This is a genomic window from Streptococcus sp. (assembly GCF_041802885.1).
In the GTDB taxonomy this organism is placed as follows: domain Bacteria; phylum Bacillota; class Bacilli; order Lactobacillales; family Streptococcaceae; genus Streptococcus.
Map to the genome: position 1 here is coordinate 1 of NZ_JBHCHN010000049.1, position 53,807 is coordinate 53,807.

General features: G+C 43.5%; 55 protein-coding genes and 1 pseudogene. 41 read left to right on the forward strand and 15 right to left on the reverse strand.

What is annotated here, in order from left to right; all coding sequences use genetic code 11:
- Positions 1 to 392 (forward strand): annotated as a pseudogene (locus ACEYCN_RS06330) (IS3 family transposase); the annotation flags it as partial.
- Positions 393 to 463: 71 nt separating this feature from the next.
- On the opposite strand, the gene ACEYCN_RS06335 reads toward ACEYCN_RS06330, so the two are convergent.
- From ACEYCN_RS06335 to ACEYCN_RS06345, 3 genes are all read right to left on the reverse strand, one after another.
- Positions 464 to 853 (reverse strand): DUF1761 domain-containing protein, encoded by a 390-nt coding sequence (locus ACEYCN_RS06335; RefSeq protein ID WP_373713454.1) that lies wholly within the window; start codon positions 851 to 853, stop codon positions 464 to 466.
- 86 nt (positions 854 to 939) lie between these two features.
- Entirely contained in the window at positions 940 to 1,575 is a 636-nt protein-coding gene (locus ACEYCN_RS06340) for a GyrI-like domain-containing protein (protein ID WP_373713455.1), read from the reverse strand.
- Positions 1,565 to 2,098 carry a PadR family transcriptional regulator gene (locus ACEYCN_RS06345; RefSeq protein ID WP_373713456.1) on the reverse strand — a complete coding sequence of 178 codons (534 nt, stop codon included), beginning with the start codon at positions 2,096 to 2,098 and terminating at the stop codon, positions 1,565 to 1,567. The genes ACEYCN_RS06340 and ACEYCN_RS06345 overlap by 11 nt, the downstream gene beginning before the upstream one ends.
- 209 nt (positions 2,099 to 2,307) lie before the next feature.
- On the opposite strand from ACEYCN_RS06345, the gene ACEYCN_RS06350 reads away from it, so the two are divergent.
- The 9 genes from ACEYCN_RS06350 (at position 2,308) to rpsI (ending at position 9,312) form a co-directional block, all read left to right on the forward strand.
- Positions 2,308 to 4,872: a Spy0128 family protein gene (locus ACEYCN_RS06350; protein WP_373713457.1), complete on the forward strand. Its 2,565-nt coding sequence runs from the start codon at positions 2,308 to 2,310 to the stop codon at positions 4,870 to 4,872.
- Between the two features lie 117 nt (positions 4,873 to 4,989).
- On the forward strand, positions 4,990 to 5,745 hold the full coding sequence (rlmB, locus tag ACEYCN_RS06355; protein WP_373713458.1) for a 23S rRNA (guanosine(2251)-2'-O)-methyltransferase RlmB: 756 nt from the start codon (positions 4,990 to 4,992) through the stop codon (positions 5,743 to 5,745).
- A complete protein-coding gene (locus ACEYCN_RS06360; RefSeq protein WP_373713459.1) occupies positions 5,746 to 6,258 on the forward strand; it encodes an NYN domain-containing protein in 513 nt (170 codons plus the stop codon).
- A gap of 72 nt (positions 6,259 to 6,330) precedes the next feature.
- Complete coding sequence (locus ACEYCN_RS06365) at positions 6,331 to 7,191, forward strand: DegV family protein (RefSeq protein ID WP_373713460.1); 861 nt, start codon at positions 6,331 to 6,333, stop codon at positions 7,189 to 7,191.
- Between the two features lie 133 nt (positions 7,192 to 7,324).
- Positions 7,325 to 7,843 (forward strand): hypothetical protein, encoded by a 519-nt coding sequence (locus ACEYCN_RS06370; protein ID WP_373713461.1) that lies wholly within the window; start codon positions 7,325 to 7,327, stop codon positions 7,841 to 7,843.
- Positions 7,840 to 8,034 carry a helix-turn-helix transcriptional regulator gene (locus ACEYCN_RS06375; RefSeq protein WP_373713462.1) on the forward strand — a complete coding sequence of 65 codons (195 nt, stop codon included), beginning with the start codon at positions 7,840 to 7,842 and terminating at the stop codon, positions 8,032 to 8,034. Before ACEYCN_RS06370 ends, ACEYCN_RS06375 begins: the two co-directional genes overlap by 4 nt.
- 24 nt (positions 8,035 to 8,058) lie before the next feature.
- On the forward strand, positions 8,059 to 8,208 hold the full coding sequence (locus tag ACEYCN_RS06380) for a hypothetical protein (protein WP_373713463.1): 150 nt from the start codon (positions 8,059 to 8,061) through the stop codon (positions 8,206 to 8,208).
- A 245-nt stretch (positions 8,209 to 8,453) separates the two neighbouring features.
- The gene (rplM, locus tag ACEYCN_RS06385; protein WP_088783520.1) at positions 8,454 to 8,900 is read left to right on the forward strand and encodes a 50S ribosomal protein L13; all 447 of its coding nucleotides are present in this window, start codon (positions 8,454 to 8,456) and stop codon (positions 8,898 to 8,900) included.
- A 19-nt stretch (positions 8,901 to 8,919) separates the two neighbouring features.
- Complete coding sequence (gene rpsI / locus ACEYCN_RS06390; RefSeq protein WP_018164140.1) at positions 8,920 to 9,312, forward strand: 30S ribosomal protein S9; 393 nt, start codon at positions 8,920 to 8,922, stop codon at positions 9,310 to 9,312.
- Between the two features lie 56 nt (positions 9,313 to 9,368).
- Here rpsI and ACEYCN_RS06395 read toward each other — a convergent pair whose 3' ends face one another.
- From ACEYCN_RS06395 to ACEYCN_RS06405, 3 genes are all read right to left on the reverse strand, one after another.
- A complete protein-coding gene (locus ACEYCN_RS06395; RefSeq protein ID WP_044670748.1) occupies positions 9,369 to 10,415 on the reverse strand; it encodes a site-specific integrase in 1,047 nt (348 codons plus the stop codon).
- Positions 10,416 to 10,505: 90 nt separating this feature from the next.
- The gene (locus tag ACEYCN_RS06400) at positions 10,506 to 10,694 is read right to left on the reverse strand and encodes a helix-turn-helix domain-containing protein (protein ID WP_024417107.1); all 189 of its coding nucleotides are present in this window, start codon (positions 10,692 to 10,694) and stop codon (positions 10,506 to 10,508) included.
- An 88-nt stretch (positions 10,695 to 10,782) separates the two neighbouring features.
- Positions 10,783 to 11,838, reverse strand: a complete 1,056-nt coding sequence (locus ACEYCN_RS06405; protein WP_238145984.1) for a hypothetical protein — start codon at positions 11,836 to 11,838, stop codon at positions 10,783 to 10,785.
- A 1,440-nt stretch (positions 11,839 to 13,278) separates the two neighbouring features.
- On the opposite strand from ACEYCN_RS06405, the gene ACEYCN_RS06410 reads away from it, so the two are divergent.
- The 8 genes from ACEYCN_RS06410 to ACEYCN_RS06445 all read left to right on the forward strand — a co-directional run bounded on the left by ACEYCN_RS06410 (position 13,279) and on the right by ACEYCN_RS06445 (position 19,315).
- Positions 13,279 to 13,455, forward strand: a complete 177-nt coding sequence (locus ACEYCN_RS06410) for a helix-turn-helix domain-containing protein (RefSeq protein WP_238145985.1) — start codon at positions 13,279 to 13,281, stop codon at positions 13,453 to 13,455.
- Positions 13,456 to 13,458: 3 nt separating this feature from the next.
- Positions 13,459 to 14,454, forward strand: a complete 996-nt coding sequence (locus ACEYCN_RS06415) for a YdcF family protein (RefSeq protein WP_373713464.1) — start codon at positions 13,459 to 13,461, stop codon at positions 14,452 to 14,454.
- A 19-nt stretch (positions 14,455 to 14,473) separates the two neighbouring features.
- A complete protein-coding gene (locus ACEYCN_RS06420; protein ID WP_373713465.1) occupies positions 14,474 to 15,004 on the forward strand; it encodes a response regulator transcription factor in 531 nt (176 codons plus the stop codon).
- The gene (locus ACEYCN_RS06425) at positions 14,970 to 15,173 is read left to right on the forward strand and encodes a winged helix-turn-helix domain-containing protein (protein ID WP_373713466.1); all 204 of its coding nucleotides are present in this window, start codon (positions 14,970 to 14,972) and stop codon (positions 15,171 to 15,173) included. Before ACEYCN_RS06420 ends, ACEYCN_RS06425 begins: the two co-directional genes overlap by 35 nt.
- Complete coding sequence (locus tag ACEYCN_RS06430) at positions 15,163 to 16,182, forward strand: HAMP domain-containing sensor histidine kinase (protein ID WP_044761539.1); 1,020 nt, start codon at positions 15,163 to 15,165, stop codon at positions 16,180 to 16,182. The genes ACEYCN_RS06425 and ACEYCN_RS06430 overlap by 11 nt, the downstream gene beginning before the upstream one ends.
- A 113-nt stretch (positions 16,183 to 16,295) precedes the next feature.
- Positions 16,296 to 17,048, forward strand: coding sequence for an ABC transporter ATP-binding protein (locus ACEYCN_RS06435; protein WP_314733854.1), 753 nt, complete (start codon positions 16,296 to 16,298; stop codon positions 17,046 to 17,048).
- Entirely contained in the window at positions 17,035 to 18,939 is a 1,905-nt protein-coding gene (locus tag ACEYCN_RS06440; RefSeq protein ID WP_373713467.1) for an FtsX-like permease family protein, read from the forward strand. The genes ACEYCN_RS06435 and ACEYCN_RS06440 overlap by 14 nt, the downstream gene beginning before the upstream one ends.
- Before the next feature lie 4 nt (positions 18,940 to 18,943).
- Positions 18,944 to 19,315, forward strand: a complete 372-nt coding sequence (locus ACEYCN_RS06445; protein ID WP_024390393.1) for a hypothetical protein — start codon at positions 18,944 to 18,946, stop codon at positions 19,313 to 19,315.
- A gap of 1,061 nt (positions 19,316 to 20,376) precedes the next feature.
- On the opposite strand, the gene ACEYCN_RS06450 is transcribed toward ACEYCN_RS06445, so the two are convergent.
- On the reverse strand, positions 20,377 to 21,093 hold the full coding sequence (locus ACEYCN_RS06450) for a DUF554 domain-containing protein (protein WP_373713497.1): 717 nt from the start codon (positions 21,091 to 21,093) through the stop codon (positions 20,377 to 20,379).
- A gap of 195 nt (positions 21,094 to 21,288) precedes the next feature.
- On the opposite strand from ACEYCN_RS06450, the gene ACEYCN_RS06455 reads away from it, so the two are divergent.
- Positions 21,289 to 21,738, forward strand: a complete 450-nt coding sequence (locus tag ACEYCN_RS06455; RefSeq protein WP_373713468.1) for a pyridoxamine 5'-phosphate oxidase family protein — start codon at positions 21,289 to 21,291, stop codon at positions 21,736 to 21,738.
- Positions 21,739 to 21,848: 110 nt separating this feature from the next.
- Complete coding sequence (locus ACEYCN_RS06460; RefSeq protein WP_373713469.1) at positions 21,849 to 22,190, forward strand: metal-sulfur cluster assembly factor; 342 nt, start codon at positions 21,849 to 21,851, stop codon at positions 22,188 to 22,190.
- Between the two features lie 37 nt (positions 22,191 to 22,227).
- Here the strand turns inward: ACEYCN_RS06460 and ilvD are convergent, their stop codons facing one another.
- The 4 genes from ilvD to ACEYCN_RS06480 form a co-directional block, all read right to left on the reverse strand.
- Complete coding sequence (ilvD, locus tag ACEYCN_RS06465; RefSeq protein ID WP_373713470.1) at positions 22,228 to 23,946, reverse strand: dihydroxy-acid dehydratase; 1,719 nt, start codon at positions 23,944 to 23,946, stop codon at positions 22,228 to 22,230.
- 137 nt (positions 23,947 to 24,083) lie between these two features.
- Complete coding sequence (locus ACEYCN_RS06470; RefSeq protein ID WP_373713471.1) at positions 24,084 to 24,371, reverse strand: hypothetical protein; 288 nt, start codon at positions 24,369 to 24,371, stop codon at positions 24,084 to 24,086.
- A 115-nt stretch (positions 24,372 to 24,486) separates the two neighbouring features.
- On the reverse strand, positions 24,487 to 25,404 hold the full coding sequence (locus ACEYCN_RS06475; protein ID WP_373713472.1) for a phosphodiester glycosidase family protein: 918 nt from the start codon (positions 25,402 to 25,404) through the stop codon (positions 24,487 to 24,489).
- Complete coding sequence (locus ACEYCN_RS06480; RefSeq protein WP_373713473.1) at positions 25,391 to 26,443, reverse strand: glycosyltransferase; 1,053 nt, start codon at positions 26,441 to 26,443, stop codon at positions 25,391 to 25,393. The genes ACEYCN_RS06475 and ACEYCN_RS06480 overlap by 14 nt, the downstream gene beginning before the upstream one ends.
- A gap of 240 nt (positions 26,444 to 26,683) precedes the next feature.
- Between ACEYCN_RS06480 and ACEYCN_RS06485 the strand changes: the two genes are divergently transcribed.
- From ACEYCN_RS06485 to ACEYCN_RS06510, 6 genes are all read left to right on the forward strand, one after another.
- On the forward strand, positions 26,684 to 28,387 hold the full coding sequence (locus tag ACEYCN_RS06485) for an acetolactate synthase large subunit (protein ID WP_373713474.1): 1,704 nt from the start codon (positions 26,684 to 26,686) through the stop codon (positions 28,385 to 28,387).
- Positions 28,380 to 28,856, forward strand: coding sequence for an acetolactate synthase small subunit (gene ilvN / locus ACEYCN_RS06490; protein ID WP_373713475.1), 477 nt, complete (start codon positions 28,380 to 28,382; stop codon positions 28,854 to 28,856). Before ACEYCN_RS06485 ends, ilvN begins: the two co-directional genes overlap by 8 nt.
- Before the next feature lie 139 nt (positions 28,857 to 28,995).
- Complete coding sequence (ilvC, locus tag ACEYCN_RS06495; RefSeq protein WP_373713476.1) at positions 28,996 to 30,018, forward strand: ketol-acid reductoisomerase; 1,023 nt, start codon at positions 28,996 to 28,998, stop codon at positions 30,016 to 30,018.
- A 246-nt stretch (positions 30,019 to 30,264) separates the two neighbouring features.
- Positions 30,265 to 31,515 (forward strand): threonine ammonia-lyase IlvA, encoded by a 1,251-nt coding sequence (gene ilvA, locus ACEYCN_RS06500; protein ID WP_373713477.1) that lies wholly within the window; start codon positions 30,265 to 30,267, stop codon positions 31,513 to 31,515.
- A gap of 24 nt (positions 31,516 to 31,539) precedes the next feature.
- Positions 31,540 to 32,427: an SPFH domain-containing protein gene (locus tag ACEYCN_RS06505; RefSeq protein ID WP_373713478.1), complete on the forward strand. Its 888-nt coding sequence runs from the start codon at positions 31,540 to 31,542 to the stop codon at positions 32,425 to 32,427.
- 118 nt (positions 32,428 to 32,545) lie between these two features.
- Entirely contained in the window at positions 32,546 to 32,755 is a 210-nt protein-coding gene (locus tag ACEYCN_RS06510) for a hypothetical protein (RefSeq protein WP_018166113.1), read from the forward strand.
- 463 nt (positions 32,756 to 33,218) lie between these two features.
- Here ACEYCN_RS06510 and ACEYCN_RS06515 read toward each other — a convergent pair whose 3' ends face one another.
- Positions 33,219 to 33,959, reverse strand: coding sequence for an amino acid ABC transporter ATP-binding protein (locus ACEYCN_RS06515; RefSeq protein ID WP_373713479.1), 741 nt, complete (start codon positions 33,957 to 33,959; stop codon positions 33,219 to 33,221).
- Positions 33,959 to 35,524: an ABC transporter substrate-binding protein/permease gene (locus tag ACEYCN_RS06520; RefSeq protein ID WP_373713480.1), complete on the reverse strand. Its 1,566-nt coding sequence runs from the start codon at positions 35,522 to 35,524 to the stop codon at positions 33,959 to 33,961. Before ACEYCN_RS06520 ends, ACEYCN_RS06515 begins: the two co-directional genes overlap by 1 nt.
- A gap of 127 nt (positions 35,525 to 35,651) precedes the next feature.
- Here ACEYCN_RS06520 and ACEYCN_RS06525 point away from each other — a divergent pair, with 127 nt between their 5' ends.
- From ACEYCN_RS06525 to ACEYCN_RS06565, 9 genes are all read left to right on the forward strand, one after another.
- Positions 35,652 to 36,491, forward strand: a complete 840-nt coding sequence (locus tag ACEYCN_RS06525; RefSeq protein WP_373713481.1) for an undecaprenyl-diphosphate phosphatase — start codon at positions 35,652 to 35,654, stop codon at positions 36,489 to 36,491.
- A gap of 88 nt (positions 36,492 to 36,579) precedes the next feature.
- A complete protein-coding gene (mecA, locus tag ACEYCN_RS06530) occupies positions 36,580 to 37,305 on the forward strand; it encodes an adaptor protein MecA (RefSeq protein ID WP_373713482.1) in 726 nt (241 codons plus the stop codon).
- Positions 37,302 to 38,462 carry a glycosyltransferase family 4 protein gene (locus ACEYCN_RS06535; protein WP_373713483.1) on the forward strand — a complete coding sequence of 387 codons (1,161 nt, stop codon included), beginning with the start codon at positions 37,302 to 37,304 and terminating at the stop codon, positions 38,460 to 38,462. Before mecA ends, ACEYCN_RS06535 begins: the two co-directional genes overlap by 4 nt.
- Before the next feature lie 160 nt (positions 38,463 to 38,622).
- Positions 38,623 to 39,399 carry a Fe-S cluster assembly ATPase SufC gene (gene sufC, locus ACEYCN_RS06540; RefSeq protein ID WP_373713484.1) on the forward strand — a complete coding sequence of 259 codons (777 nt, stop codon included), beginning with the start codon at positions 38,623 to 38,625 and terminating at the stop codon, positions 39,397 to 39,399.
- Between the two features lie 44 nt (positions 39,400 to 39,443).
- Positions 39,444 to 40,721, forward strand: a complete 1,278-nt coding sequence (sufD, locus tag ACEYCN_RS06545; protein ID WP_373713485.1) for a Fe-S cluster assembly protein SufD — start codon at positions 39,444 to 39,446, stop codon at positions 40,719 to 40,721.
- The gene (locus ACEYCN_RS06550) at positions 40,708 to 41,940 is read left to right on the forward strand and encodes a cysteine desulfurase (protein WP_373713486.1); all 1,233 of its coding nucleotides are present in this window, start codon (positions 40,708 to 40,710) and stop codon (positions 41,938 to 41,940) included. The genes sufD and ACEYCN_RS06550 overlap by 14 nt, the downstream gene beginning before the upstream one ends.
- Positions 41,927 to 42,379 (forward strand): Fe-S cluster assembly sulfur transfer protein SufU, encoded by a 453-nt coding sequence (gene sufU / locus ACEYCN_RS06555; protein WP_373713487.1) that lies wholly within the window; start codon positions 41,927 to 41,929, stop codon positions 42,377 to 42,379. The genes ACEYCN_RS06550 and sufU overlap by 14 nt, the downstream gene beginning before the upstream one ends.
- Before the next feature lie 53 nt (positions 42,380 to 42,432).
- On the forward strand, positions 42,433 to 43,845 hold the full coding sequence (gene sufB, locus ACEYCN_RS06560) for a Fe-S cluster assembly protein SufB (RefSeq protein WP_373713488.1): 1,413 nt from the start codon (positions 42,433 to 42,435) through the stop codon (positions 43,843 to 43,845).
- Positions 43,846 to 44,288: 443 nt separating this feature from the next.
- Positions 44,289 to 45,077: a DUF6612 family protein gene (locus ACEYCN_RS06565; protein WP_373713489.1), complete on the forward strand. Its 789-nt coding sequence runs from the start codon at positions 44,289 to 44,291 to the stop codon at positions 45,075 to 45,077.
- Positions 45,078 to 45,120: 43 nt separating this feature from the next.
- Here the strand turns inward: ACEYCN_RS06565 and pbp3 are convergent, their stop codons facing one another.
- The gene (gene pbp3, locus ACEYCN_RS06570) at positions 45,121 to 46,362 is read right to left on the reverse strand and encodes a D-alanyl-D-alanine carboxypeptidase PBP3 (RefSeq protein WP_373713490.1); all 1,242 of its coding nucleotides are present in this window, start codon (positions 46,360 to 46,362) and stop codon (positions 45,121 to 45,123) included.
- 207 nt (positions 46,363 to 46,569) lie between these two features.
- Here pbp3 and ACEYCN_RS06575 point away from each other — a divergent pair, with 207 nt between their 5' ends.
- From ACEYCN_RS06575 to ACEYCN_RS06600, 6 genes are all read left to right on the forward strand, one after another.
- On the forward strand, positions 46,570 to 48,549 hold the full coding sequence (locus ACEYCN_RS06575) for a peptide ABC transporter substrate-binding protein (protein WP_373713491.1): 1,980 nt from the start codon (positions 46,570 to 46,572) through the stop codon (positions 48,547 to 48,549).
- Between the two features lie 85 nt (positions 48,550 to 48,634).
- Complete coding sequence (locus ACEYCN_RS06580) at positions 48,635 to 50,137, forward strand: ABC transporter permease (RefSeq protein WP_373713492.1); 1,503 nt, start codon at positions 48,635 to 48,637, stop codon at positions 50,135 to 50,137.
- Positions 50,137 to 51,063, forward strand: a complete 927-nt coding sequence (oppC, locus tag ACEYCN_RS06585; protein ID WP_373713493.1) for an oligopeptide ABC transporter permease OppC — start codon at positions 50,137 to 50,139, stop codon at positions 51,061 to 51,063. The genes ACEYCN_RS06580 and oppC overlap by 1 nt, the downstream gene beginning before the upstream one ends.
- Before the next feature lie 9 nt (positions 51,064 to 51,072).
- A complete protein-coding gene (locus tag ACEYCN_RS06590) occupies positions 51,073 to 52,137 on the forward strand; it encodes an ABC transporter ATP-binding protein (RefSeq protein WP_373713494.1) in 1,065 nt (354 codons plus the stop codon).
- Positions 52,138 to 52,146: 9 nt separating this feature from the next.
- The gene (locus ACEYCN_RS06595) at positions 52,147 to 53,073 is read left to right on the forward strand and encodes an ATP-binding cassette domain-containing protein (protein ID WP_373713495.1); all 927 of its coding nucleotides are present in this window, start codon (positions 52,147 to 52,149) and stop codon (positions 53,071 to 53,073) included.
- Between the two features lie 105 nt (positions 53,074 to 53,178).
- Positions 53,179 to 53,652, forward strand: coding sequence for a sigma-70 family RNA polymerase sigma factor (locus ACEYCN_RS06600; RefSeq protein ID WP_373713496.1), 474 nt, complete (start codon positions 53,179 to 53,181; stop codon positions 53,650 to 53,652).
- Positions 53,653 to 53,699: 47 nt separating this feature from the next.
- Here ACEYCN_RS06600 and ACEYCN_RS06605 read toward each other — a convergent pair.
- On the reverse strand, positions 53,700 to 53,807 hold a 108-nt coding region (locus tag ACEYCN_RS06605; protein ID WP_373713498.1), incomplete at its 5' end, for an IS3 family transposase.

Here is a 53,807-nt window from a genome sequence, read left to right on the forward strand (position 1 = left end):
CTTGAGTACGCTCTACCAAATCAAGGAACTCTTCCAAACTGGATAGCACAATACAAGAAAAACGGGTATACTATTCTTGAGAAAACAAGAGGGAGGCCACCAAAAATGGGGCGTAAACCAAAGAAGACCTGGGAAGAGATGACGGAGTTGGAGCGACTCCAGGAAGAAAATGAACGGCTTAGAACGGAGAATGCCTATCTAAAAAAGTTGAGGGAATTGCGCCTGAGGGACGAAGCCTTAGCGCGCGAAAGGCAGAGACAGTTAGAGAAATGGTCAATGGAGGCTTCCGACTAGACCTTCTTCTTACAACAGCTCAGTTAGCTCGTGCCACCTACTATTACCAGCTCAAACAGCTGGCGAAAGAGGACAAAGACAAAGCACTGAAAGCGGATAAATAGAAGCTGCCAAAGTCTTTTCTCTATTGTAACAAAAAACCTTCTCATTGACTGAGAAGGAAAATCCATTATGCAAAGAGGGCCAAGATTCCTACCACCAAGTAGCAAATCAACTTGTAACTTTCATTGATGACTATGAGTTGAACTGGACGTTGCTCAAAGATATAATTTTTAAGAGAAGACAAGACAGCAAATACTCCCATGCCACCTGCCGCATGAAGGGGTGAAACTCCCAGGGTCTGGATAAAAATCATCAGGGCAATGGCAGTTACCACCTCAATCGCAAAAGAAAGCACCATTTCATTTTGCCCCTTTTGCCCTTCCTGACGGCCTGCTTCAACCTGCTCCATATCGATTCCGGAAGCCTGAATCCAAGCATCACGGAAAATCAAACCATACCACAAACCACCGATGGCAAAGGCAATCAAGCCTGCCACAATTCCTAAAATAATGGTCATTATTTCTCCTTTATTGATCCGATTTGTACGGACATTTTTATGTAGCAAGCATACCACAGATAGAGAAGACTGTCAAAAACAAGAATTTATTTTTTCACTTTAATAGGGTGGCGAAGGACTGTTTTTAAATTTTCTGGTGCTGTTTTTCGGACGTCGCTCAAGTAGATTTCGTGGTGCATACGCTCATCGGTGATATCCAGTTCATAGCCCTCTTCCTCCAAAAATTGGTGCATGAGGGCTACTGTTTTGGGTTCCTCATCATAGGGTCCGATATGGAGACATTGAACACAGAGACCTTCGTCATAAGTCATCCATTCCACCTTGGAAAAATCGCGCTTTTTCTTTCTTCCAGCTGTTTTGATGGCCCAGTCAACATCCGTTTTAGTTACAAAATCAGGGAGACGGATGATGGAGATAAAAGAGAAATGCTCCTTATGACCATAGTCGACCCCTCTTAGGCCCTCCTGCCACCAAAAGCCTTCCAAAGGCGGAACGACATAATCATAGAAACCCTCTATCTTGTAGTCGGTTTTGTAGCTCATTTTTAGGGTATAGGCCACCCCGTAGAGTAATTCGATGGATTCTTTGTAGGCACTTTTTTCTTGGTTGGGGTCACCAGTGCCCCGAACGGCCAGATAGTTGGCCTTGGGAAGGGTGACAATGCTAGGTTTCGTCTTGGGTTGGTAAAATTCTTTCAACTCTTTTTTAACATCAAAGGCCATCGTTGCTACCTCCTTTTAAGTCTTTGATTTCCTGATTCAGCCAGGATAGCTCTGCTTCCAGCATGGTTTGGCCGAGGCGAAATAGTTTGTTGGCAACAGGGTTTTGGTCAGGAATCTGTTTTTCTTCCTCTAACATGGAGAGGAGGTCCAGTTCCAGTTGTTTTTTTCTAAGGGACAAGGTTTGCAGTAGCTCCTTTTGATCTAAAAGAAAGCTGGTTGCCAGCCCAGTCATCAATTGAGAGTGGGTAGGTTTTGGCTGGCTCAATCGTTCTAGACTTGCCTTCCTTAATTCTTCCAAGCCCAGCTGGCTGATTTGATATTCTTTTTTCTCCTTTCCTCGACTAGGCTTGCTAGCGACCAATCCCTTTTTCTCCAGTTTTTCCAGAATGTAGTAAATGGAAGAGAAGCCAAGCTCCGTCCACTTTCTCATTCCTCGTTCGTTGATGATTTGCTCAATCCGGTAGCCATGTTGGGGCCCTTCCGTCAGGATACCGAGAATGAGGTGTTCATTTGGGGAAATCATAGGACATCCCTCCTTTTATTTTTATTCTAGTACTAGGTTATTTATATTCTACCACTAGAATATAAAAATGTCCACTAAAAATAACATACGACAAGCCGATTTTATCCAAAAGCTCTGATTTGGTAGGAGCATAATTATCGGAGGAAATTCTTGACAAGACAGGAAGGATATGAGATTATTGGGTTGACAATTTTAGGAGACTATTTTGAATGAAGAAACATCTATCTTTTTTTATTGCTTTGTTGGGCTTTTTATTTGTCTCAGTCGCTACAACATCGGCTGTAAAAGCAAATGAATTAACAAATGTTATTACAAATATCAAGCTCTATGACGTGAATAATGGCCGTGAAGCCTCTAAAATCGGGGATACCTATGCCCTGAGAATAAACACCCCCTACCGATTTGAGACTAATTTCGATTTATCAAAATATGATGGACAGCTGAACGATGGAGATTTCTTTACTCTTACCATTCCTGCGCCAGCAACGGTTCAAAACGGAGCCACGATAAAACTCATCGATGGTGTTACCAATATTCAAGTAGGAACAGCAGTAGTGTCTTCCAATGGCCCTAGTCAAGGGGGTAAAGTTACCATCACGTTGCAAAATCTTTCTGCCTATCTAGCGGCAACGGGCGGTGACCAGGTGCAAGGAGTCAAAGGGACATTTTTTGTGGACTTCTTTGTGGCTCAGGAAGTAACAAATCAGACCTGGACATATCCATCTTCAGAAACTGCTACAACCATTACGCATAAATTTTCTGCAGCTGCCGCACCACCTGTCGACTATTCTGGTGTCATTGGTGTGGAGAATTATGCTAAAATTAGTGGTGTTTTGACGAAAAAGCCTTACAATTCTGTTGAACTTGGTAAATCAGGAACTTATGTTCATCCATGGCATGTCCGTCTAAATACGAGACAGGCTACTTACAGTACACCACTTGTCATGAATGATAAAATTTCCGAGACTGGCGGTCCAATGCAGTTTATCCCGTCAACTCTCAAAGTTAATGCTGGATATTACAGTCCAACTAGTTTTGCTTTTGTCGCTTCAGCCTCTTTAGTGGCAGGAAGGGATTATATTGTTGAATATAATTCAGCATATACAGAATACAAACTAACCATTCTTCAGCCGTCTTCCTTTATCGCAGGCAACGGGTTACCAGCAGCTTTTCAAGTTCTTTATGATACGACCTCACCTGCAGATGGCTCGATGGTTGGGAATATTATTTCTGCATCTAACAATGATATACCAATCACTTATCGAACAGATAACCAGCAGCTCTTTTATCAGGCCGATCGCTCTAGTCGGATATCTGAAGGAGGGACAATAGTACTAGACACAGCTAACCGTCTCGTTATTTATAAACAAGACGCGGAGACAGGAGCAACATTGGCAGGTGCTATCTTCAAGTTGACGACTCCTAGTGGAAGAGAGATTCTTTTACCACCGACAGATTCCAATGGCCGGACCTATTCAGAGGCATTTTCATCAGCTGAAATAGCCCAGGGAGAGTTTACAATCACAGAAATGACAGCGCCGTCTGGTTATAAGTTATTGACAGATCCTATTAAGGTTAGAATCGGATCAACAGGAACTTTTCGTGTAATTAAGAATACTAAAATTGACCCAGTCAAGGTCAATCTTCAAATTACCAAGTCCCTAGTAGGCCGTGCACTTCAGGATGGAGAGTTTAGCTTTGAATTGACAGATTCTAATGGCGCAGTCTTACAAACTAAGACGAATGATGCAACAGGAGTTGTTGCATTTGACGAAATCAGTTTTAATCAGCCAGGTACCTATACTTATCAAATTTCAGAAGTCAAGGGTAGTCTCCCACGGGTAACATACAGTGATAAAGTCATTACAGCCACCATCGAAGTGACAGAAAAGGACGGTGCCTATGTTGCATCAGTTTCCTATTCTCCAGATGCAACTATCGAAAATGAGTATGTAACGACCACTACCACTACCACTACCACCACAACTAGTACGACCACTACTACGGTGGCTCCGACGACAACTTCTACAACGACCACCGCTACAACAGTTGAGCCGCCGACAACTTCTACAACGACCACCACTACAACAGTTGAGCCGCCGACGACTTCTACAACGACCACTACTACAACAGTTGAGCCGCCGACGACTTCTACAACGACCACCACTACAACAGTTGAGCCGCCGACAACTTCTACAACGACAACTACTACAACAGTTGAGCCGACTACAAGCGTGACTACTGTTGCACCGACGTCCACTACAACAGTTGAGCCGACCACAAGTGTGACCACTGTTGCACCGACCACCACTACAGTTGTTGAGCCGACTACAAGTGTGACCACTGTAGCATCGACAACTACTACAACAGTTGAGCCGACTACAAGCGTGACTACTGTTGCACCGACGTCCACTACAACAGTTGAGCCGACCACAAGTGTGACCACTGTTGCACCGATGTCCACTACAGTTGTTGAGCCGACTACAAGTGTGACTACTGTTGCATCGACATCCACTACAGTAGTTGAGCCGACTACAAGTGTGACTACTGTAGCATCGACCACCACTACAGCAGTTGATCCAACCACAACTTCTACTAATGAACCACCAAAAACAACAAGTGCTAATCCAATATCTTCAACATCAGGGAATAAGAGAAATGTATTGCCGCGAACCGGTGAAAAAAATGGTCTAGCAACAATGCTGATAGGTTTTGCTCTGTTAGTAGTTTCTGGAGTAGCAAGTGTGCTTTATCGTCATTCTCAAAAAGCTTAAACTGAGCGACTAAGATAAGCATTATTTTGGAGAGGCCAAGGGGCTTCTCCTTTTTTATTTGGATGTAAGAAACAGGTAATTTGCTCAATTGCCCTTATTTCATGCTATAATAGCTCTATGAAAGAGAAGAAGTATTGTGAAAAAACAGAACAGATGGACATGGTTTACGGGGTCCATGCTGTAAAAGAAGCCCTTCAGGCCAACACCGGCAACAAACTCTACATCCAGAACGATTTGCGGGGAAAAAACGTCGAAAAAATCAAGGCCCTGGCGGCGGAGAAAAAGGTCTCCATTTCCTGGACGCCTAAGAAGACCTTGTCTGACATGACAGACGGTGCGGTCCACCAAGGCTTTGTCCTACGGGTGTCCGAGTTTGCTTATGCGGACCTGTCGGTCATTTTGGAAAAGGCGGAGGCAGAAGAGAATCCTCTCATCCTCATCTTGGACGGACTGACAGACCCCCACAACTTTGGCTCGATTTTACGGACCGCTGATGCCACTCAGGTGGCGGGCATTATTATTCCCAAGCACCGAGCAGTTGGCGTAACGCCCGTTGTGGCCAAGACCTCCACAGGTGCGGTGGCCCATGTGCCCATTGCCCGTGTGACCAATCTCAGCCAGACCCTGGACAAGCTCAAGGAGGCCGGTTTCTGGATATTTGGCACAGACATGAACGGTACCCCCAGCCACAAGTGGATTACAGCTGGCAAACTGGCCATCATTATCAGCAACGAAGATGAGGGCAGTTGCAGCAATATCAAAAAGCAGGTAGATGAGATGATTACCATCCCTATGAAGGGCCATGTCCAGTCCCTCAACGCCAGTGTGGCCGCAGCTGTCCTCATGTATGAAGTATTTCGGAAGAAGATCTAGATGAAGGAAAAAGTTCTCATCGTAGACGGCTACAACATGATTGCCTTCTGGCAGTCCACCAAACTGGCCTTTCGCCAAGGAAAGCTTGATGAGGCTCGCTCCATTTTACTGGATAAGCTGTCCAACTACGCCTCCTTTGAACAAATTCGGGTTATCTGTGTTTTTGATGCCCAGCATGTTCCAGGCCTGCGCCAGCGTTATGATGCCTACAATGTCACGGTTGTTTTTACCCAAGAAGAAGAGACCGCAGACAGCTATATCGAAGCCCTCAGTGCCCAGCTCAATCAGGGGACCAAGCTGGTCTATGTCGCCACCAGTGACCTCAATGAGCAGTGGGTGGTCTTTGCCCAAGGGGCCCTGCGCCTGTCGGCCAGAGAGCTGGAAAAAGAAGTCCTGGCCGTTAAAAAGAACTTGGATGGCTTCTTAGAAGAAACAGACCTCCTTACCCCTCGCCTGACACCCTGGACTCAAGGACAGTCCCAAGAGCTGAAAAAACTGATGGAAGATTTGTAGTCAAATTTGCTAAATTGAGATTTTTTGCTATACTAAGACAGATTAAGAAATCACCTATGAAAGAGAGAAAACATGACCTTTAAATTGATAACAGACTCCACTGCTGATTTGGATGAAAGCTGGGCTAAGGACCACGATCTTGAAATTCTTGGCCTCCACATCACCCTGGATGGTCAGGTCTATGAGACCGTTGGTGAAAACCGCCTGACCTCAGACCTTCTGCTGGAGCGGATGAAAAATGGCAGTAAGCCAACCACCAGCCAGATCAATGTGGGCCAATTTGAAGAGGCCTTTCGTCGCCATGCGGAAGCTGGAGAAGCAGTCCTCTATCTGGCCTTTTCTTCCGTCTTGTCAGGGACCTATCAGAGCGCGGTCATGGCGCGGGAGATGATTTTGGAGGAATTTCCAGAAGCCACCATCGAGATTGTCGATACTCTGGCAGCGGCAGGAGGAGAGGGCTACTTGTCCATCTTGGCCGTAGAGGCCCGAGACCAAGGGCAAAGTCTGGAAGAAACCAAGGTCGTGATTGAGGATATTTTGCCTCGCTTGCGGACCTACTTCTTGGTAGATGACCTCTACCATCTCATGCGGGGCGGCCGCCTATCCAAGGGCTCTGCCATCATCGGCAGTCTCGTGAACATCAAACCCCTGCTCTGGATTGAAGCAGATGGGAAGTTGGTTCCTATCGCCAAGGTTCGGGGCCGCAAAAAAGGGATGCGGGAAATGCTGCAATTAGCCAGCCAAGACCTGGCCCACTCCACTGCCATCGTGGCCTACTCGACTGACCTAGACGGTGCCCAAGCACTCAAGGACAGCCTCCTAGAAGATCCGGCCATTGACCAGGTCCTCATCATGCCCCTCGGCCCAGTCATTTCTACCCACGTCGGCCCTGGAACCCTTGCGGTCTTCGTCATCGGCAATCAAGCTCGATAACAATCATGCCATCCTGTAAAGGGTGGTTTTTGTTTGTTATAAGTGACTTTATGTTAAATATACTTGACAAAATGCCATCTAAAGAGTATACTAAAGGTGAAAAAAGTAACTCTCATTATCAGAGGAGAAGAACATGTTACATTCACTCCCTAAATTAGTATCATTTTCAGCTGTTGTCATTGCTCTTATTATTTTAAAACGCTTTGCAGATCGACATAGCGGTGAACAATTTGATGAACGGCAGATTCTCTATCGTCAAAAAGCCTATGCGAATGCCGCTTGGATGGCTATCGTTTTCAATATCTTCATTTTTATCGAGGGTGACAGTTTGGCAAAATATCTGTCTCTATCCTTTGTCGGAGTGGCAACTCTCTTTCTATTGGTTGGGGTATTTGCCGTCTCAAGTATCTACTACGATGCCTATTTTGCACCCAGAAAAAAGAAATCCTTTGTGGTGCTTTACGGTCTCACCTTCTTTTTACAGCTTGTAGTTGCGATTCTTCAGTGGAGGGATGGTGATTTTCTTCGTCATGGTCAGCTTTATCTGACAGCTCAAAATGCCACTTGCGCCCTGTTTGCCTTTACTTTTGGTATTATCTTATTGATGACAGCCTATATGACCTGGAAAGAGAAGCACGAGGTTGAAGAATGAAAAATCTCAAGTTGAAGGCTGCGCGTGCAGGCAAGGATCTGTCCCAGCAGGCCTTGGCTGACTTGGTGGGTGTCTCCAGGCAGACCATCGCAGCAGTGGAAAAGGGGGATTACAATCCGACCATCAACCTCTGCATCGCTATTTGTAAGGCCCTGGATAAGACCCTGGATGATTTGTTCTGGGAAGACTAATTCCATCATAAAGGAGGAATTTATATGTCTAGAAAACTCTTTCGTGGAGCTGTCGGTGCCTGTTCTATCATAGGTGCTGCCGTCTCCGCCATGCAAGAAGAATGGCTTTGGGCAGGTATATTCTTAATTGCTGGACTGGCTTTTCTCTACAAAGCCTTTTTGAATGCGGACTAAAGGGCTCAAGATAGGCTGGCCATCCCCTATCAGCGAAAAGAAAGCGAATACCCAACCAGCTCTGCCTTTCCCCAAGAAAATAAAAAGAAAAAACAGGCTCAAATCGCTTGACGATGGGCTTGTTTTTTTGGTATGATAGAAGACGGTATTGTTTACCCCATTTGAAAGGCCCCGGAACCCTTCAAATAACTCGTGGACCGGAACATCCACACTGTAAACATCAACGAATTCGTATAGGAGAAATCATGAACAAAACAACTTTTATGGCTAAACCTGGCCAAGTTGAACGCAAATGGTACGTAGTGGACGCTACTGATGTACCTCTTGGACGTCTTTCTGCAGTAGTTGCTAGCGTACTTCGCGGAAAAAACAAACCAACTTTCACACCGCACACTGATACAGGTGACTTCGTGATTGTTATCAATGCTGAAAAAGTGAAATTGACTGGTAAAAAAGCAACTGATAAGATCTACTACACTCACTCAAACCACCCAGGCGGATTGAAACAAATCTCTGCAGGTGAATTGCGTTCTAAGAACGCAGTGCGTTTGATCGAAAAATCAGTTAAGGGTATGCTTCCACACAACACTCTTGGACGCGCACAAGGCATGAAATTGAAGGTATTTGTCGGTAGCGAGCACACACACGCTGCACAACAACCAGAAGTACTGGACATTTCAGGATTGATCTAAGAGAAAGGAGCATTCAATAATGGCACAAGCACAATATGCAGGTACTGGCCGTCGTAAGAACGCTGTTGCACGCGTTCGTTTGGTTCCAGGTACTGGTAAAATCACTGTAAACAAAAAAGATGTAGAAGAGTACATCCCACACGCTGACCTCCGTTTGGTCATCAACCAACCTTTCGCAGTTACTTCAACTCAAGGTTCATACGACGTTTTCGTTAACGTTGTCGGTGGTGGTTACGCTGGTCAATCAGGCGCTATCCGTCACGGTATCGCACGCGCCCTTCTTCAAGTAGACCCAGACTTCCGCGACTCCCTCAAACGCGCAGGTCTCCTCACACGTGACGCCCGTATGGTTGAACGTAAGAAACCAGGTCTTAAGAAAGCACGTAAAGCTAGCCAGTTCTCAAAACGTTAATCAAAACCTTATTATACCAACGATTGTGGCACCTTTTTGGTGTCAGTTGGTGTTAATTATAGTGATAAGTCGTTTAAGAGACTTAAAGCATCGGCATCTTGCTGGTGCTTTTTTTCTGGCATCAATTCTAGATAATACTGTTGTGTTGTTAAGATTGAGTTATGACCTAGACGACGAGAAATATAGTCTAGGCTAATATCTTTTGAAAAGAGAAATGAGGCATGCGTGTCACGAAGTCCATGAAATGTCGTTTTTGTTAATCCCAACTGTTTTAACAGCTTTTGAAGTTGACCAGCTTGCTTGAATCCATTCCAATCAAAGATATAGCCTTCTTTTGTTTGTGCAAGTTTTGTCACAGCTTGATAAACATCTTCGTTGATGGAAATATCACGCTTTGAATGTTTGGTTTTAAGCTGGGTATCGTCATTAGTTGGACTAATTGATCGAAGAATTTTGATACCATATTCAAAAATATCTTCTTTTTTAATTCCTAAAAGTTCTCCACGCCTTGCTCCTGTCTCAAGGGCGAGAGCAACAAGAACATTAAATTCATCCTCAGTATGACTTAGGCAGTATTGTCTGAGTTTTTTAAATTCTGTGATAGATAGTGGAATATTTCGTTTAGCTTGTTCTTGCCCTTTTGCTTTTAAAAGATGACCAAAGTCATTGCTAATCAAACCACGAGCATACGCATATTTCAATGAACCACGGATTTTAAGAACAAGTTCTTTTACTGTTTTTTTAGAGTGGGTTTCAGCATATTGGTCGATTTTCTTTTGCATGACGAGATCGTCAAGGTGTTTAAGTTGAATACCATCAAAAAGGTCATCAACTACTACGAGAGTTCGTTTATAGTTTATAAAGGTGGCTTCGCGAACATCATTTTTCTTGACCGTATGGACCCAATTTCTATAAAAATCAGGAAATAAGGTGGATCGTTCGGCAATGTTCTTGCCACGACCTTTTTCAAGTTCCATTTCTAATGTCCAAAGCTCAGCATCTTTTCTGTTGCTAAAGGTTTTGGTTTCTCGTTTATATTGTCCTTTCTTATAAAGTGATACAGTTGCACGGTAAGAGTTACCACGTTTTGTTATTGTTGCCATTTTATCAGCCTTTCTATAAAAAATGATTGATAAAATAGACTAGTCACATATAGGATATATGAAAAATCTAATTTTATCAATCATTATCCGTCAATCGCAGTGGCTTTCAATAAATTTAATCAGTTTTGACTTCAAATAGCGCTCTTGTTTTCCTACCATAAAGCATTGAAAGTCTGGGTGACTTCTGATGTACTTATCAAATGATTTAGGATCTATTCCAAGTAGTTCCGCTGCTTGTTGTCGATTTAACAGAAGAGGAGAATTATTTTGAGGTAACATATAGAATTCCTTTCATTTTCTAGATACAAGTATTATGCCACATGTGTAATGAATTGAGGCTAGATTTTTGAAAAATGTGCAATGTTACCTAGCGTTTCAATAATATATAAGCATAGGAACGAGGAAATTCCTCTGGTCTATTGTGTCCCAGAGCCTTTGTCACAATTTTACAAGCTTTTCTGTCGAGTGAGATGCCAACTAACTCTTTACGCAGATGGATAACTTCTTTACGATTTCTAATCTTGGAAATTTCGCGTGCTACACTGCGATAAACACGCTCTGCATACTCAGCACGATACTTATGTGGCTTTAATGCAGTGGGAACTTTCTTTCCATCAAAATCGTCGAGAATTAAATCTTTGGGAACATGAAAGACTCTCTTTTCTCCTGCTCGTTGGAAAATAGCGACTAACCACTCTTCCTCCTCTTGACTAGTGGCCATGATTGGAGACCAGCGATCTCTGCGTCCTTTTGTGTGATGCTTATGGCCGTCTAAATTTAAATACCAACGGCCATCACGGCCACGTTGCATAGCGTCACCAGTGACGTGGATCAGTTCACTTTTACGTAAGCCTGTTGAGGCAACTACTTTATGCCAGTAGTCGTTATTTTTGTTAGATAAACGATAGTCTGTATGTAATACACGATTGTTCATGCGATTTGCACGTGTACGTGGTTGTGTAGCGATAAAATTAGTTGAGGAAACTCCGAGAACTTTGGCCAATGCTGCTTTGTAGGTTGCTTGTGTATATGGACTTAAACCAATCTCTATACAATATTGTAAGTATTGATTGATAAGTTCTATCCAACCTTCCGTATCTTTTTCAACATTACCTAATACCATTAACTGTTCTGGTGAAATGTGAATTGAAACCCATTTTGCAAAACAATGCCATGAACCCGAATAGTTATGGAGTGTACGATGAGTGTGGATTAACTCAATGTCATCTCCTGTTTCTTTGGCCTCTTTACGCTTAATGCCTTTTCCTTTTTTGAATCGTTTCTTTAAACTTGAAACTCCTTGAGAATTGACAAACTGAAGTCGGCCTTCTGGTGTTTTTAGCGCTTTGTTTTGTTTTTCTATCGCATGTTTTTTCATTTTTCTACGATCTGAACGTGATCGTCTTTTTTTATTTTTAGTCATAACTGACTCCTTTCTTTTTTGTACCAATGGTTGAGGTGTTTTCGATTAACGCGATACTTCCGAAAACAGTGTCTTCCTGCTGCGGCAGGTGTTCTTTATGTTTTTTTGATTGGAGAAGACTACTCCAATGCTCAATTTGGATTCTAGAGCTTGAATAATTGAAACGCTTTATAACGTTTATTTTTTGTATTTTTTCGATTTGAACGATTTCTTGCTTTGGTTTCGCTATTCGTAAAACTGGATTATAACTATGGACTCAGTAATATTTCCTCCTTTATGATGCAGAATTTATTTAATAATATTTCAATTTGATTGTGACTATATCTTTGTTACTTTATCTGGACCTACGGCCTAAAAACTCCTTTCTATATTTTGTTAGTTGAATAACTGAGTCATTATTTTTGAAATAATTGAACCTTACGAATATGAAATCGCACTATTTCCTCCTGTCTATCTGATGTTGAAAAAACACCAGATAGTGTTTAGCTCTAGTCATTCAATTTTTACGATATTACTATGCCACATTTTCAAAATCAAAAAAACACAGAAATATTTTTCTGTGAATAGATAAGAAGCTGAAAAGTATTCGACATGCCAATTCTGTAGAAAGGAAATAGTATAACTTAAAAAGGTAAAAGATGACTTTTCAAAAATCCATTACCTTAACGAATCAATTGATAGTGAAACTAGTCCATTACTAGCTAAAAGATGGTTAAGTAGAGTTTCCCATTTTATCGCTAAATGTGGAATAGTAAAGAAGTCTAAGTTTTCTTAAAAAGTGGATTTGAATAGAGGTCCATTATGATAGAAATAATGGTGTATTAGAGTAGCCCACTTTGATTTGCGATATGGACTTTTAGAATAATCCATATTTTCAGTAATGTTGGAATACTAAAGAAAACCATGAAAACTTGACTTGTTGGTTCATAGAGAAATCCATTTTTCTATGAAAGATGAGCCAGTAAAGTAACCGATTCAGTCGTAAAAGATGGCTAACTTAAAACTGCCGCTTAGTTTATGTTTATGGACGAATATAACCATCCATTTTTTCTCAAAAAGTGGAATAGTAAAGAAGTCAGTGGAATAAGTAAAGGGCAGGAGATTTCGATATTTTCTGCCTATTTTTATTTATTCTACTGATGTTATTATTGAGATAATCTCATTTTTGATGAGATACGTGTTTAGCGTGAGTAACGATAGTTTACTCACGCTAAACACGTAGGCTTGCAGCCCAAAAAGAAAGCTCGATGCTTTCTTTTTTCCTTGCAGTCGGTTCTAACGAACCGATGTTTTGCGAACCGCGCAAAACCTGCTCGCGAAGATTGCTCGCATAATAAAGTTGCTTGCCGGTATTGTATCTTACTAAAAAACTTGATATTATTCGGCTAACCGTCTATAATATAAGTAGATGGATTAAGGAGGACGGCAATGTTCGAGTATATGACTGTACAAGACGCAGCAAAACTATGGGGCTTGTCAGAACGACGAGTGCAGAAACTTTGTAAAGAAAACCGTATCAAAGGTGTAGTGCATTTAAATCGTATTTGGCTAATACCCAAACAAACACAGAAGCCCCTTGATCAGCGATATAAATGTAATTGGCATTCGGAGGAATAGAAAATGATATATTGGATTATATTTGGGGCTTTTACGGCTATATTTATAGGTTCATTTTTGAGGGAAAAACGTGCTTTCAGAAATTCAATCTTTCTTGCATTGAGCTTAGCATCGCTATTTGTTGCAGTGGCTTATGCTACAAATGGGACAATAGTTAATACTTTACTTAATATAGTTCTGTATACAGTCATCCCGTTGATTTTACTGTTTATTTCCTTTGTCTTTATCTATGCAGGAGTGATTGCAATAAAAAGAGAACGTTTCAGTTTGGCACACAGTTTATCTATTGCGTTTGGAGTTGGAATTTGGGGCGCATTCGTTGCTGTGGCAGTAACGATTTCAGCTAAAAATTTATCGACTATTACGATGTCAATGGTTGTATTGATTGCCCTCATCGCGATGTATGTTATTTTTACTTTTTCAGCACTCTTCATTTACTCACAGCTCTACCACCTTTTGCCGAAAAACAAAAACTGTGATTTTATTATCGTACATGGTGCTGGGCTGCTTAACGGCGAAAGGGTCTCCCCTCTGCTGGCTGGAAGATTGAATAAGGGAATTGAGGTATTTGAGAGTTCCGGGAGAAAAGCAAAAATTATAGTTTCAGGCGGCCAGGGCAGTGATGAAAATATATCTGAAGCCGAAGCCATGAAAAATTATCTTCTGGAAAAAGGAATCTCTGAGCATAACATTATCATGGAAGATCAGTCCACCACAACTCTTGAGAACATGATGTTCTCAAAAAAAATTATGGATCAGATGATGTCCCAGTACCGTGTGATTTTTGTAACAAATGATTATCATGTTTTTCGAACTGGGACATATGCAAAACAGGTTGGATTAAAAGCGGATGGTGTTGGGTGCAAAACAGCTTTTTATTATTGGCCGAATGCGTTTATCAGAGAGTATATCGCAATTATTCTCAAATATAAAGCAGTGCCTATCGTGTTATTTCTTCTTTGGTTGGCGGGTACGGTTATTTCGTTGTTAAATTTTTAGACGGGAAAAGGAGATAAATATGGATTATAAAATTATGATTATAGAAGATGACCATGATATTGCCGGACTTCTCTCAGACCATTTACAACGGTTCGGTTTTTTAGTCTATTGCTGTAAAGATTTAAAAAATGTAATTGAGGAATTCAAGCTGGAAAATCCCCATCTGGTTTTGCTGGACATCAATCTTCCTGTCTATAACGGTTTCTATTGGTGTAATAAGATCAGAAGTATCAGTCCTTGTCCGATTATATTTCTTTCTGCCAGAAATACAGACTCCGATCAAGTTCATGCCATTATGAACGGAGGGGATGATTATATTACAAAGCCATTTTCTTTTGAAGTGGTCACAGCAAAAATTTCCGCCGTCCTCCGCCGCACATATGGAGAGTATTCAAGTTTCAACGCAGATGAATTACAATGTGAAGATTGTATTTTTTTCAAAAAGCAAATTAACATTGTCTTGTCATGGACATATGACGGAACTATCCAAAACAGAAGCAGGTGTGATCCGGGTGATGTTTCAGAATTATCCGAATATTGTAAGCCGTGAGGAACTGCTGAATGAAATTTGGGATGATGAGAGTTTTGTAGAAGAAAACACCTTGAATGTGACAATCAGCCGGATTCGCAAACGATTAGAGCGCATTGGCTCCACCCTTGCTGTTAAAACCGTCAGAGGCGTTGGTTATCGCATAGGAGATTCACGTCATGAAAAATAAAAAACTTGCAAAACATTTAAAATGTTTTGTTTTGGATCACCTATGGGTAATTCTTCTTTTTTTAGCAGCGCCGGTTTCCATTATGATTGTTTATTTGACTTTAATTAGTGGAAATCCCGGAGGAACATGGTGGTATTATGTATTTTTATCTCTGTTTATTTTATTGTGCTTCTTGCTTTACCGGCTATATTCCACATGGGATTTTTATGAAATCCTTTGTAATGAAAACAAGACCTTGGAGGATTTTCTAATCAGCGAACCCAAAGGCCGCGAGGAACAGCACTATCGGAAGTTAGTTGAGGAACAGCACAGGTTATATTTAAACCGGTTAGCTCGTATGGAGGACAAGCAAAAGCAGAGTAAGATCATGATTTATCGCTGGGTGCATCAATTAAAAATGCCTTTATCCGTGATCCGTCTGGTTTCAGAAAACAAAAAAGGCGATTCGGATTTTCGTAAAATAACACAATCAGCGGCGCAAATACAATATGATTTGGATCAGGTTTTGAATATGTATAAACTTGATGCAATAAAAAATGATTTTCATTCCGAAAAAGTGAATTTGCACAGTATGTGTAAAGATTGTATCAACGAGTTAAAAAGCTCATTTATTACAAAAGGAATTTTTCCAAAACTTGAGATTGCAGATGATTTGGTGGTGTACAGCGATTCCAAATGGCTTCGTTTCGTGTTGTACCAACTCTTAACCAATGCTATCAAATATAGTGATGAAGGAAAGAAAATTACCGTCCGTGCTGACAGATCAGAAGAATGTACTTCATTGAGTATCCAAGATGAAGGATGTGGCATTGATCCTCGTGACTTCAATCGAATTTTTGATTTGTTTTTTACGGGACAGAATGGACGCCTGCGCGGAGAATCAAGCGGATTGGGCTTGTATATGGTAAAACAAAGCCTGGATTATCTGGGACATACCATAATGGTGCAGTCAGAATTAGGAAAAGGAAGTACATTTACTATTTATTTTCATGCAAAAAGTGAAATATAGCATTTCGAGAAAGATTACAAAACTGTCATGTTCCGTAATCTTTCTCGATTTTTATTTTTTGAGATATCAGCTATACTAAATGCAGAACAATGAAGGAGGTTGTAAAGATGTCAATTTTAACAACAAAACATCTTGGTAAAGTATATGAGGGAAAAGTTCCATATACCGCTTTGAATGATATTAACTTTAGTATTGAAAAAGGAGAATTTGTCGCCATTATGGGACCATCCGGTAGTGGTAAAAGCACTCTTTTAAATGTGATTTCTACCATCGATCACCCTACCAGCGGCAGTGTCTGCATTGATAGTGAAGATCCCCACGAAATGAATGACGACCAACTGGCACATTTTAGACGGAATACCTTGGGCTTTGTATTTCAGGACTTCAATTTGGTGCATACTTTGACAGTGGGCGAAAATATCATGCTGCCGTTGACATTGGAAGGTGTTCCTGTTCCTGAGATTAAAAAGCGCACCGCGGAGGTTGCTGCACTTTTAGGAATTGAGCCTCTCCTTTCCAAACGCACTTTTGAAATATCCGGAGGGCAGGCACAGCGTACCGCGGTTGCCCGTGCCGTTGTAACCAATCCGTCTTTGCTTCTGGCAGACGAACCTACCGGAAATCTCGATTCCAAGGCTACGAAAGATGTTATGGAATTATTCCGGATGCTCAACGAAACGAAAAATGCCACTATCCTGATGGTAACGCACGATTCTTTTGTGGCGAGCTATTGCAAGCGCGTCCTGATTATCAAAGACGGACAGTTATACCAGGAAATTGTCTCCGATGGAAATCGAAGGACTTTTCAACAGGAGATTGTGGATGCTATGAGTCTTTTGGGAGGTGAACCGCATGACCTTATTTGACTTTGCCCGCAACAATATCAGCCGTGACAGAAGAAACTATATTTATTACTTCGTGAACTGCGTGTTTTCTGTATTTGTATTTTTCCTGTTCACAGTGCTGTTGTTTCACCCGGCCATGAGTATCATTGACCGAGACAGCACCATGGGGTTGATCCTTATAGTAGGCGAGCTTATTTCCATTGGATTTTCCGTTTGCTTTATTTCATACTCTGTGGGATGTTTTCTGAAGGCTCGAAGTCGCCAGTTCGGTTTGATCACTATTTTGGGCGCATCAAAAAAGCAGGTTAACAAACTTGTGTTTCTGGAAAACATGATTGTTGGATTTGCATCTATCGTAACGGGGATTTTGCTGGGATTTGTGTTTTCAAAATTCTTTTTGGACATTGCAAATAAAGTTATCGGCGTATCCGACTTTACTTTCTATTTCCCTGTTCAGGCAATCATTACTACTGTTATTGTCTTGGGAATTGTCTTTTTAGCGATTGCTTTTTTTACGCCAAGGCTGATTCGCAAGAAAGAGGTGGTACGTTTATTAAAAACCGAAGTAACCGGTGAAAAGCCACAGAAACTGTTACCCCTTCTTATTGTATTTTTAGTTTTATTTGGTTTTATGGTTTGGCTTTTTACAAGCGGGACACAGATGGCTAAACAGATTCAGGACAACAGTGTGACTGCTTTGGTGTTGGTTTTTACCATTATCACTGGAACTTATTTGATGTTTGCCTATGGAATGCGTATGGCCCTTGCCCTTTCAAAAAAAAGTCATGCAAGAGGACGTTTGCTTTATAGCAGCGATAAAAAAGCAAAACTGAGAGCAAATGCGCAGACAATGACAATTTCCGCTGTATTGTATGCCATTTCATTCTTTTCCATCATCCTCCTGTTTTCCATGTCGACAAATGTGAAAACAGAAACGGAGAAGATCATGCCCTATGCTATAAGTTATAATGCCTGGACAGAAAATGCAGATGTTGCCGGCGACGTGGCTGTGATTGAAAAGGAACTGCAAGACTTGCCCGGTTATCAAAAAGCTGTATTTAACCTTTGGTACAATAAGGCTAACCCAACCCGTTCTGCGATGATGTCTGCAAGTGATTACAACATCATAATGAAGTTTCTCGGTAGAGAAACAGTGACAGTTTCAGAAGACGGCGTTTTTCTCGTTGCTGGAAATGCAGGAGAAACCGTCAAAAAGATTCCGTCAGATATTCAGTCCTTTATGGATGAAAATCGTTTTGATCTGTCTGTAGAAGGATATACAGAAGCAACCATTATGCTGTCCGGTTTCACAACCAATGTTTGCATTGTAAATGATTCAGTTTTTGATGCTTTGAAGCCACAGATGGACAGCAAGACTATCACAGCATTTGTTTATGATAACTGGGAAATGAATAGTCATAGTCCCGAAGCGGTTGAAAACTCATTGAAAACCAGTATTGAAAACAGAGATGCAAATGTGATAACTGCGTACAGCTACTATCGCACCAGCCAGCTGCAGAACAATCTGACGTTATATATCGGCAGTATGCTGTGCTTCACGTTTATTCTTGCAGTTGCAAGCTTTATATACTCCAGACTATATTCGGAGTTGGATGCAGAATGCAAAAAGTACAAAGGAATTGTAAAAATCGGGTTGTCCAAGAAAGAGTTATCTTCTGCATTGCGCAAGGTAACATCCTTGATTTTGTTGGTTCCTTTCCTTGTTGCTCTGATTTACCTTTGGATTGGAATTTTTATTAGCGAACGATTTGCGATTGTTTCAAATATTCCGGTAGCTTTCTGGTGTACAGTTGTGCTGCTTGTATTGCAGACGGGAATTTACTTTGGGATCGATGCTTCCTATCGAAAAGCTGTTTTCCGTAAAGTGTATCAGGATTATGAAAGGAGTTAAAAGAATGAAGAGAATATTTAGCGTATTGTTTGCCGCAGTTGTGGTCTTATGTATGCTATCAGGATGTTCAATGAAAAATGAAACTTATTCTGACGAGGAAAAGCAAGTGATTAAAGCAGCAAATCAAATTATTTCCAGCGAGTACGATGTAACGTTTGATGAAGGCGATTTTTCCTATAGTGTAGGTAAACAAATCAAGGAAAATGAATTTGTATCACTTGATTCCGAAGAAAAACAGCAGGAAACTTTTGAAAATATTGTAAGTGTTTCTGCACTTAAAACCAGTCTCCATGAAAAAGGCGAAGTATATGCCTATTCTGTGATTTTCAACTCTCAGACAAAGGAGATTGTGAGTATTAGCGTGAATGTTGAGTAACAGTGATAAGATATGGTGATTCATGATGCCATCCCTTTGGCCACGGAATCAGCAAACAACAACTGCTCGGAACTCAAAAGTGAGTTTAGCTTTTATAAATTGTAACGTATGGATACCTGACATGCAAATAAAATAAATTTAGAATCCGTAAAAAAGTGACTTTGTAAAAGAATACTTTTCTGATGTTAATAAACTTCTAGATGCTATAAAGAAAGTACATAGTATTAAAAAATCATCAATTCCAAATGATTTTCGAACACTTTATGATTTATTAAAAGATAAATTTAAACAATAGTTAACAACTCTAAATTGCTGGTGACTGGAAAAGCTGTTAATGAGAGTTTACCTATTCTATATATTAGAGGAAAGTTTGGTGATAGGCGTAACATGTTTTTATTGCAGGCGGGACATAAAATTTCTGATTTTTCCGAATTTGAGGATTCTTCAAATTATATGAGGCCTAGGTTAGTATTAGGCCAATCTCTAATCCAATATAAAGAAGATGACTACTTTTACAGAAGTTAGCATGATTAGAGTTAACTAGTATAAAAAGAAAGAGGTCAATCAAATTGAAAGTTGGTGACAATTTTGAATTAAAGATTTTGCATTTTCTTTTGTAAAATCAAAGTAAAAACCACCTCAAATGAAGTGGTTGACTAGTCTATTTTATGGTGTTAATTGGTGTCAATTTTATCCAAATCAGTGGATTTTAGTCCATTTTCATGGAAGTTTCATTTTTGTAAATGTTGATATAACGGGATTTGTAAGGGTTAAGAATTCTTTGTTTTCAATAGCGAAATTCTCAAAACGTTAATCAATACGATTATATCAACGTTTCAAAGCACTCAAGAGTTTCCCTCATGGGTGCTTTTTTCGTGATTATTAAAGAAAAAATTTTGCTAAGTTGAAATACGGCATTGCTCTACATCCTTCCGCAAATCACCAACTATCCTTCCCATCATTATCCATCCTTCCGAGTGTGCAACATTAAATAGGATTTCAATCTTCTGCCTTCTCCCTACCAAAAACTCCCCCACTTTCATTGGTAGGGGAGTTTGTTCTTACAGCAGGGGCAGGATGATATTGGCCCAGAGCCAGCTGAGGGGCATGACCAGGACCATGGCTGGGATCATGTCGGCGGTGGGGAACATCTTGAGCTGGAGCATGCGAAAGCCGGTTGCCAGCATGATGAAGCCGCCACAGGCCTTGAAGTCTGCGATCATTTCAGGGCTGGTCAGGGGAACGATAAAGCCTGCCAAATAAAAGAGGGCGGAAAAGATGATGAATTGGGGCAGGGCGATAGCGGAGACCACATAGCCGAGATTGCAGGCAAAGATGGCCGCGGTGAAAAAGTCGAGGATAGACTTTGAAATGAGGATGGTGGCATCACCGGTCATCCCTGCATCCAAACTCCCATAGATACCGGTACCGCTGGCACAAAAGAGGACGATGACGGTTAGGAGGCTGGACAAAAAATCTTCCTGAGATGGACCAGTATTGGGGACTGGAAACCTTTTTGCCAAATGACTGGCAGCCTGATTGACCCAATCGCCAAAGTGGAGACCTAGACCGACCAGGGTTCCTACAATCAGTGAAAAAATAACGGCCGGCAGATAGGTCATCAGCCCGATAGCCGCAATCCCCATCCCCATGGCACAAAGGCCAAAGATGAGATTGAGCTGTTGCTTGACTTGTTCTGACAAAGTATGGCCAAAGAGTCCTCCGGCCAGCCCGCCCAAAAGAATAGAAAGTGAGTTGATGATGACCCCTGTTGGCATACGCGCCTCCTGTTTCTTGTCTTTGCTCCCTATTTTACCACAGAGAATGGGGGAAAGAAAGGATGACTTGACCCCTCGGCTAAAAATGAGGGGAAAAATCAGCAGGCCAGTCATGGTCCTCTTCTTTTCCTCTTAACATCCTCGCATATTTTTGTTATACTAGAGGAAAGAGAAAACCCTTTCAGGAGGTGGCTTATGGAAATCAAAGATGTAATGAAATTATTGGAGGAAATGAAGGTTGGTGTCTTTGCGACGGTGGACTCGGATGGCAATCCCCATGCCCGTCATGCCCACATTACGGCGGCAAATGAAGAAGGGATTTTCTTCATGACTAGTCCAGATACCCATTTTTATGGGCAGCTGATGAGGGATAAACGAATTGCCTTGACGGCCATGTCAGAGGAGGCTTATTTGATTCAGGTTGTTCGAATCGAAGGCTTGGCTCGGCCGGTGGAGAGGGATTATTTGAAAAAGGTTTTTGCGGATAATCCCTACTATGAACATATCTATCAGTCTGTGGACAGCGACAGCATGCAGGTTTTCCAGATTTATGAAGGAAGAGGCTTTTACCACAGCCTAACCCAGGGCCACAAATATGTTTTCCCTATCGGGGCGGGCCAAGAGGCGACTGTCAGAAGTATTTAGCTATGATGGCCTTGAAAAGCTGAGGAAAGTCAGGTAGATTTTTCATTTTTGTGGTACAATATTCTCCATAGGATTGACCCAAAACAAATCGTAACTGGAGAAGAGAGCAAATGAGAGAAGACATCAAAATCAATGACCGGGCCGCAGCCTTATCAGATCAGCTGGTTGCTGTCTTGGAATCGGTCTATGACCCAGAGATTGAGCTAGATATTTATAATTTAGGTTTGGTCTATGAGATTAACCTGGACGACCAAGGGTTCTGTACGGTGGTCATGACCTTTACCGATGCTGGCTGTTCCTGCGCGGACACGCTTCCGGTGGACTTGGTCGCAGCCCTTAAGACCATCGAAGGTATTTCGGATGCCAAGGTCGAAGTGGTCTGGTCTCCCGTTTGGAAGATGACTCGTATCAGCCGTGTCGGTCGGATTACATTGGGTATTAGCCCTAGATAAAAAGGTAGCAATCGGGGATTGCTACCTTTTTTGGTGATTATTTTTTCTTTCCGCTTCGGTCCATGTTCCAGAAGTCGGTCACGGCACCCTTGGATGCTGAGGATACGGTGTGGGCATATTTACCTAGGACTCCACGGTTGTATAGCGGTGGAATCACTGTTTCAGCCTTACGGCGTTCGATTTCCTCATCCGAAACATGCATGGTGATTTCCTTGGTATCTTGGTCAACAGTGACCTGATCGCCAGTGCGCAGGTAGGCGATTGGTCCGCCATCCTGGGCTTCAGGGGCGATATGGCCAACGACCAGACCATAGGTTCCGCCTGAGAAGCGGCCGTCTGTCAGGAGGGCTACCTTGTCGCCCTGGCCCTTACCGACAATCATAGAGGAGAGGGAGAGCATTTCAGGCATACCTGGACCACCCTTTGGTCCGACATAGCGAACTACGACCACATCGCCATCCACGATTTCATCGGTCAAGACAGCTTCGATGGCTTCTTCTTCAGAATCAAAGACCTTAGCTGGTCCAGTATGGTTGCGGACCTTCACACCTGAAACCTTGGCCACGGCACCTTCGGGAGCCAAATTCCCTTTGAGGATAATGAGGGGACCATCTGCCCGTTTTGGATTTTCCAGGGGCATGATGACCTTTTGGCCAGGGGTCAAATCAGCAAAGGCTTCCAAGTTTTCAGCCACGGTTTTTCCTGTACAGGTCATGCGGTCACCGTGCAGGAAGCCGTTTGCCAGAAGGTATTTCATAACAGCTGGCACGCCGCCGACCTCGTAAAGGTCCTGGAAGACATATTGGCCGGATGGTTTTAAGTCCGCCAAGTGGGGAACCCGTTCTTGGAAGTCATTGAAGTCTTCCAGAGTCAGATCCACATTAGCTGCATGGGCAATGGCTAGAAGGTGGAGAGTAGCATTGGTAGAACCACCAAGTACCATAGTGACGGTAATGGCATCTTCAAAAGCTTCACGGGTCAAAATATCAGATGGTTTAAGTCCCATTTTCAACATATTGACAACAGCGCGCCCAGCTTCCTCGATATCTGCTCTTTTCTCAGGAGATTCAGCAGGATGAGAGGAAGAACCTGGCAAACTCATACCAAGCACCTCGATAGCAGTAGCCATGGTGTTGGCTGTATACATACCGCCGCATCCGCCAGGTCCAGGGCAGGCATTGCATTCGATGGCACGAACTTCTTCTTCTGTCAAATCGCCATTATTCCACTTACCGATACCCTCAAAGACAGAGACCAAGTCGATATTTTTTCCATTCAAGTTGCCTGGGGCAATGGTTCCACCATAAGCAAAAATGGCTGGAATATCCATATTGGCGATAGCAATCATGGAGCCGGGCATATTTTTATCACAGCCCCCGATGGCCACGAAGGCATCGACATTGTGGCCGCCCATGGCTGCTTCAATGGAGTCTGCGATGATATCACGAGAGGTCAGAGAGAAGCGCATCCCTTGGGTTCCCATGGCAATACCGTCCGCAACCGTGATGGTTCCATACTGGACAGGCCAAGCTCCAGCCTCCTTGACTCCTTCTTTTGCAATTTTTCCAAAATCATGGAGGTGCATATTACAGGGAGTATTTTCAGCCCAAGTCGAAATAACACCGACAATGGGTTGTTCGAAATGTTCATCTTTCATGCCTGTGGCACGGAGCATAGCGCGGTTGGGGGATTTGACCATGCTGTCGTAGACATTAGAGCGGTGTCTGAGGCTCTTGAGTGTTTCTTGTTCCGTCATGTCTGAGTTCCTTTCTGAGTATAAAAGTCTAGTTCTTCCTATATTATAGCACAAATCGACAGGAGGGAAAGGGATTGAATTAAATAATTAGTAACTTCTGAATTTTCTGTCAAAAAAAGACAGTAAAAAAGTCAGGATTAAACCCTGACCATTTTATCTGTTGGCTTTTTTGAGCGAAAGAGGGAGAGGCCGATGCTGACTAAGGCTAGGCCTAGGAAACCTGCTCCAATCACCCAGTAGGGCCAATCTAATGTAGTAGAGCGACCAGAGAGGTTGATGATGCCTCGAAGGAGGAAGCCAGCTGTCAGGACAGCCACCCCTGAGTTCCAGAGGTTAAAGCTGAGTCTGGAAAGAGTGGGCTGGAGGTAGAGGAGACCGACTAGGAGACCACCTCCGATGAGGGGTACTAGCGAGAGTGTGTTCATGAAAATGGAGACTTCTCCGTAGCTGAGGCTGACATAGACCCGAGAGAAGATGAAGAGAAAAATGGAAAGTATGAGATAAACCGTAGCTGTTTTTCCAAGACGACTGAATCTTTTTTTAGTAACCGATGTAGACAATATCGCTCACCGCCCTTTCTGAGATAGTGTTTCCGTTTGTTGTTGGATTGTTAATGACTTGACCGTTGAAGTAGAGGGTTGAAGAACCACCGCCATCCAGGTTGTAGGCTGTTGTTGCCCCGTATTGCTGCATGACTTCGGCCAGTTGATAGAGGGTCAGGCCTTCACTTTCATCTGTCCGACCGTCTGATACGACGATAATATAGTGGTTTTCGTCAATAATACCGATGGCAGTTCGTGGGTTGGAGGACATGGCCCGGCCAACTTCGGTGCTGGTATCGACAACGATTTCCCCATTTTCAACCAGAGTAGGACCGAAGGCCAGCAGGTTGACAACGCCCTGGTCAATCAATTCTTGGGCGGTCACTTCATTTTCGTAGATGACCTCGAAAGATCCATCTGAATAGATGGCTAAGTCACCATAAGATGCATTGTCCCGTACGGTATCACGGTAGAGGACTCCGTTTTTGATGACATAACCGGTGGAGTTAGCCCCATAGTAGTCCCCGTTGACAGCTAGGATGGCATTGTTGGCAGCAGCTGTTTCAGATGTTTTTGCCGTTACGTTGGTACCATAGGTGTTTTGAGCAAGAGCCGTTTTCAGATATTCTGCCGAGCTAACCTGCACATCTGCCACATAGACGGTGGTATTGTTGGTAGTGATGGTTTCGATGGACACCTGAATGTTTTCATCTGAGTAGGAGGTCTCTGTTTGAACGGCAGACGCTGCGGCAGCAGCTTCTGATTCAGTGACTTCAGAAGTCGTCGTTTCGGTGGCTGCCACTGTAGTGATGGCTTCCGATAAGACGAATGTTTTAAGCATGGAGTAGCTAAAGCCACCCGCCAGTAAGCAGCCGAAGGTCACGGCATAAACATAGGGTTTTTTAATAAATTTCATGGGAAAATGTTTTCCTTTCTTGGAAGATGAAGTGTTTTTGGATAAACCAGGATACGAAGAAGAGGAGGGTTCCAACCAGAATCTTGACCAGATAGAAGTTGATTCCTAATAAACTGTGAAGGAAGTATTGAAGGGCTGTATCGCCAATAAAGAGGAGGACCACTAGACTGAAATAGCCCGTTCCTGTTCGGGTGACAGAATCGTGGTTGTCAAAGACCAGGCTCTTGTTCATCTTAAAGTTGCAGACAGAGCTGGTGATTCGTCCCAAGCAATTGGCCAAGAGGAGGCGGATGGTGGTTGGAGCCCAGGAGAAGGACAAGAGCACCATGGCATAGACCAGATAGTCAATAACAAATCCGCCGAAGGAAGCAAGGGCAAATTTGAAGAGATTTTTATAAATCATCAAACTATCTCGGATGGGACGAAAATGGGAACTAGCATTGTCATCTATATAGATAGTTTCGATAGGAACTTCTGTAATCAGGTATTTTTGGCTGGCCTGGGTCAGCATGTTCATTTCATACTCATAGCGATCCCCTTCGACTCCTAGCATAAAGGGAATCATCTGAGTTTGAAAGGCTCGTAGCCCCGTCTGAGTATCGCTGACAGCCACCCCAGTTTGGAGTTTAAAGAGAAGACGGGTTAATTTATTGCCAAAACGACTTCGAAGTGGGATATCCTTGGTAAACTGACGGACTCCTAATATCAGGCGGTTAGGGAGATGGGCAGCCGCATGGGCGACACGGTCGATGTCACGAGCAGAGTGTTGGCCATCCGCATCCGCCGTGACGATGACGGCATCTCTGTCCAAGGATTGAACATAGCGGAAGGCAGTACGGAGGGCCTGCCCCTTCCCCATGTTTTTAGGATGGTTTAAAATAGTGGCTAGCTGGCTGGCTTCTTTAAAAATAGGCTTGGTGTGAAGGGAGCTACCATCATTGACAAGGATGACCTGACAATGCAACTGTTGCCGAACATCTTCCAAAAGGGCAAGTAACTTTTGGTCGGGTTCAAAGGCTGGAATAATTAAATAGTACATAGATAAACCTCTTTCTCTTTTGATGATACATCCACTATAGCGGGCTTTTCTAAAAGGAAACTAAAAAAATTAGGATCAAATCTTTCCTTTAAGGAGCGTTTAAGTTTTGCAAAAGTAGGAATTTTCTGAAAATTCGGTTGACTTTCTTTGGTTTTATGATATGATAGTAGGTACATACAAAAAATCTGTGACTTCTTATATTTGTGTGATAAGATAGTAGGAAAGAGAGGAGGAATCTCGTTGCAACAGATACAACTAGACACAGCTCGTTCAGGGTCCTATTTGATTCTGGATACCCTCGCCCAGCTGGGTGTTGAAACCATTTTTGGTTATCCTGGTGGCGCCGTCTTGCCACTTTATGAAGCCATTTACCATTATAAAGATATCCGCCATATCTTGGCTCGCCATGAACAAGGTGCTATCCATGGTGCTGAAGGCTATGCTAAGTCAACTGGCCGTATCGGCGTCGCAGTTGTCACCAGCGGTCCAGGAGCCACCAATGCCATTACTGGTATAGCAGATGCCATGGGTGATAGTGTGCCCCTGTTGGTATTCTCAGGTCAGGTAGCAACTCCTGGTATCGGAAAAGATGCCTTCCAGGAAGCGGATATCATCGGGATTACAACTCCAATCACTAAATACAACTATCAAATCCGCCATACCGAGGACATTCCTCGCATCATCACAGAAGCCATTCATATCGCGACTACTGGTCGCCCGGGACCAGTGGTGATTGATGTGCCTAAGGATGTTCAGGAAAAAATCATCGAAGCATACAATGACCCTGCTGTTCATCTTCCGAGCTATCAGCCGACCATTGAACCAAATGGCATGCAGGTCAAGAAGATTTTGAAGCAGCTGAGTCAGTCTAAGAGGCCAGTCCTTCTGACAGGGGGAGGGGTCAATTATGCGGATGCTACTAAGGAATTGGTGGCTTTTGCCGAACGTTACCAGCTTCCAGTAGTCTCCACTCTGCTGGGTCTGGGAACCATCCCGATTCACCACGAGCTTTCACTGGGTATGGGCGGAATGCATGGCTCTTATGCTTCTAATATGGCCTTGACCGAAGCTGACTTTATCCTCAATATTGGGGCCCGCTTTGATGACCGTCTAACAGGTCGGGTCAATAGTTTTGCGATCAATGCAACTGTTGCCCACATTGATGTCGATCCTGCTGAGATTGGCAAGGTGGTCAAAACAGCAATCCCAGTTGTAGGAGATGCCAAGAAGACTCTGGAAATGTTGCTTCGCTATGATAAGGTCGAAACAGACTATGCAGATTGGACAGCTCAGGTCTTGGAAAACAAACGACGGGCACCCTTTGGTTACGATCCAGATGAGACATTTGTTAAACCACAGGAAGTCATCGAAATTATCGGGGAATTGACAGAAGGTGAAGCCATCGTCATTACAGATGTCGGCCAGCACCAGATGTGGACAGCCCAGTACTATCCCTTCAAAAATGGCCGCCAGTTGATTACTTCAGGCGGCATGGGGACCATGGGCTTTGGGATCCCAGCAGCGATTGGTGCCAAGCTGGCCAATCCTGATAAGGAGGTTGTCCTCTTCGTTGGGGATGGCGGCTTCCAGATGACCAACCAAGAGTTGGCTATCCTCAATGGTTATGGGGTACCAATCAAGGTTGTCCTCCTCAATAACCACTCGCTGGGTATGGTTCGCCAATGGCAGGAATCCTTCTATGATGAGCATCGAAGTCATTCTACCTTTGATGACGAGCCAAACTTCCAGCTCCTGGCAGAAGCCTATGCTATCGATCATTACTACTTTGACAAACCTGCCACCATTAAGGAAGATCTCAAGGTCATTCTGGAAAACAAACCCATGTTAATTGAGGTATCTATTTCCAATCGCGAGCATGTCCTTCCGATGGTTCCAGCCGGCAAGGCCAATCATGAAATGTTGGGGGTGAAGTTCAATGCGTAGAATGTTAACAGCTAAATTACGGGATTCATCCGGGGTTCTCAACCGCTTTACAGGCGTCCTCTCTCGTCGTCAGGTCAATATCAATTCCATCTCGGTCGGACCGACTGAAGTCAAAGGAATCTCACGAGTGACCGTCATCATTGAGGTGGAGAATCTTGATGAGGTAGACTTGATTACCAAACAGCTCAACCGCCTGGTTGATGTTGTACGGGTCAAGGACATCACAGACATCCCTCACCTAGAGAGGGAAGTACTCCTGGTCAAAATTGCAGCACCAGCTAGCAAGCGAGCTGAAATCCTGGCTATTATTCAACCCTTCCGTGCCAGCGTCGTTGACGTGGCCCCCCATTCCATCACCATTCAAATCACTGGTGATGCCAACAAAATCGAAGCCCTGCTCCGGGTCGTCCAGCCTTATGGCATCAAAAATTTGGCCAGGACAGGAGCAACTGGTTTCAGTCGTGACTGATCCTCTTCGAAAATGAACCCTAACCTTCGTTGACTTGACTCTTTAAACGCTAGTTTTAACTTGGTCATCGTCGCCTAGTCTGGTGTCCATTATCTTTGAGTATCTACAAAAATAAAAATATAGAAAAGAGACATAAAAAATGGCAGTTAAAATGCAATATGAAGCAGATGTAAAAGTTCCAGCCCTTGATGGCAAAAAAATCGCCGTAGTTGGTTACGGCTCACAGGGTCATGCCCATGCCCAAAACCTGCGTGACACTGGTCACGATGTTATCATCGGTGTGCGTGCTGGTAAGTCTTTTGACAAGGCTAAGGAAGATGGTTTTGATACTTATGAAGTAGCAGAAGCAGCAAAATTGGCGGATGTCATCATGGTCTTGGCTCCAGACGAAATCCAAGCGGACCTTTACAATGAAGAAATTGCGCCAAACTTGGAAGCAGGCAATGCCCTTGGTTTTGCCCATGGTTTCAATGTTCACTTTGAATTTATCAAGGTGCCAGCAGATGTGGATGTCTTCATGTGTGCTCCAAAAGGACCTGGTCACTTGGTGCGTCGTACCTTTGAAGAAGGCTTTGGTGTTCCAGCCCTCTATGCTGTTTACCAAGACGCAACTGGCAATGCAAAACACATCGCCATGGACTGGGCAAAGGGTGTTGGTTCTGCCCGTGTCGGTCTCTTGGAAACAACCTTTAAGGAAGAAACAGAAGAAGATCTCTTCGGTGAACAGGCTGTTCTCTGTGGTGGTTTGACTGCCTTGATGGAAGCTGGTTTTGAAGTCTTGACCGAAGCAGGTTATGCACCAGAATTGGCTTACTTTGAAGTCCTTCATGAAATGAAACTGATCGTTGACCTGGTCTACGAGGGTGGTTTCAAGAAGATGCGTCAATCTATCTCAAACACAGCTGAGTACGGCGATTATGTATCTGGTCCACGTGTCATCACTGATCAAGTGAAGGAAAACATGAAGGCTGTTCTTGCTGACATCCAGTCTGGTAAATTCGCTAACGACTTTGTTAATGACTACAAGGCTGGTCGTCCGAAGATGCAAGCCTACCGCGATGCGGCTGCTGACCTTGAAATTGAAAAGGTTGGAGCAGAATTGCGTAAGGCCATGCCGTTTGTTGGCCGTAATGATGATGACGCCTTCAAGATTTACAACTAATCAAATTTGAACAAAAACGGGAAAACCCCGTTTTTTTCTCTCAACAGACACAAAGTTGGACATGTCAAATAATACAAGAATATATTTCTATAATTTAATTGCTTTGTATTTTTTGATGTGCTATAATAAGAATAAGAGCTGAAAGAATTGACAAGTGGAGACTGTAAATATTTCTCACCTTGTTGAAAAGAAGAGACTTTGTGGTAAAATAACCAGTGAACACAGTAAGGAAAGAGGAGAAAAGATATGCTTTCAGCTAGAAAAGTAGAAGAGGCCTATCAAGTCTTAAAAGGAGTGGTGGTCAGGACCTCTCTTCATTATGACCGTTACTTATCAGAAAAATATGGAGCTGAGATCTTTACCAAAAGGGAAAATGAGCAACGGGTTCGGTCCTTTAAGATTCGTGGTGCTTATTATGCCATTTCACAACTGACAGATCAAGAAAAGATGGCCGGAGTTGTCTGTGCCTCGGCTGGAAATCATGCTCAGGGCGTAGCCTACACCTGTAATGAAATGAAAATTCCTGCCACTATCTTTATGCCGGTGACGACCCCTCAGCAGAAAATCAGCCAGGTCAAGTTCTTTGGTGGAGACTATGTGACCATTCGTCTGACTGGGGATACTTTTGACGAATCTGCCCGCGCAGCTCTTGACTTTGCCAAGGAAGCAGAAAAAACCTTTATCGATCCCTTTGATGATGAAAATGTCCAGGCAGGACAAGGAACGGTAGCTGTTGAAATTTTAGAACAAGCGGATCAACAGGGAATCGCCTTTGATCAAATCCTGATACCAGTTGGGGGTGGTGGTTTGATCGCAGGGGTATCGACTTATTTGAAGGACCAAGCGCCTGAAATCAAGTTGATTGGGGTTGAAGCTAGTGGCGCCCGCTCCATGAAGGCCGCCTTTGATAAAGGAAGGCCAGTCAAGCTCGAACAGATTGATAAATTTGCGGATGGGATTGCGGTTCAAAAAGTTGGGGCTACTACCTATGAAGCGGCCAGAAAACATGTGGATCAACTAATTGGCGTGGACGAAGGTTGGATATCTGAGACTATTTTGGATTTGTATTCCAAGCAAGGAATTGTAGCGGAGCCGGCAGGTGCGGCTTCCATCGCCGCGCTAGATGTCATTCAGGACCAGATCAAAGGCAAGACCATTTGTTGCATCATCTCTGGTGGTAACAATGACATCAACCGTATGCCGGAAATGGAAGAACGTTCGCTGATTTATGCAGGTGTCAAGCATTACTTTGTTGTCAATTTCCCCCAAAGACCTGGTGCTCTTCGTGAATTTGTAAATGATATTTTGGGAGAAAATGATGATATTACTCGTTTCGAGTATATCAAGCGGGCTAATAAGGGAACAGGGCCCGTTCTCATCGGAATTGCCCTGGGGAATAAAGATGATTATCCTGCCTTCATTTCCCGTTTAGAGGCCTTTGATCCCAACTATGTCAATTTACATGAGAATGATTCACTTTATAAAATGTTGGTTTAGTCTATCGCCTAAAGGAGAACGATTATGTTTATGTATATTTTTCCTCTATTGTTGCTCATTATTATCCTCTTCATCATCGCCAGCACACTTTATGTTGTCAGACAACAGACAGTTGTGATCATTGAGCGTTTCGGTAAATACCAAGCCACGGTCTCAAGTGGTATTCATATTCGTATGCCTTTTGGTATTGATCGCATTGCAGCTCGTATCCAGCTTCGGATGTTGCAGAGTGAGTTGATTGTGGAAACAAAGACCAATGACAATGTTTTTGTAACCTTGAACATTGCGACCCAATACCGAGTTAATGAGCAAAATGTCATGGATGCCTACTACAAATTGATGCGTCCAGAAGAGCAAATCAAATCCTACATTGAAGATGCTCTTCGCTCCTCAGTGCCCAAATTGACTCTGGATGAGCTCTTTGAGAAAAAAGATGAGATTGCCTTAGAAGTTCAAAAACAAGTGGCTGAAGAAATGTCTACCTATGGCTATATTATCGTCAAAACCTTGATTACAAAGGTAGAACCAGATGCTGAAGTTAAACAGTCCATGAATGAAATCAATGCGGCCCAACGCAAGCGCGTGGCTGCCCAAGAGCTGGCCAATGCAGACAAGATTAAGATTGTGACCGCAGCCGAAGCAGAAGCTGAAAAAGATCGCCTTCATGGTGTCGGTATTGCCCAACAGCGGAAGGCTATTGTGGATGGTTTGGCAGATTCTATTGCTGAACTCAAGGAAGCCAATGTTGATATGTCTGAAGAACAAATTATGGCCATCCTCTTAACCAACCAGTATCTCGATACCCTCAATCAATTTGCATCTGCAGGAAATCAGACAATATTTTTACCAAATTCTCCGAATGGTGTGGAGGATATCCGAGCTCAAATCTTATCTGCTTTAAAAGCAAAATGAGACTTTTTTAGAAAAAATGTCCACTTTTTTGTAAAATTCGATCTTAATATATTGACAATTAAAAAAACCTGTACTATAATTACTAACAGTAATAAGTAAAAAAAGAAAGGGGTTCCTAATGACAAGCTATGAAAAAGTTGCAGCAGTAGTGGGTTGGGTGCGTGACAAAAAAATCACAGGCTATCGGATCAGTAAAGAAACAAACGCCCGTGAAATGTCTGTTATTGCCCTTGCACAAGGTAGAGCAAAGATTGACAATATCTCCTTTGCGACTGCTTTAGGTCTGATTGATTTTTATGATAAAAATCATAAGAAGTACGAAGGCTAATCGTATCAATTTCACCAATAAACGCGACTCAAGAGAGTTGCGTTTTATTTTTTCATTATGTAAATATCCTTCTGATAGCCCTAAGTGCTTCTAATTCTAATGGATTGGATTTTCAACACTTTGCATTTTTCGGAACCTACAAAGGAAACGGATTATCGTATATCAGCACAATAAATGCTGGAATTTTCGACCACTGTGGTTTCTTATTTGAAATGATAACAGATGCGCCACTCTCATACGAAACTCAGGTAATCGTGCAGAAGTCCATGTTTTTGCTGGAAATGGTCATTTGGAAGTCCTTATGGTGTACTTGCTTTAGGTTGTAGTAAGAAAACCAACAAGATAGCAGCGGGAGATGACCAGAAGGTTTTACAGGAATGTCTGGCCAAATGGCATACACAATAAGAAACAACAGGTCTAAAAAGAGCTTGCCAACTCGGGTTGGCAAGCTCTTTTTTAGTTTTTATTTCAAAAAGCGCTGTAGGAAGGTTTTGGTTCGTTCTTCTTTTGGATTTTCAAAGATTTCTTGGGGAGTTCCTTGTTCGGCGATAACGCCTTGGTCCATAAAGATGACACGGTCAGAGACTTCTTTGGCAAACTCCATTTCATGGGTTACAATCAGCATGGTCAAGCCTGTTTCGGCCAATTCTTTCATGGTTTTCAGAACTTCGCCAACCATTTCTGGGTCAAGGGCGGAAGTGGGTTCATCAAAGAGCATGGCTTCTGGGTTGATAGAGAGGGCTCTGGCGATGGCTACCCGTTGTTTTTGTCCACCTGAGAGTTGCTTTGGTTTGGCTGCCCAGTATTGCTCGGTCATGCCAACCTTGTTGAGGTTTTCTTTGGCAATGGCTTCGGCTTCTGTACGGGATCGTTTGAGGACGGTGGTCTGAGCCACGATGGCATTTTCCAGGACATTGAGGTTTTCAAAGAGGTTAAAGGATTGGAAAACCATGCCCAGTTTTTCCCGGTAGGTGGTCAAATCATAGCCCTTTTCCAAGACATTTTGTCCATGGAAGAGGATTTCACCGCCAGTTGGTTCTTCCAGCAGGTTGATGGATCGCAGGAAGGTAGATTTTCCAGAGCCGGAAGACCCGATAATGGAAATAACTTCCCCTTTATGAACAGTTAGTGAGATATCTTTTAGGACCTGATTGGCGCCAAAAGATTTTTTCAAATGGTTGATTTCTAAAATCACTTGTGACATTAGTTGAGGACCTCCGTTTGCATTTGATTGGCACCAGTGGTGTAGGTATCGGCATCAAAACGTTTTTCCACATAGCGGAGGATGCGGGTCACGGTAAAGGTGAGGACGAAGTAGATGGCAGCGATAATGGTGAAGGTTTGGAAGTATTGATAGGTCTGGGTTGCAACAGTATTTCCTGAGAAATAAAGTTCGACAACAGAGATCACATTCAATACCGAGGTGTCCTTGATGTTGATGACAAATTCATTACCAGTGGCTGGGAGAATATTGCGGATAACCTGTGGCAAGACGATCTTGCGCATGGTTTGGCCGTGGGTAAATCCGAGGGCAGTTGCCGCTTCAAATTGGCCCTTGTCAACAGCGAAAATACCACCGCGGACGATTTCACTCATATAGGCTCCGGTGTTGATAGACACGATAAAGATGGCAGCTAGGGTACGGTCCAGCGAAACTCCAAAAGCTTGGGCTGTTCCATAGTAGATGACCATCGATTGAACAATCATCGGAGTACCACGGAAGATTTCAATATAGGCGCTGAGCAACCAGCCAAAAATCTTTTGTAAGATAGCCAGCCCCTTGTTGACTGCAGTTGGTGCAGTGCGGTAGACGCCGATAAGGAGGCCAATGATGAGGCCAGTGATGGTTCCGACCATGGAAATGAGGAGAGTGATGCCTGTTCCGCGTAGGAATTGCTTCCAGTTCTTGGTCAGGATGGTGATAACTTGTTGGAAGAAACTTGGTTCAGCTCCATCTGTACTGTTGTCTGCGGGCTGGATTTCGATCATCTTGTCCATGAGAGCAACACGGTCTTTTTCTGAAATGGTTTCTAGGACAGCATTGACTTTAACCAATGAATCGATGTCATCTTTTCTTAAACCAACAGCGATGGCAGCATCAGATTCAGCTACTTCAAAGCCAGGATTTGGTGTCACCATGAGAAACTTGGAATTGGCACTTTCAGCGGTCAGAGCTTCAGGTCGCTCTGAAATGTAGGCATCAATGATGCCAGATGCCAGAGCCTGGCGCATTTGTGAGAAATCTCCCATCGGTGTTTGAGGCTCAGCACCAACCAATTGCGGTAACAAGTTGACATGCCAAACTCCTTGCTGGGCAGTAATTTTTGCTCCAGCAAAATCTTCTAAGGTTTTGGCTTTAGCAAAGTCACCATCTCGCGAGACAACTAAGACCGGCTCGCTGGTGTAGTAGGCATTGGAAAAGGCAATCTCTAGTTTACGTTCTTCTGTTGGGCTCATACCAGCTGCAATCATGTCAATTTTTCCAGAGGTCAAGGCTGGAATCAAGCCTGTCCAGGAAGTTTTGACAACCAGAGGTTCCTTTCCCATGGCTTCAGCAATTTTTTTGGCAATTTGGACGTCATAGCCATTGGCATACTGGTTGGTTCCTTCGATGGGAACAGCGCCGTTTGAATCGTCCTCCTGTGTCCAGTTAAAGGGAGCATAGGCTGCCTCCATCCCGACACGAAGATAGTTGTCTGCTTTGACGCTGTATCCGGTCGCAACAAGGGCCAGGACAAGCAGGATGAGCAGGCTGATTTTCTGTTTCATAAATTCTCCTATTTAATTGTATTTGTTACATTGTAACAAAATTCTGACAAATTTCCAATGGATGTATTTTTTTCTCTTCAAAAAGCGGATATGTGGTATAATGATACGGTGAAAGCGAGGGTGATGTATGTTTGTAGAGATCTTAAAAGCCATCTTTTTTGGTATTGTTGAAGGGGTAACCGAGTGGTTGCCGATTTCCAGCACAGGTCACTTGATTTTGGTCCAGGAATTTGTCAAACTGAACCAAGAAAAAAGTTTTATGGAGATGTTCAATATTGTTATCCAGCTGGGGGCAATATTAGCGGTTATTGTTCTATACTTTGAACGTCTGAATCCCTTCCAACCTGGAAAAACAAAGCAGGAAATCCGTTTGACCTGGCAGCTTTGGTTAAAAGTGGCCATTGCCTGTATTCCATCTATTTTGGTGGCCCTGCCCTTTGATAGCTGGTTCGAGGCACATTTCAACTTTATGTTTCCCATTGCCATTGCCCTGATTGTATATGGTTTTGCCTTTATTTGGATTGAAAAGCGTAATGCAACTCTGGAACCTCAAGTGACCAGTCTGGCTCGCATGCCCTACAAGACTGCTTTTTTGATCGGTCTCTTCCAGGTCTTGGCCATTATCCCAGGAACCAGTCGTTCAGGGGCAACCATCTTGGGGGCTATCATTCTAGGAGCCAGTCGCTCGGTAGCTGCGGATTTTACATTCTTTTTGGCGATTCCAACTATGTTTGGATATAGCGGCTTGAAGGCAGTGAAGTTTTTCTTGGATGGCAATGTCCTCAATCTCAATCAGGCCATCTTGCTTCTCTTGGCCAGTGTAACGGCTTTTGTGGTCAGTCTCTATGCGATTCGTTTTCTGACCGATTATGTGAAAAAACATGACTTTACAATTTTTGGAAAATACCGTATCGGATTAGGGACCCTTTTGATTGTCTATTCACTTGTAAATTGGATGATGACTTAATAGGAATGGAGCCAGCTTGTCTGGCTTTTCCTTTGTAAAAAAGGCCCTTTTCCTGTATAATGAATAGACAAACGCATGAGGTATGACTATGAAGATGAAGCAAATCAGTGATTCAACTCTGAAAATCACTATAAAATTAGAAGATTTAGAAGAAAGAGGCATGGAATTGGCGGATTTTCTGATTCCCCAAGAAAAGACAGAAGACTTTTTCTATGCTGTTTTGGAGGAATTGGAGTTGCCAATGACCTTCCGAGAAAGTGGGATGCTGAGTTTTCGTGTGACTCCAAAGCCTGATAAAATTGATATTTTTGTGACCAAATCCGATATTGACCGCAACATGGATTTTGAGGAATTTGCAGACTTGGCCAACATAGAGGAACTATCACAGATGACACCGGACGAGTTTTTGAAAACCTTGGAGAAGGCGACTCGTGATAAGAGTGCTGGTCTAGGAGATGAAACGGCTGTTCGTCATCTGGAGAAGGTGGAGGAGCTAGAAGAAGCACTGGATGAAGATCAAAAATACATCTACTATATTCTTGATTTTAAGGATTTGGGTCAGGCTGTTCGTTTTGCCCAAACCGTTGATTTTCAAGTAGATACTTCCGAGCTCTACAAGATGGATACACATTATTATATGACTGTCCTCATCAATATTGAGAGTCGGTCTAAGCAGTATCCAGATTATCTCCTTTCTCGGATGCTGGAGCATGCAGACGATACAGCTATGAGCCGGCCTGTTCTGCAGGAACATGGCAAGCTCCTCTTGCCGTCAGAAGCTCTTGAGGAGCTGAGAAAGGTTCAGTTAACATGATTCCTTTTGCTCTGCAGTATATCATTGTCCTCATATCAACCCTGGTTTTGTCTGCCATAGCGACCCCACTAGTCCGTTTTTTAGCCTTTAAGATTGGCGCAGTAGACAATCCCAATGCTCGGCGTATCAATAAGGTTCCCATGCCAACAGCGGGTGGATTGGCAGTCTTTATAGCCTTTTCTGTATCTGTACTGTTCTTTTTGCCAGGGATTATCAAGTATCTCAATGTAAACGGAGTCTACATTCACTATGTCCTCCCCCTTGTCTTGGCGGGCGGTATCATCATTGTGACGGGACTGATTGATGATGTGAAAGAGCTGAAACCTCTCCCTAAGATGACTGGCATCTTGATAGCCGCCACTATTATCTGGCTTTGGACGGATTTTCGTTTTGATGATTTCAAGATTCCCTTTGGGGGGCCTTTGATCCATTTTCCAAGCTGGGTGTCTTTCTTTTTGACAGTTTTGTGGATTGTGGCCATCACCAATGCAGTCAATCTCATTGATGGTTTGGATGGCTTGGTGTCAGGAGTTTCCATTATCTCCTTGACCACCATGGGTATTGTTTCTTATTTCTTCCTGCACGACAGCAATATTTTCCTGCCATTGACCATCTTTATCCTGGTGGTTTCGATTGCGGGATTCTTGCCCTACAATTATCATCCGGCTATCATTTATCTGGGAGATACGGGTGCCCTCTTTATCGGTTTTATGATTGGGGTCTTGTCCCTTCAGGGCTTGAAAAATTCCACAGCTGTTGCGGTGGTGACACCCATGATTATTTTAGGGGTTCCGATTACTGACACGGTCGTGGCGATTATCCGTCGCCACCTCTCGGGTAAGAAATTTTACGAGGCTGACCGCATGCATCTCCATCACCGCCTCCTCTCCATGGGTTTGACCCATCGAGGAACGGTCTTGGTGATCTATGCTATCTCCTTTATTTTCTCCCTGACCTCCCTCTTGCTCAATGTTTCCAGCCGCCTGGGTGGCGTCCTCCTCATGGTCTTCTTGCTGCTGGGCGTCTTGATTCTCAGTGAAATGGTTGGCATCTTTGGGGAAAACCGGACTCCCTTGCTCAATACTTTACGCTTCATAGGAAACAGTAGCTACCGTCAGGAAGCCATTGAAAAATGGAAGGCGCGGCGTTCAAAATAAACTAAGAAAGAGCTGTCTCAGCTCTTTTTCTGATGGAGAGAAATGCTGTTCTTAAGACCTTATTAGAGAAAAAAGACCACATTTTTGGTATAATAACAAGCATCAATAAAAACCGAACATAGCCAAAAAAGGCTATTGTATCACATTTGAGGAGTAGACCATGTCAGTATTAGAAATCAAAGATTTGCATGTTGAAATCGAAGGAAAAGAAATCCTAAAGGGCGTCAATTTGACCCTTCAAACAGGCCAAATTGCTGCCATCATGGGACCAAACGGAACAGGGAAATCAACCCTTTCGGCCGCCATCATGGGCAATCCTAGCTATGAAGTAACCAAGGGGGAAATCCTCTTTGATGGTGTTAACATCTTAGAATTAGAAGTCGATGAGCGGGCGAGAATGGGCCTCTTTTTGGCCATGCAGTACCCATCTGAAATCCCTGGGATTACCAATGCCGAGTTTCTGCGGGCAGCCATGAATGCCGGCAAGGAAGAGGATGAAAAAATCGCTGTCCTGCCCTTTATCAAAAAGCTGGATGAAAAAATGGCCCTTCTCAACATGAAGGAAGAAATGGCCGAGCGCTACCTTAATGAAGGATTTTCAGGCGGTGAGAAGAAGCGCAATGAAATCCTGCAACTGCTCATGATTGAGCCAACCTTCGCCATTTTGGATGAAATTGATTCTGGTTTGGATATCGATGCCCTCAAGGTGGTGTCAAAAGGCATCAATGCCATGCGCGGCGAAGCATTTGGTGCCATGATTATTACCCACTACCAGCGCCTCCTCAACTACATCACACCTGATGTGGTCCATGTCATGATGGAAGGCCGTGTGGTGGCTTCTGGCGGTCCAGAATTGGCGGTTCGTTTGGAAAAAGAAGGTTATATCCATCTGGCTGCTGAGCTGGGCATTGATTATTCGGAACCAGAAGAAGCCTAATCTTTGTCATTGGACAACTTTTGCTGTTTAGAAAGAGAGAAAAAATGACCAAAGAACAGATTCAAGATTTTTCCTTAGCCCATGCTGAACCAGCCTGGTTGGCAGACTTGCGCCAGGCCGCCTTTGATCAAATCGACCGCCTGGAATTGCCAACCATTGAGCGGGTCAAATTCCACCGCTGGAATTTGGGAGATGGTAGCTTGGCTGAAAATGAAGCTCCAGGACCAGTTCCGGATTTTACAGCCCTTGATGATAACCCCAAATTGGTACAAGTTGGCAGTCACACCGTTCTAGAACAGTTGCCAGCTGATTTGGTGGAGCAGGGAGTGGTGTTCACAGACCTCTATTCGGCCTTGGAGCTGATTCCAGATGTGATTGAGAAGTATTTTGGGACAGTTATCAAGTATGATGAAAATAAAATGACCGCCTATAATGCAGCCTATTTCAATGCCACCGCAGTCCTTTATATCCCAGATAATGTCATCGTAAACCAGCCTGTCGAAGGTCTCTACTATCAAGATGCAACTAGCTCTGCTCCCTTCAACAAACGAGTTCTCATTATCGCTGGCAAAAACAGCCAAGTCAACTATCTGGAGCGCTTTGAAAGTTTTGGCGAAGGTGGGCTAGAAACCTCAGCCAATATCACTGTTGAAGTGGTAGCTCTGGCTGGTAGTCAGGTTAAATTCTCGGCCATCGATCGACTGGGCAAACATGTAACCACCTTTATGAATCGCCGTGGTCGCCTGGCCAGTGATGCCAGCATCGACTGGGCCTTGGGCATCATGAACCAAGGTAATGTTGTTGCCGATTTTGACAGTGATTTGATGGGGACAGGGAGTCATGCCAATCTGAAGGTTGTGGCCCTATCCAGTGGTCGCCAGGTACAGGGCATTGATAGTCGGGTGACCAACTATGGTCCCCATTCTGTTGGCCATATCCTCCAACATGGGGTTATCCTGGAACGCGGAACTCTGACCTTTAACGGAATCGGCCATATCATTCGCGGAGCAAAGGGGGCAGATGCCCAACAGGAAAGCCGGGTTCTCATGTTGTCAGACAAGGCCCGATCCGATGCCAATCCCATTTTGCTCATTGATGAAAATGAAGTCACAGCTGGCCACGCAGCCTCTATCGGCCAAGTGGACCCTGAGGACATGTACTACCTGATGAGTCGTGGCCTGGACCGAGCAACTGCTGAGCGCTTAGTCATTCGTGGTTTCTTGGGATCTGTTATCACAGAAATTCCAGTCAAGGAAGTTCGTGATGAAATGATCCAAGTCATCGAAGATACATTAACAAAGAGAGATTATGACAAAGATTGATTGTGAAAAGCTGCGCCAGGATTTTCCCATTTTAGACCAACTTGTTAATGACGAGCCCTTGGTTTATTTGGACAATGCAGCCACCACCCAAAAGCCTGCCCAAGTCTTGCAGGCCCTGGAAAACTATTATAAGACAGATAATGCCAATGTTCACAGAGGGGTGCATACCCTGGCTGAACGGGCCACCGCCTCCTATGAAGCGGTGCGCCAGCAGGTGGCTGACTTTATCCATGCTAACTCAAGCAAGGAAATCCTCTTTACACGTGGCACTACAACCGGTCTCAACTGGGTGGCTCATTTTGCGCAAGAAATCCTCCAGCCGGGAGATCAGGTCATCATTTCCATCATGGAACACCATTCCAATATCATTCCCTGGCAGGAGGCCTGCCGAAAAACAGGGGCCAAACTGGATTATGTTTACCTGAAAGATGGGGAACTGGATTTGGATGGTTTGCAAGACCTGCTCAGTTCTCGCACCCGTTTTGTTTCCCTGGCCCATGTGTCCAATGTGCTAGGGGTTGTTAACCCCATCAAGGAAATCGCCCAAATGGTCCATGCTGTTGGAGCCTATTTGGTGGTAGATGGGGCCCAGTCAACACCTCATATGGCCATCGATGTCCAAGACCTTGATGTGGATTTCTTTGCCTTTTCGGGCCACAAAATGCTGGGGCCGACAGGCATTGGAGTTCTTTATGGCAAAGAGGAGCTACTCGAAATCATGTCTCCAGTTGAATTCGGGGGAGAAATGATTGATTTCGTCCGTGAACAGACAGCCAGCTGGAAGGAATTGCCCTGGAAATTTGAAGCTGGAACCCCCAATATTGCAGGCGTTATCGGACTGGGTGCGGCCATTGCTTACCTCACTCAAATTGGGTTGGATCAGGTGCAGGCCCATGAAAGGGACTTGGTCAATTATCTTTTTCCGAAATTGCAGGCCATCCCAGGCTTAACCATCTATGGCAGCCAAGACTTGGCCAAGCGAACAGGGGTCATTTCCTTTAACTTGGATGAGTTGCATCCTCATGATGTGGCCACTGCCCTGGACTACGAAGGAGTGGCTGTTCGAGCAGGCCACCACTGTGCCCAACCCCTCATTCATCATCTGGGTGCGACCGCAGCTGCCCGTGCTAGTCTGTACATCTACAATACCAAGGCAGATTGTGACAAGTTGGTCGAGGCCCTCCTCAAGACAAAGGAGTTTTTCAATGGCACTCTCTAAATTAGACTCCCTCTACATGGCGGTGGTTTCAGACCACTCCAAGCATCCTCATCACCGGGGGAAAGTAGCTGATGTCGAAGTTCTTGAACTGCACAACCCCACCTGCGGAGATGTGATTGAGCTCTCGCTCCGCATTGATGCAGACGGTAAGATTGCGGATATCGCCTTCGACGGAGCCGGTTGTACCATATCGACCGCTTCTGCCTCTATGATGACCGATGCTGTCCTTGGAAAAACCAAGGCCCAGGCCTTGGAGCTAGCAGAAATTTTCTCCAGGATGGTGCAAGGTCAGCAAGAAGATGTGCAAGAAAGATTAGGGGAAGCCGCCCTCTTAGCAGGTGTCGCCAAGTTTCCCCAACGCATCAAGTGCGCCACCCTCTCCTGGAAGGCCCTGGAAAAGGCTATCGAACGCAGTGAGTTAGCCGATGAAGGAAAATAAATTAGAAATATAGACGGGCCTATATGGCCTTTGTATCTTGTGAAAGGAATCTTATGTCAGAAGAAATTGTAGAGCCAACCCCCATCGATTTAGGGGAATATCAGTTTGGCTTCCATGATGATGTGGAACCCATCTACTCAACCGGTAAGGGGCTCAGTGAAGAAGTTATTCGTGAGCTGTCGGCTGCCAAAGGGGAGCCCGAATGGATGTTGGACTTCCGTTTGAAATCCTATGCTGCTTTCCAAAAAATGCCCATGCAGACCTGGGGAGCAGACCTGTCCCAGCTTGATTTTGATGACATCATTTACTACCAAAAAGCTTCTGAAAAACCGGCCAGAAGCTGGGATGATGTACCAGACAAAATCAAGGAAACCTTTGAACGCATCGGAATTCCAGAAGCCGAGCGGGCATACTTGGCCGGAGCAGCAGCCCAGTACGAATCAGAAGTGGTTTACCACAATATGAAAGAAGAGTACGACAAGTTAGGCATTATCTTTACCGATACCGACTCAGCTCTGCGGGAGCATCCAGAACTCTTCAAAAAATACTTTGCCAAGTTTGTTCCCCCAACGGACAATAAACTAGCGGCCCTCAACTCAGCTGTTTGGTCAGGAGGGACCTTCATCTATGTACCAAAAGGGGTCAAATGTGACATTCCCTTGCAGACCTACTTCCGGATTAACAATGAAGGTACAGGTCAGTTTGAGCGGACCCTGATTATCGTGGACGAGGGAGCCAGCATTCACTATGTAGAGGGCTGTACCGCGCCGACCTATTCAACTGCTAGCCTCCATGCTGCAGTGGTTGAAATCATTGCCCACGAAGGGGCCTATATGCGCTACACCACCATCCAAAACTGGTCAGACAATGTCTATAATTTGGTTACCAAACGGGCTCGGGCCGAGAAAAATGCGACTGTGGAGTGGATTGACGGAAACCTAGGTGCTCACACCACCATGAAATACCCAGCTGTTTATTTGGAAGGAGAAGGAGCGCGTGGAACCATGCTGTCCATCGCCTTTGCCAATAAAGGCCAGCACCAGGATACAGGTGCTAAGATGATCCACAACGCCCCTCATACCAGCTCGTCCATCGTATCCAAGTCCATTGCCAGAGGCGGTGGTGAAGTCAACTACCGTGGACAGGTCACCTTTAATAAAAATTCTAAAAAATCCATCAGCCATATTGAATGTGACACCATCTTGATGGATGACATTTCCCGCTCAGATACCATCCCATTTAACGAAATCCACAATTCCCAAGTTGCCCTGGAACACGAAGCCAAGGTGTCAAAAATCTCCGAAGAACAGCTCTATTACCTCATGAGCCGCGGCCTCTCCGAGCAAGAAGCCACAGAAATGATCGTCATGGGCTTTGTCGAACCCTTTACCAAAGAACTTCCAATGGAATACGCAGTCGAACTTAACCGACTCATTGCCTATGAGATGGAGGGGAGCGTGGGTTAAGGTAACAATTCGGGGAATTGTTACCTTCCACGCTCGTCGTTTTCTGCAAGAAAACGATATGTAATCAGGAGTTCTGCAGGAACTCTCACTTAGGAGGTTGGAGATAAAGAGCGACGGTAGTCGCTCCACCTTATGATTTCCTTTGATACCCCCCCTTCCACGCTCGTCGTTTTCTGCAAGAAAACGATATGTAATCAGGAGTTCCTCTGGGACTCTCGCTTGAACGAAAAGTGACACCGCAAACGAAGGTCACAGAGATCAAGAAAATAAGCTTTCCGAAATGCACGGAAGGCTTTTTCTATTGATAAATCGATTAGAAAAACTTCTAGTTGTGAGATGCTCTTTTTGAAAGCTGATTTCCGAACAATCCCAGTGATTCGTTGAAAATAGTTTCAAAAAATGATATAATAAGGCAGTAAACATCATGAACAGGAGGGCAAATCATGAGAAATAATTTTAAAATGCTTGGGGTCCTTTGCTTACTGTCGTTAGTTTTGGTAGCTTGTGGAACCAAAAACGACAAAGATGTGACCAGTGAACCAGAGAAAACGATCACAACTGAGGAAAAAAAGCTGACAATTGCCGAATTTTTAGATGAGGCTGAAAAAGCTAACAATGAGGTGGAAACAGTACATTTTGACATGGATCTATCTCTCCAAGTTAATACCAATAAAAAAACTCAAAAAATGCGGGCAGATATCGACTATGGCAAACAAGGAGATACGATTCAACGAGCCAATGCCTTGATTGATGAAGTCAATAACGGTCAGCCTGTTTATCAAGAATATATTTTGCCAGGAGGCGATGGAAATCCAGTTTATTCTCGAACCAGCAAGGATGGTGCTTGGAATAAACAATCAAGTGACGGGCGCTATTTCATCCAGCCAGGTTACTTTAGTTTTCTAAAAATTCTTTACTCAATGGAAAATGATTTGGAATTGACAGAAAGTGATGATGAGTACACACTGGTTCTAAAAAGTCAGAATGTTGACTTGCTCTCTCTGTTCAAAGACGAATTGAACTTATCCATTACTGGTGTGAGCCAAACAGAAGTAAATAAAGTCTTTGAAGTCACCTTTGACAAAGATAATTACTACATGACTGGCTTCAAGATGACGTTTGACTATGAAGGCGATGCTGGTGAATTGGATATGGAGATCGAAACAGACTTTTCCGATTGGAATCAACTGGATGATTCAACCTTCCAGGCTCCCGATAATGTTTCATTATAGAAAAAAAGACTGAAATGCATTTGAGTGCTTTCAGTCTTTTAGTTTATAAATTTTCATTGACATAGCGGACGAAGTGGTTCCACCAAGAAAGTGGCCAACTAGCCTCGGAAATATTTTCTGCAACTACCATTTCAACGCTAGGTTGAGATTCTAAATAGCCCTTTCCAATCAGATCCTTATCAACCAAACTCAAATTTCCCAAGCTATGGCCCTGTTGAATAGGAGCATCGAGAGATGCTATTTTTTTATTGTATTTAGCAGAAACTGGAGCAGTTGCACCCTTTCGGATATAGGCATACAGGTCATCTGCAGCAACGGCCTCTACTTTCTCTTTCTGTCCATTAAAAACAGCAATAGAGCTGGATTGATAAGGTTTCCCTTTTTCGACCAAAGGAGTCAGAGTGAAGTTGTTTTTAACATAATCAATCAACTGATTGGTAGCCAAAAAACGATTATCAGGATATTCTTGCCCATCATTGGCATTGAGGACAACGGTCACAATCTGCATCTTCTTTTCTTGGAAGCTTGCTACAAAAGAAACGCCACCAGTTTCACTAGCTCCTGTTTTCAACCCATCTACTCCTGAACGAGCATAAGTTCCTGCCTTAAGCATTTGGTTGGTGGAAGAGTAGAAGGTACCGTGAAAATTGAAATCATATTGGGAGGTGATGTCTAAAACTTGAGGAAAATCTATTAACAAACGACGGGCAACAATAGCTACATCCATAGCGGATAACTGGTTTTCATCATTTTCGCTAGAACCTGGATAGCGCTCTTCTCCTAGGAAACTATTGTTTAAACCTGTTGCATTGACTAATTTCGCATCCGTAATGCCCCATTCAGTCAATTTAGCCTTCATTTTATCAACAAAGGCAGGCTCACTGCCAGCTACTTCCTCAGCCAGTGCAATCGTTGCACTGTTGGCTGAAGCGATCAAAGCTGCCTCCAGCAATTCCTTGACAGTATAGGAACGTGCTTCTAGGCTGACATTGCTGACAACGGTTCCTGTCAAACTATAGGGGTAGTCACCAATGTCTACAACACTGTTCAGGGACAATTTGCCCTCTTCAATGGCCTCATAGACCAAGTAGACAGTCAGTAAGGTTGTGATAGAGCCAACTGGAGCAGGGGTCTGAGCATCTTGTTCATAAAGAATTTTTCCACTGGGGACATCAACTGCAATCGCGTGCTTGGCTGGGACTGAAAAATCCTCTGCTTGGACTGGCCTCACAAACGAAAAGAAGCTAATGCATAAAATCAAAGCCATTCTAACCAACTGTTTCATAAAATTCCTTCCAACATACCTCTCATTTTTATCATTATACCACAAAATTCACTAAAAACTATTTGATGGATAAAATAATCAGAAAATTCCAAATATACTTAACTTACTTTACAATTTTTCTATCTAATGATATAATCGAACATGAACAATTTAAGAATTGTTTAAGAAAAACAATCAATAACAAACTTAAAATAAGAGGAGACCATTATGCAAAAGAGAAAAATGGCAGCTATTGCCAGCGTCACATTGCTCTCTACTAGTTTTTTAGCAGCTTGTGGAAACGCTTCATCTAATAGCGGTTCAGGAAAAGAAACCACTTATTCCTATGTCTATACCGAAGATCCAACTTCTTTGGACTATATCGCCTTTAACCGTGCCCAAGTTTCAAATATTGTGACCAATATGGTGGACGGTCTGCTGGAGAATGACAAGTACGGCAACCTCATTCCATCTCTTGCAGAAGACTGGAAAGTTTCCAAAGATGGCTTGACCTATACCTACACCCTTCGTGAAGGCGTAAAATGGTACACCGCTGAAGGTGAAGAATATGCAGATGTCACAGCGGAAGATTTCGTGACCTCTATCAAGCACGCTGTGGACACAAAATCTGAAGGTCTCTATATCATCCAAGGCTCAATCGCAGGCTTGGACGACTATGTCAATGGTAAATCAAAAGACTTTTCAACCGTTGGTGTAAAAGCTCTGGATGAACGCACTGTTCAATATACTCTGAATGAGCCAGAACCTTTCTGGAACTCTAAATTGACCATGTCCATCATGCTGCCAGTCAATGCGGATTTCCTTGAATCCAAAGGAAAAGACTTCGGTAAGTCTGAACCAAGTGGCATCCTCTACAATGGAGCTTATCGCATCAGTGCCATGACTTCTAAGTCATCCATTGAGTATGTGAAGAATGAAAATTACTGGGATGCTGATAATGTAAAAATTGACAATGTGAAGTTAACTTTCTATGATGGACAAGATCCCGAGTCCTTGATCAAAGGCTTCACAGATGGAAACTACACGAATGCTCGTGTTTATCCAAACTCATCCAGCTATGCTTCTGTTAAGAAACAATATGCGGACAATATTGTCTATAGTTTGCAAGATGCAACAACGTATTACACTGCTCTAAACTTGAACCGGACCAACTATGGTCATACTGCTAAGACAACAGATGCACAGAAGACCTCAACCAAGAAGGCCCTTCTCAACAAAGACTTCCGCCAAGCCTTGACCTTTGCCTTTGATCGCGAAAATTATGTTTCACAGAATGTTGGTAAGGATTCGACTGATAAACCCTTGCGTAACCTGATGGTTCCGCCAAGCTTCGTCAGTGCTGGTGAAAAATCATTTGGCGACCTTGTAACAGAAAAAGTTGTTTCTTACGGTGATGAGTGGGCTGACGTAGACTTCTCAGATGCGCAAAACGGTCTCTACAATGTGGAAAAAGCCAAGGCTGAACTTGAAAAAGCAAAAGCTAGCCTTGCAGCAGAAGGTGTAGAATTCCCAATTCACCTCGATATGGCTGTTGACCAAAGCTCTGAAATTGGTGTGCAACAGGCTTCTTCATTGAAACAATCTATTGAAGCAGCTCTTGGAACAGATAATGTCGTCATCGATCTTCAAATGGTCGATGCGGATACCTTCCAGAATATCTCCTTCTATACCGAAACACCAGAGCAAAATGACTATGACATTTCTTATGGTGGTTGGGGACCTGACTACCAAGACCCATCAACCTATCTGGATATTTTTGAAACCAACTCAGGTGCGAATGCAACTAAGATCGGAATTGATGCAAAATCAGCCGATATTATCACGGCTGTTGGTTTGGATAAGTATAACGAACTTTTGAAAGCAGCTTCTGATGAGAAATTGGATGTTGTCAAACGTTATGAAAAGTATGCAGAAGCTCAAGCCTGGCTGACAGATAGCGCTATTGTAATTCCTTTCATGTCATTGGGTGGAACACCAAGTGTATCTAAGGTGCTTCCATACACTGCAGCAGCGGGTGATATTGGTATCAAAGGCGGAGGTAATCCATACTACTTCAAGTATATGGAAGTTGGCGCTGAAACCAACAAGGCCGAAGATGTCTATGCTAAACGCGAAAAATGGTTGAAAGAAAAAGCGAAATCAAATGCAGAAGCACAAGAGAAGCTTGCGGACCATGTAGAAAAATAAAGGACTTTTAAAGAACTTTTTCAAAAAGGACTTTCTCTACGAGTTTTAGAGGAAGTTCTTTTGAAATTTGGAGAGGAAACACAAAATGAAGAAGTATGTTCTAATGCGGATTTTACGCTCTTTATTCTCTCTTTTTATGGTAACCACTCTGATTTATACGATTATCTATACGATGGTACCTAGAAGGAAGATTTTTGAGAAAGATCCAACATACGTCAAAGTAGCAAAAGATCCGGATAGTAGAGCGGACTATGTCAATACCGTTTTTGAGAAAATGGGTTATATTGATTACCTCAACTCCAAGGAACTTCATGAAGCTGCTGAGGAAGCATATGGCAGTACAACAACTGATCCAGCTGCTAGCAATAAGAAAATGTATGAAAAGTATATCGCAGATTTGGGTAGCAACTGGGAACTTCACCAGTTCGAAGGTAGCCAGCTCTTTTACGCTACCAGGGAAATCCCTATTTATCAACGGGTACTTGACTTTTATGGGAACTTGATTCAGATTGATCATACCAACCGTATCAAGGATGAAAAAAATCCAGACTTAGAGCGCTACCTGCGTTTTGAAAAGGATCCATCAGTTGGTTGGGCCTTGGTTGGATCAGGCACTAAGCATAAGTACCTCCTCTATTTCAACGGACAATTTCCATTTATTCATCAACAATTTGTGACCCTAGATATGGGCTTATCCTATCCAACCTACGCCAATATCCCAGTCTTGGAAGTCCTCACTCAAGGTCAAGGGAAGACCCTAGTAACAGATGTAACCTTCCCGACAGGAGTAACTAAGCAGTCCTCTATCGATATTTATAGTCGGACTTACAAATCTCCGTCCTCTGCGGATAAACAGGATATTGCCAACTTTGGAGAAGGGGATGCTTATACAGCTACCAAGACTCGATATCAAGATCCATCTATGTTGGTCAATTCATCTATTATCGGCTTGATTAGTGTGGTGATTTCCTATTTTGTTGGTATCCCATTGGGGATTCTCATGGCCCGTTATAAAAACAAGGTTTTTGACTCGCTCACTACTGCCACCCTTAGCTTTTTGATGGCCTTGCCAAGTATCGCTTTTATCTATATTTTCCGCTTCTCACTTGGAAAGCTATTTGGGTTACCAGACACCTTCCCAGTTTTGGGAGCTTCTGATCCCAGATCCTACCTGTTTCCAGCCCTTCTTTTGGGATTGTTGACCATTCCAGGGACAGCGATTTGGATTCGTCGTTACTTCATTGACCTTCAAACCAGCGACTATGTTCGATTTGCCCGCTCCAAAGGACTGTCAGAGTCTGAAATTTCAAGACATCATATTTTGAGAAATGCCATGGTACCCGTTGTGAATAGTATTCCCTATTCAATTCTCAGTGTTATTGTTGGTGCTACCTTTACAGAGTCTGTTTTTGCCTTCCCGGGGATGGGTAAAATGCTGATTGATTCTATCAACGCAAGTAACAATAATATGGTCGTTGCCTTGTCGTTTATATTTGCAGCCCTGTCTATCTTCTCACTCCTTTTGGGTGATTTGCTGATGACAGTGGTTGACCCACGTATTAAGCTAGATGCGAAAGGAGGAAAATAATGTCAACTATTGATAAAAGTAAGTTTCAATTTGTCAAACGTGATGATTTTGCCTCCGAAGTGATTGATTCGCCAGCCTATTCCTACTGGAACTCGGTATTTCGTCAGTTTTTTAAGAAGAAATCTACCGTCCTGATGCTCGTCATCCTTATTGCCATTGTACTGATGAGTTTCATTTATCCCATGTTTGCCAACTATGACTTTAGCGATGTTAGTAAAATCAATGATTTTAGTTCCCGCTACAATTGGCCGAATGCCAAATATTGGTTTGGAACAGATGCCAATGGCCATTCCCTCTTTGATGGTATTTGGTATGGGGCTAGAAATTCCATTCTCATTTCCCTTATTGCTACAGTCATCAACTTGGTGATTGGGGTTATTGTCGGTGGAATTTGGGGTGTCTCAAAAGGCTTTGATAAGATTATGATGGAAGTCTATAATATCATCTCCAACATTCCTTATCTGCTGATTATCATCATTATGACTTACGCACTTGGTGCTGGTTTCTGGAATCTGATTTTAGCCTTTTGTATCTTTGGTTGGGTTCATGTTGCCTATTCTATTCGTGTGCAAATCCTGCGTTACCGTGATTTGGAGTATAACTTAGCTAGTCGTACTCTGGGAACTCCAACTTTTAAATTGGTAGTGAAGAATCTTCTGCCTCAGCTTGTATCGGTCATTGTGACCCAGGCTTCTCAAAGTCTGCCGGGATATATTTCTTCAGAAGCCTTTCTATCCTATTTTGGGATTGGTCTGCCAGTGACAGTACCAAGTTTGGGACGACTGATCTCCAAATATGCTCAAAATGTAACTACGAATGCCTACCTCTTCTGGATTCCGTTGACAGCCCTTGTTCTCGTTTCCTTTTCACTATTTATCGTTGGGCAAAACCTGTCTGATGCCAGTGATCCACGTACCCACAGATAAGGAGAAAATATGACAGAAAATAAAAATGTAATATTATCCGCCAAAGATGTGGTCGTGGAGTTTGATGTTCGTGACCGCGTCTTGACCGCAATTCGTAGCGTCTCACTAGACCTTATCGAAGGAGAAGTCTTAGCCATTGTTGGTGAATCTGGTTCTGGTAAATCGGTCTTGACCAAGACCTTTACAGGAATGTTGGAAGAAAATGGCCGTGTGGCGTCAGGCAGCATTACTTATCGTGGCCAAGAATTGACTGCTATCAAGAAACACGAAGATTGGGAAAAAATTCGTGGTGCCAAAATTGCGACTATCTTCCAAGATCCTATGACCAGTTTGAACCCCTTGGTCACCATTGGTCGTCAGATTTCTGAGGTTATTGTCAAACACCAAGGAAAGTCGGCTTCTGAAGCCAAAGAAATGGCCATCAACTATATGGAGCGGGTTGGAATCCCAGAAGCCAAAAAACGCTTCAATGAGTACCCCTTCCAATACTCCGGAGGGATGCGGCAACGGATTGTGATTGCTATTGCCTTAGCCTGCCGCCCAGATATCCTCATTTGTGATGAACCAACAACGGCCCTAGATGTAACCATCCAGGCACAAATTTTGGACTTGCTGAAAGAGTTACAAAGTGAATACAATTTCACCACCATTTTCATCACCCATGATTTGGGTGTTGTTGCCAGCATTGCCGATAAGGTTGCTGTGATGTATGCTGGTGAAGTGATTGAATTTGGTACGGTTGAGGACATCTTCTATGATCCGCGTCATCCTTATACTTGGAGTCTGCTTTCAAGTTTGCCTCAGCTAGCAAATTCAAAAGGAGAACTCTTCTCCATTCCGGGAACTCCGCCATCGCTCTTTACACCAGTGGTGGGAGATGCTTTTGCGCCTCGTTCCGAATTTGCGATGCAGATTGATTTTGAAGAAGCACCGCCAATTATCCATGTGACCGAAAGTCATTGGGCAAAAACTTGGCTCTTGCACCCAGAAGCACCCGTTGCTGAAAAACCAGCTGTTATCCAAGATTTGCATGCAAAGATCAAGGCAAAAATGTCAGTAGAAGAGATTAGTTAGGAGGAAGAAATGACTGAAAAATTAGTTGAAATTAAAGATTTAGAAATTTCTTTCGGAGAAGGTCACAAGAAATTTGTTGCCGTAAAAAATGCTAATTTCTTCATCAATAAGGGAGAAACTTTCTCTCTTGTTGGTGAATCTGGCTCTGGTAAGACAACCATTGGACGTGCCATTATCGGCCTTAACGATACCAGTGCAGGAGATATCCTATATAAAGGAGAAAAGATCAACGGCAAGCTCTCACGCGAGAAATCACGAGAGCTCATCCGTAAGATTCAAATGATCTTCCAGGATCCAGCTGCTAGTCTCAACGAACGGGCAACCGTTGATTATATCATCTCTGAGGGTCTCTATAATTTCAAATTATACGACAATGAAGCAGACAGGCAAGCTAAAGTTCGATCTATCCTAAATGATGTTGGTCTCCTTGCCGAGCATCTGACCCGTTTTCCGCATGAGTTTTCGGGTGGACAACGTCAGCGGATTGGTATTGCCCGTGCTCTTGTTATGCAGCCAGAATTAGTTATTGCAGACGAACCGATTTCTGCATTGGATGTTTCTGTGCGGGCCCAAGTTCTCAACTTGCTCAAACAACTGCAAAAAGAGCTTGGTTTAACCTATCTCTTTATCGCCCATGATTTGTCTGTTGTTCGCTTCATTTCAGATCGGATTGCAGTTATCCACAAGGGAGTGATTGTTGAAGTCGCAGAAACGGAAGAATTATTTAGAAACCCGATTCATCCGTACACGCGGTCCCTGCTTTCTGCAGTTCCAATTCCGGATCCAATTTTGGAACGCCAGAAAACTTTGATTGTCTACAACCCTGATCAGCATGACTACAGTGTTGACAAACCAGAAATGGTTGAAGTCAAACCAGGTCATTATGTCTGGTGCAATCAATCAGAACTTGTCCAATACAAAAAAGATTACTTATAACTAAAAATAGGAACTTCAATTTTATTGAGGTTCTTTTTCCTGACAAAAATGTCCTGTTCAGCCAGGCTGTTCCACTTTATACTAGAGATAAAGAAAGGAGACACCATGTCATTTGAACGCATTTACAAGAAAGTCCAAGGGATAGTCCACAGGGCTCGCAAGGATTACTACATTAAGCTATGGGGCAAAAGCGATTGGGACCAGGAAGGGATGTTGATTCTCTACCAACTGCTCCAAGCCCATCCAGGGATAGAAGAAGAGCCAGCCAAACTCTACAGCTACTTCAAGGTCAAGTTCCGCAACTACATCAAGGACAAGGTCCGTCGCCAGGAAAGCCAAAAACGTAAGTTCGACCGCATGAACCATGAGGACATCACCGAGCTCAGCCACTTAGTCGCAGAAAGAGGGATGCTCAGTGACGACAAGGTCCTCCTCCGAGATATGCTACGGAGATACCGCCAGCAGCTCTCAGAAAAAGACCAAGTCCACTATGAAGCCCTCATCAGTGGGCAACGCTTCAAAGGTCGCCGCCAAATGGTTCAAGACCTCCAAGGCTATCTTTCTGACTTCAAAGACTAAGAAGAAGGGGGGAGTGTACTGCCCCCAAAAAGTTAGACAAAAAATAATTAGTGAAAGGATTTGGTTCTGTACTGAACAGGACTAAGTCCTTTTAGTTTTGCTTTAATGCGCTTGTTGTTGTAGTAAAAAATATAATCCGTGATGGCTTGTTCCAA

What these genes read in the sequence shown, in the direction of transcription:
- ACEYCN_RS06335 (WP_373713454.1), bottom strand. Translation starts at nt 853, where the DNA reads ATGACCATTATTTTAGGAATTGTGGCAGGCTTGATTGCCTTTGCCATC.
- ACEYCN_RS06340 (WP_373713455.1), bottom strand. Translation starts at nt 1,575, where the DNA reads ATGGCCTTTGATGTTAAAAAAGAGTTGAAAGAATTTTACCAACCCAAG.
- ACEYCN_RS06345 (WP_373713456.1), bottom strand. Translation starts at nt 2,098, where the DNA reads ATGATTTCCCCAAATGAACACCTCATTCTCGGTATCCTGACGGAAGGG.
- ACEYCN_RS06350 (WP_373713457.1), top strand. Translation starts at nt 2,308, where the DNA reads ATGAAGAAACATCTATCTTTTTTTATTGCTTTGTTGGGCTTTTTATTT.
- rlmB (WP_373713458.1), top strand. Translation starts at nt 4,990, where the DNA reads ATGAAAGAGAAGAAGTATTGTGAAAAAACAGAACAGATGGACATGGTT.
- ACEYCN_RS06360 (WP_373713459.1), top strand. Translation starts at nt 5,746, where the DNA reads ATGAAGGAAAAAGTTCTCATCGTAGACGGCTACAACATGATTGCCTTC.
- ACEYCN_RS06365 (WP_373713460.1), top strand. Translation starts at nt 6,331, where the DNA reads ATGACCTTTAAATTGATAACAGACTCCACTGCTGATTTGGATGAAAGC.
- ACEYCN_RS06370 (WP_373713461.1), top strand. Translation starts at nt 7,325, where the DNA reads ATGTTACATTCACTCCCTAAATTAGTATCATTTTCAGCTGTTGTCATT.
- ACEYCN_RS06375 (WP_373713462.1), top strand. Translation starts at nt 7,840, where the DNA reads ATGAAAAATCTCAAGTTGAAGGCTGCGCGTGCAGGCAAGGATCTGTCC.
- ACEYCN_RS06380 (WP_373713463.1), top strand. Translation starts at nt 8,059, where the DNA reads ATGTCTAGAAAACTCTTTCGTGGAGCTGTCGGTGCCTGTTCTATCATA.
- rplM (WP_088783520.1), top strand. Translation starts at nt 8,454, where the DNA reads ATGAACAAAACAACTTTTATGGCTAAACCTGGCCAAGTTGAACGCAAA.
- rpsI (WP_018164140.1), top strand. Translation starts at nt 8,920, where the DNA reads ATGGCACAAGCACAATATGCAGGTACTGGCCGTCGTAAGAACGCTGTT.
- ACEYCN_RS06395 (WP_044670748.1), bottom strand. Translation starts at nt 10,415, where the DNA reads ATGGCAACAATAACAAAACGTGGTAACTCTTACCGTGCAACTGTATCA.
- ACEYCN_RS06400 (WP_024417107.1), bottom strand. Translation starts at nt 10,694, where the DNA reads ATGTTACCTCAAAATAATTCTCCTCTTCTGTTAAATCGACAACAAGCA.
- ACEYCN_RS06405 (WP_238145984.1), bottom strand. Translation starts at nt 11,838, where the DNA reads ATGACTAAAAATAAAAAAAGACGATCACGTTCAGATCGTAGAAAAATG.
- ACEYCN_RS06410 (WP_238145985.1), top strand. Translation starts at nt 13,279, where the DNA reads ATGACTGTACAAGACGCAGCAAAACTATGGGGCTTGTCAGAACGACGA.
- ACEYCN_RS06415 (WP_373713464.1), top strand. Translation starts at nt 13,459, where the DNA reads ATGATATATTGGATTATATTTGGGGCTTTTACGGCTATATTTATAGGT.
- ACEYCN_RS06420 (WP_373713465.1), top strand. Translation starts at nt 14,474, where the DNA reads ATGGATTATAAAATTATGATTATAGAAGATGACCATGATATTGCCGGA.
- ACEYCN_RS06425 (WP_373713466.1), top strand. Translation starts at nt 14,970, where the DNA reads ATGTTTCAGAATTATCCGAATATTGTAAGCCGTGAGGAACTGCTGAAT.
- ACEYCN_RS06430 (WP_044761539.1), top strand. Translation starts at nt 15,163, where the DNA reads ATGAAAAATAAAAAACTTGCAAAACATTTAAAATGTTTTGTTTTGGAT.
- ACEYCN_RS06440 (WP_373713467.1), top strand. Translation starts at nt 17,035, where the DNA reads ATGACCTTATTTGACTTTGCCCGCAACAATATCAGCCGTGACAGAAGA.
- ACEYCN_RS06445 (WP_024390393.1), top strand. Translation starts at nt 18,944, where the DNA reads ATGAAGAGAATATTTAGCGTATTGTTTGCCGCAGTTGTGGTCTTATGT.
- ACEYCN_RS06450 (WP_373713497.1), bottom strand. Translation starts at nt 21,093, where the DNA reads ATGCCAACAGGGGTCATCATCAACTCACTTTCTATTCTTTTGGGCGGG.
- ACEYCN_RS06455 (WP_373713468.1), top strand. Translation starts at nt 21,289, where the DNA reads ATGGAAATCAAAGATGTAATGAAATTATTGGAGGAAATGAAGGTTGGT.
- ACEYCN_RS06460 (WP_373713469.1), top strand. Translation starts at nt 21,849, where the DNA reads ATGAGAGAAGACATCAAAATCAATGACCGGGCCGCAGCCTTATCAGAT.
- ilvD (WP_373713470.1), bottom strand. Translation starts at nt 23,946, where the DNA reads ATGACGGAACAAGAAACACTCAAGAGCCTCAGACACCGCTCTAATGTC.
- ACEYCN_RS06470 (WP_373713471.1), bottom strand. Translation starts at nt 24,371, where the DNA reads ATGAACACACTCTCGCTAGTACCCCTCATCGGAGGTGGTCTCCTAGTC.
- ACEYCN_RS06475 (WP_373713472.1), bottom strand. Translation starts at nt 25,404, where the DNA reads ATGAAATTTATTAAAAAACCCTATGTTTATGCCGTGACCTTCGGCTGC.
- ACEYCN_RS06480 (WP_373713473.1), bottom strand. Translation starts at nt 26,443, where the DNA reads ATGTACTATTTAATTATTCCAGCCTTTGAACCCGACCAAAAGTTACTT.
- ilvN (WP_373713475.1), top strand. Translation starts at nt 28,380, where the DNA reads ATGCGTAGAATGTTAACAGCTAAATTACGGGATTCATCCGGGGTTCTC.
- ilvC (WP_373713476.1), top strand. Translation starts at nt 28,996, where the DNA reads ATGGCAGTTAAAATGCAATATGAAGCAGATGTAAAAGTTCCAGCCCTT.
- ilvA (WP_373713477.1), top strand. Translation starts at nt 30,265, where the DNA reads ATGCTTTCAGCTAGAAAAGTAGAAGAGGCCTATCAAGTCTTAAAAGGA.
- ACEYCN_RS06505 (WP_373713478.1), top strand. Translation starts at nt 31,540, where the DNA reads ATGTTTATGTATATTTTTCCTCTATTGTTGCTCATTATTATCCTCTTC.
- ACEYCN_RS06510 (WP_018166113.1), top strand. Translation starts at nt 32,546, where the DNA reads ATGACAAGCTATGAAAAAGTTGCAGCAGTAGTGGGTTGGGTGCGTGAC.
- ACEYCN_RS06515 (WP_373713479.1), bottom strand. Translation starts at nt 33,959, where the DNA reads ATGTCACAAGTGATTTTAGAAATCAACCATTTGAAAAAATCTTTTGGC.
- ACEYCN_RS06520 (WP_373713480.1), bottom strand. Translation starts at nt 35,524, where the DNA reads ATGAAACAGAAAATCAGCCTGCTCATCCTGCTTGTCCTGGCCCTTGTT.
- ACEYCN_RS06525 (WP_373713481.1), top strand. Translation starts at nt 35,652, where the DNA reads ATGTTTGTAGAGATCTTAAAAGCCATCTTTTTTGGTATTGTTGAAGGG.
- mecA (WP_373713482.1), top strand. Translation starts at nt 36,580, where the DNA reads ATGAAGATGAAGCAAATCAGTGATTCAACTCTGAAAATCACTATAAAA.
- ACEYCN_RS06535 (WP_373713483.1), top strand. Translation starts at nt 37,302, where the DNA reads ATGATTCCTTTTGCTCTGCAGTATATCATTGTCCTCATATCAACCCTG.
- sufC (WP_373713484.1), top strand. Translation starts at nt 38,623, where the DNA reads ATGTCAGTATTAGAAATCAAAGATTTGCATGTTGAAATCGAAGGAAAA.
- sufD (WP_373713485.1), top strand. Translation starts at nt 39,444, where the DNA reads ATGACCAAAGAACAGATTCAAGATTTTTCCTTAGCCCATGCTGAACCA.
- ACEYCN_RS06550 (WP_373713486.1), top strand. Translation starts at nt 40,708, where the DNA reads ATGACAAAGATTGATTGTGAAAAGCTGCGCCAGGATTTTCCCATTTTA.
- sufU (WP_373713487.1), top strand. Translation starts at nt 41,927, where the DNA reads ATGGCACTCTCTAAATTAGACTCCCTCTACATGGCGGTGGTTTCAGAC.
- sufB (WP_373713488.1), top strand. Translation starts at nt 42,433, where the DNA reads ATGTCAGAAGAAATTGTAGAGCCAACCCCCATCGATTTAGGGGAATAT.
- ACEYCN_RS06565 (WP_373713489.1), top strand. Translation starts at nt 44,289, where the DNA reads ATGAGAAATAATTTTAAAATGCTTGGGGTCCTTTGCTTACTGTCGTTA.
- pbp3 (WP_373713490.1), bottom strand. Translation starts at nt 46,362, where the DNA reads ATGAAACAGTTGGTTAGAATGGCTTTGATTTTATGCATTAGCTTCTTT.
- ACEYCN_RS06575 (WP_373713491.1), top strand. Translation starts at nt 46,570, where the DNA reads ATGCAAAAGAGAAAAATGGCAGCTATTGCCAGCGTCACATTGCTCTCT.
- ACEYCN_RS06580 (WP_373713492.1), top strand. Translation starts at nt 48,635, where the DNA reads ATGAAGAAGTATGTTCTAATGCGGATTTTACGCTCTTTATTCTCTCTT.
- oppC (WP_373713493.1), top strand. Translation starts at nt 50,137, where the DNA reads ATGTCAACTATTGATAAAAGTAAGTTTCAATTTGTCAAACGTGATGAT.
- ACEYCN_RS06590 (WP_373713494.1), top strand. Translation starts at nt 51,073, where the DNA reads ATGACAGAAAATAAAAATGTAATATTATCCGCCAAAGATGTGGTCGTG.
- ACEYCN_RS06595 (WP_373713495.1), top strand. Translation starts at nt 52,147, where the DNA reads ATGACTGAAAAATTAGTTGAAATTAAAGATTTAGAAATTTCTTTCGGA.
- ACEYCN_RS06600 (WP_373713496.1), top strand. Translation starts at nt 53,179, where the DNA reads ATGTCATTTGAACGCATTTACAAGAAAGTCCAAGGGATAGTCCACAGG.